General features: G+C 39.9%; 49 protein-coding genes (2 of these 49 only partly in view). 27 read left to right on the top strand and 22 right to left on the bottom strand.

Annotation, left to right across the window (positions count from 1 at the left end):
- The 5 genes from namA to GN157_RS16845 form a co-directional block, all read left to right on the top strand.
- Positions 1-196, top strand: the end of a protein-coding gene (gene namA / locus GN157_RS16865) for an NADPH dehydrogenase NamA (protein WP_157484645.1). The gene continues 881 nt to the left of window position 1, outside the view; 196 of the gene's 1077 nt are visible here — the last part of the coding sequence; its start codon lies off the left edge, out of view; it ends in the stop codon at positions 194-196.
- 246 nt (positions 197-442) lie between these two features.
- Positions 443-1486 (top strand): Gfo/Idh/MocA family oxidoreductase, encoded by a 1044-nt coding sequence (locus tag GN157_RS16860; RefSeq protein WP_157484644.1) that lies wholly within the window; start codon positions 443-445, stop codon positions 1484-1486.
- Between the two features lie 6 nt (positions 1487-1492).
- Complete coding sequence (locus GN157_RS16855) at positions 1493-2446, top strand: aldo/keto reductase (protein WP_157484643.1); 954 nt, start codon at positions 1493-1495, stop codon at positions 2444-2446.
- A 143-nt stretch (positions 2447-2589) separates the two neighbouring features.
- Positions 2590-3795 carry an MFS transporter gene (locus GN157_RS16850; protein ID WP_157484642.1) on the top strand — a complete coding sequence of 402 codons (1206 nt, stop codon included), beginning with the start codon at positions 2590-2592 and terminating at the stop codon, positions 3793-3795.
- 50 nt (positions 3796-3845) lie between these two features.
- Positions 3846-4841, top strand: coding sequence for an aldo/keto reductase (locus tag GN157_RS16845; RefSeq protein ID WP_157484641.1), 996 nt, complete (start codon positions 3846-3848; stop codon positions 4839-4841).
- Positions 4842-4974: 133 nt separating this feature from the next.
- On the opposite strand, the gene GN157_RS16840 is transcribed toward GN157_RS16845, so the two are convergent.
- On the bottom strand, positions 4975-6888 hold the full coding sequence (locus tag GN157_RS16840) for a M1 family aminopeptidase (protein ID WP_157484640.1): 1914 nt from the start codon (positions 6886-6888) through the stop codon (positions 4975-4977).
- A gap of 144 nt (positions 6889-7032) precedes the next feature.
- Between GN157_RS16840 and serS the strand changes: the two genes are divergently transcribed.
- The 5 genes from serS (at position 7033) to mgtE (ending at position 12723) form a co-directional block, all read left to right on the top strand.
- The gene (gene serS, locus GN157_RS16835; RefSeq protein ID WP_157484639.1) at positions 7033-8304 is read left to right on the top strand and encodes a serine--tRNA ligase; all 1272 of its coding nucleotides are present in this window, start codon (positions 7033-7035) and stop codon (positions 8302-8304) included.
- A 77-nt stretch (positions 8305-8381) separates the two neighbouring features.
- A complete protein-coding gene (locus GN157_RS16830; protein ID WP_157484638.1) occupies positions 8382-10160 on the top strand; it encodes a tetratricopeptide repeat protein in 1779 nt (592 codons plus the stop codon).
- Positions 10161-10228: 68 nt separating this feature from the next.
- Positions 10229-10546, top strand: a complete 318-nt coding sequence (locus GN157_RS16825; protein ID WP_035131450.1) for a DUF4286 family protein — start codon at positions 10229-10231, stop codon at positions 10544-10546.
- Between the two features lie 55 nt (positions 10547-10601).
- Positions 10602-11381 (top strand): 16S rRNA (adenine(1518)-N(6)/adenine(1519)-N(6))-dimethyltransferase RsmA, encoded by a 780-nt coding sequence (rsmA, locus tag GN157_RS16820; RefSeq protein ID WP_157484637.1) that lies wholly within the window; start codon positions 10602-10604, stop codon positions 11379-11381.
- Positions 11371-12723, top strand: a complete 1353-nt coding sequence (mgtE, locus tag GN157_RS16815; RefSeq protein WP_157484636.1) for a magnesium transporter — start codon at positions 11371-11373, stop codon at positions 12721-12723. Before rsmA ends, mgtE begins: the two co-directional genes overlap by 11 nt.
- Here the strand turns inward: mgtE and GN157_RS16810 are convergent.
- Positions 12720-13628 (bottom strand): hypothetical protein, encoded by a 909-nt coding sequence (locus tag GN157_RS16810; protein WP_157484635.1) that lies wholly within the window; start codon positions 13626-13628, stop codon positions 12720-12722. The two genes, mgtE and GN157_RS16810, sit on opposite strands and share 4 nt — an antisense overlap.
- 29 nt (positions 13629-13657) lie before the next feature.
- Here GN157_RS16810 and GN157_RS16805 point away from each other — a divergent pair, with 29 nt between their 5' ends.
- Positions 13658-14179 (top strand): nuclear transport factor 2 family protein, encoded by a 522-nt coding sequence (locus GN157_RS16805; RefSeq protein WP_157484634.1) that lies wholly within the window; start codon positions 13658-13660, stop codon positions 14177-14179.
- Positions 14180-14199: 20 nt separating this feature from the next.
- Here GN157_RS16805 and GN157_RS16800 read toward each other — a convergent pair whose 3' ends face one another.
- Together GN157_RS16800 and GN157_RS16795 are read right to left on the bottom strand one after the other, a co-directional pair.
- Positions 14200-15270 (bottom strand): hypothetical protein, encoded by a 1071-nt coding sequence (locus GN157_RS16800; protein WP_157484633.1) that lies wholly within the window; start codon positions 15268-15270, stop codon positions 14200-14202.
- Between the two features lie 87 nt (positions 15271-15357).
- On the bottom strand, positions 15358-16305 hold the full coding sequence (locus GN157_RS16795) for an L-threonine 3-dehydrogenase (RefSeq protein ID WP_157484632.1): 948 nt from the start codon (positions 16303-16305) through the stop codon (positions 15358-15360).
- A 219-nt stretch (positions 16306-16524) separates the two neighbouring features.
- Between GN157_RS16795 and GN157_RS16790 the strand changes: the two genes are divergently transcribed.
- Together GN157_RS16790 and mfd are read left to right on the top strand one after the other, a co-directional pair.
- Complete coding sequence (locus GN157_RS16790) at positions 16525-17205, top strand: hypothetical protein (protein WP_157484631.1); 681 nt, start codon at positions 16525-16527, stop codon at positions 17203-17205.
- Between the two features lie 8 nt (positions 17206-17213).
- Positions 17214-20561 (top strand): transcription-repair coupling factor, encoded by a 3348-nt coding sequence (gene mfd, locus GN157_RS16785; protein ID WP_394350091.1) that lies wholly within the window; start codon positions 17214-17216, stop codon positions 20559-20561.
- A gap of 35 nt (positions 20562-20596) precedes the next feature.
- On the opposite strand, the gene GN157_RS16780 is transcribed toward mfd, so the two are convergent.
- The 5 genes from GN157_RS16780 to GN157_RS16760 form a co-directional block, all read right to left on the bottom strand.
- Positions 20597-21688 carry an MBL fold metallo-hydrolase gene (locus GN157_RS16780; RefSeq protein WP_197429481.1) on the bottom strand — a complete coding sequence of 364 codons (1092 nt, stop codon included), beginning with the start codon at positions 21686-21688 and terminating at the stop codon, positions 20597-20599.
- 80 nt (positions 21689-21768) lie between these two features.
- Positions 21769-22329 carry a TetR/AcrR family transcriptional regulator gene (locus tag GN157_RS16775; RefSeq protein WP_157484628.1) on the bottom strand — a complete coding sequence of 187 codons (561 nt, stop codon included), beginning with the start codon at positions 22327-22329 and terminating at the stop codon, positions 21769-21771.
- Between the two features lie 126 nt (positions 22330-22455).
- The gene (locus GN157_RS16770; RefSeq protein ID WP_157484627.1) at positions 22456-23118 is read right to left on the bottom strand and encodes an aspartate kinase; all 663 of its coding nucleotides are present in this window, start codon (positions 23116-23118) and stop codon (positions 22456-22458) included.
- Between the two features lie 77 nt (positions 23119-23195).
- Positions 23196-23555, bottom strand: coding sequence for a YraN family protein (locus GN157_RS16765; RefSeq protein WP_157484626.1), 360 nt, complete (start codon positions 23553-23555; stop codon positions 23196-23198).
- Entirely contained in the window at positions 23555-24535 is a 981-nt protein-coding gene (locus GN157_RS16760) for a S66 peptidase family protein (protein ID WP_231749156.1), read from the bottom strand. Before GN157_RS16760 ends, GN157_RS16765 begins: the two co-directional genes overlap by 1 nt.
- 163 nt (positions 24536-24698) lie before the next feature.
- Between GN157_RS16760 and metG the strand changes: the two genes are divergently transcribed.
- Entirely contained in the window at positions 24699-26834 is a 2136-nt protein-coding gene (metG, locus tag GN157_RS16755; protein WP_157484625.1) for a methionine--tRNA ligase, read from the top strand.
- A 139-nt stretch (positions 26835-26973) separates the two neighbouring features.
- Here metG and GN157_RS16750 read toward each other — a convergent pair whose 3' ends face one another.
- Positions 26974-27603, bottom strand: coding sequence for a nitroreductase family protein (locus tag GN157_RS16750; protein WP_157484624.1), 630 nt, complete (start codon positions 27601-27603; stop codon positions 26974-26976).
- Between the two features lie 227 nt (positions 27604-27830).
- Here GN157_RS16750 and GN157_RS16745 point away from each other — a divergent pair, with 227 nt between their 5' ends.
- Positions 27831-28148, top strand: a complete 318-nt coding sequence (locus tag GN157_RS16745) for a hypothetical protein (protein WP_157484623.1) — start codon at positions 27831-27833, stop codon at positions 28146-28148.
- A complete protein-coding gene (locus tag GN157_RS16740) occupies positions 28148-29050 on the top strand; it encodes a histone deacetylase family protein (RefSeq protein ID WP_157484622.1) in 903 nt (300 codons plus the stop codon). Before GN157_RS16745 ends, GN157_RS16740 begins: the two co-directional genes overlap by 1 nt.
- A 37-nt stretch (positions 29051-29087) precedes the next feature.
- Here GN157_RS16740 and GN157_RS16735 read toward each other — a convergent pair whose 3' ends face one another.
- The 5 genes from GN157_RS16735 to GN157_RS16715 all read right to left on the bottom strand — a co-directional run bounded on the left by GN157_RS16735 (position 29088) and on the right by GN157_RS16715 (position 38024).
- Complete coding sequence (locus GN157_RS16735; RefSeq protein ID WP_157484621.1) at positions 29088-33941, bottom strand: DNA repair ATPase; 4854 nt, start codon at positions 33939-33941, stop codon at positions 29088-29090.
- 121 nt (positions 33942-34062) lie between these two features.
- Positions 34063-36096, bottom strand: a complete 2034-nt coding sequence (locus tag GN157_RS16730; protein WP_231749159.1) for a flotillin family protein — start codon at positions 36094-36096, stop codon at positions 34063-34065.
- A 143-nt stretch (positions 36097-36239) separates the two neighbouring features.
- Positions 36240-36893: an OB-fold-containig protein gene (locus GN157_RS16725; protein ID WP_157484619.1), complete on the bottom strand. Its 654-nt coding sequence runs from the start codon at positions 36891-36893 to the stop codon at positions 36240-36242.
- Positions 36894-36906: 13 nt separating this feature from the next.
- A complete protein-coding gene (locus GN157_RS16720) occupies positions 36907-37623 on the bottom strand; it encodes a PspA/IM30 family protein (RefSeq protein WP_157484618.1) in 717 nt (238 codons plus the stop codon).
- 5 nt (positions 37624-37628) lie between these two features.
- Positions 37629-38024: a YbjN domain-containing protein gene (locus GN157_RS16715; RefSeq protein ID WP_157484617.1), complete on the bottom strand. Its 396-nt coding sequence runs from the start codon at positions 38022-38024 to the stop codon at positions 37629-37631.
- Positions 38025-38231: 207 nt separating this feature from the next.
- On the opposite strand from GN157_RS16715, the gene GN157_RS16710 reads away from it, so the two are divergent.
- Positions 38232-38978, top strand: a complete 747-nt coding sequence (locus tag GN157_RS16710; protein ID WP_157484616.1) for a helix-turn-helix domain-containing protein — start codon at positions 38232-38234, stop codon at positions 38976-38978.
- 30 nt (positions 38979-39008) lie between these two features.
- On the opposite strand, the gene GN157_RS16705 is transcribed toward GN157_RS16710, so the two are convergent.
- A complete protein-coding gene (locus GN157_RS16705; RefSeq protein WP_157484615.1) occupies positions 39009-39341 on the bottom strand; it encodes a single-stranded DNA-binding protein in 333 nt (110 codons plus the stop codon).
- Between the two features lie 163 nt (positions 39342-39504).
- On the opposite strand from GN157_RS16705, the gene GN157_RS16700 reads away from it, so the two are divergent.
- The 3 genes from GN157_RS16700 to GN157_RS16690 are packed head-to-tail and all read left to right on the top strand — an operon-like array spanning position 39505 to position 42223.
- Complete coding sequence (locus GN157_RS16700) at positions 39505-41073, top strand: bifunctional GNAT family N-acetyltransferase/carbon-nitrogen hydrolase family protein (protein WP_157484614.1); 1569 nt, start codon at positions 39505-39507, stop codon at positions 41071-41073.
- Positions 41074-41078: 5 nt separating this feature from the next.
- Complete coding sequence (locus GN157_RS16695; protein WP_157484613.1) at positions 41079-41435, top strand: hypothetical protein; 357 nt, start codon at positions 41079-41081, stop codon at positions 41433-41435.
- Positions 41435-42223, top strand: a complete 789-nt coding sequence (locus GN157_RS16690; protein ID WP_157484612.1) for an SDR family oxidoreductase — start codon at positions 41435-41437, stop codon at positions 42221-42223. The genes GN157_RS16695 and GN157_RS16690 overlap by 1 nt, the downstream gene beginning before the upstream one ends.
- A 185-nt stretch (positions 42224-42408) precedes the next feature.
- Here GN157_RS16690 and GN157_RS16685 read toward each other — a convergent pair whose 3' ends face one another.
- A complete protein-coding gene (locus GN157_RS16685; RefSeq protein WP_197429480.1) occupies positions 42409-43071 on the bottom strand; it encodes a response regulator in 663 nt (220 codons plus the stop codon).
- 163 nt (positions 43072-43234) lie between these two features.
- A complete protein-coding gene (locus tag GN157_RS16680; protein ID WP_157484655.1) occupies positions 43235-45286 on the bottom strand; it encodes a M13 family metallopeptidase in 2052 nt (683 codons plus the stop codon).
- A 165-nt stretch (positions 45287-45451) separates the two neighbouring features.
- Between GN157_RS16680 and GN157_RS16675 the strand changes: the two genes are divergently transcribed.
- From GN157_RS16675 to GN157_RS16655, 5 genes are read left to right on the top strand one after another with little or no spacing between them, the layout of a single operon-like run.
- The gene (locus tag GN157_RS16675) at positions 45452-46144 is read left to right on the top strand and encodes an SCO family protein (protein ID WP_157484610.1); all 693 of its coding nucleotides are present in this window, start codon (positions 45452-45454) and stop codon (positions 46142-46144) included.
- A 55-nt stretch (positions 46145-46199) separates the two neighbouring features.
- Complete coding sequence (locus tag GN157_RS16670; protein ID WP_035131503.1) at positions 46200-46439, top strand: FeoA family protein; 240 nt, start codon at positions 46200-46202, stop codon at positions 46437-46439.
- Complete coding sequence (gene feoB / locus GN157_RS16665; protein WP_157484609.1) at positions 46439-48544, top strand: ferrous iron transport protein B; 2106 nt, start codon at positions 46439-46441, stop codon at positions 48542-48544. Before GN157_RS16670 ends, feoB begins: the two co-directional genes overlap by 1 nt.
- Before the next feature lie 2 nt (positions 48545-48546).
- The gene (locus GN157_RS16660; protein ID WP_157484608.1) at positions 48547-49389 is read left to right on the top strand and encodes a hypothetical protein; all 843 of its coding nucleotides are present in this window, start codon (positions 48547-48549) and stop codon (positions 49387-49389) included.
- A gap of 2 nt (positions 49390-49391) precedes the next feature.
- Positions 49392-49520, top strand: coding sequence for a FeoB-associated Cys-rich membrane protein (locus GN157_RS16655; RefSeq protein WP_157484607.1), 129 nt, complete (start codon positions 49392-49394; stop codon positions 49518-49520).
- Here the strand turns inward: GN157_RS16655 and GN157_RS16650 are convergent.
- From GN157_RS16650 to GN157_RS16635, 4 genes are all read right to left on the bottom strand, one after another.
- A complete protein-coding gene (locus GN157_RS16650; protein WP_157484606.1) occupies positions 49517-50311 on the bottom strand; it encodes a helix-turn-helix domain-containing protein in 795 nt (264 codons plus the stop codon). The genes GN157_RS16655 and GN157_RS16650 overlap by 4 nt on opposite strands.
- 60 nt (positions 50312-50371) lie before the next feature.
- Positions 50372-51787 carry an aldehyde dehydrogenase family protein gene (locus GN157_RS16645; RefSeq protein WP_157484605.1) on the bottom strand — a complete coding sequence of 472 codons (1416 nt, stop codon included), beginning with the start codon at positions 51785-51787 and terminating at the stop codon, positions 50372-50374.
- A gap of 106 nt (positions 51788-51893) precedes the next feature.
- Complete coding sequence (locus GN157_RS16640) at positions 51894-53780, bottom strand: Nramp family divalent metal transporter (RefSeq protein ID WP_157484604.1); 1887 nt, start codon at positions 53778-53780, stop codon at positions 51894-51896.
- 1 nt (position 53781) lies between these two features.
- Entirely contained in the window at positions 53782-54435 is a 654-nt protein-coding gene (locus tag GN157_RS16635; protein WP_157484603.1) for a metal-dependent transcriptional regulator, read from the bottom strand.
- Positions 54436-54522: 87 nt separating this feature from the next.
- Here GN157_RS16635 and GN157_RS16630 point away from each other — a divergent pair, with 87 nt between their 5' ends.
- Both GN157_RS16630 and GN157_RS16625 read left to right on the top strand, forming a co-directional pair.
- Positions 54523-56877 carry a TonB-dependent receptor gene (locus tag GN157_RS16630; RefSeq protein ID WP_157484602.1) on the top strand — a complete coding sequence of 785 codons (2355 nt, stop codon included), beginning with the start codon at positions 54523-54525 and terminating at the stop codon, positions 56875-56877.
- A 65-nt stretch (positions 56878-56942) separates the two neighbouring features.
- Positions 56943-57671 carry the 5' portion of a lycopene cyclase family protein gene (locus GN157_RS16625; RefSeq protein ID WP_157484601.1) on the top strand. It continues 408 nt past the right edge of the window, so the window shows 729 of its 1137 coding nt (coding positions 1-729); it begins with the start codon at positions 56943-56945; the stop codon falls past the right edge of the window.

Here is a 57671-nt window from a genome sequence, read left to right as displayed (position 1 = left end):
TATTCATACCGGAGCCGTAGGACTGATTACCAAAGCACATCAGGCAGAAGAAGTACTGTATAAAGAACAGGCCGACCTGGTGTTTTTTGCGCGCGAATCGCTTAGGGATCCCAACATTGGGCTTAACTTTGCACATGAACTAAAGGCCGATATTATATGGCCTAAACAATATGAAAGGGCACAACTGGAAGATTAACTTATAATTTAATATTCCTTATTTTGCGTTAGTGTTTTTCACGCACTCTACAAGGCATTCAGCTTTGTGACGTAAGCAAATTGAATACTGAATCGTTAAAAAAGATTTGCTGTTTGAGCAAAGCGAGTTCAAATCTTTTAGATGAAGCAGACAATTTGTAGTCTAAGAAGCTGTAGCCTTGAATTTTTGGTTCTTTTGTTTCAAGACAAAAGAACAATATAAAAGCAACATCTATTAATAATTATTATGCAAAAAATAAAAGCTGCTCTACTGTCTTATGGATTGTCGGGCAAAGTGTTCCATGCTCCTTTTTTGGAACTGCATCCGCGTTTTGAACTCACCGGATCATGGGAACGTAGCAAAAAACTCATACAACAGGATTACCCAAATGTAAAAAGCTATACCTCTCTGGAAGAGCTTTTGCAGGATGATGTCGATTTAGTGGTGGTTAACACTCCGGTGGAAACACATTATGAGTACGCCAAAAAAGTACTGGAAGCAGGTAAACATGCCCTTGTAGAAAAAGCATTTACTACAACCGCTGCCGAAGCCGAAGCACTTCGCGACCTGGCAAAAGCAAAAGGACTTAAACTTTGCGTATACCAAAACCGTCGCTGGGACAGTGATTTTAAAACCGTAAAGGAAGTGGTAGACGAAAACCTGCTGGGAGATATTGTAGAAGCCGAATTTCGTTTTGACCGATACAATCCCAACCTTAGCCCAAAGGCCCACAAGGAAACCCAAAATGCCGGCGCCGGTGTACTTAAAGACCTTGGCCCTCATATTATAGATCAGGCAGTACATCTTTTTGGTTATCCTGATTCGGTTTTTGCCGATATACGAATAACCCGAAACAATTCGCTTGTAGACGACCTTATAGATATCCTGTTATACTATCCTGACAAAAGGGTAAAAATCAGGGCCGGATTCTTTTTTAGGGAAGCCGTTCCGTCTTATGCAGTTCACGGCACTAAAGGTTCTTTCTTAAAAAGCCGTGGCGACATACAGGAAGATGTATTACGAACAGGACAAAAGCCAACACTGGAAGGCTGGGGCATAGAGCCCGAAGAAAAGGCAGGAATACTGCATACCGAAAAGAACGGCGAAGTATTCCGCGGGCACATCCCTACACGTCCCGGTAATTACTACGGACTGTTTGATGCCCTTTACCACGCTATTACCGAAGACAAACCCGAACCGGTTACTGCCGATGAAGCCCTGCAGGTAATGAAAATTATTGATGCTGCCCTACTAAGCAGCAAAGAGAAAAAAGTAATCCAACTAAAATAAATAACAATGCAAAAAAGACAATTAGGAAAGTCTGACCTGCAGGTTTACCCCATAACATTTGGAGGAAACGTGTTTGGATGGACTATAAATGAAAAAACGTCGTTTGAGATACTTGATGCCTTTGTAGGATCAGGCTTCAACTTTATAGATACTGCCGATGTATATTCCCGCTGGGCAGAAGGAAACCAGGGAGGAGAGTCGGAAATCATAATAGGCAACTGGCTTAAAAAAAACAATAACCGTGATAAGGTTATTATTGCTACAAAAGTAGGCAGCGATATGGGAAGCGGTAAAAAGGATCTTTCCAAAAAATACATTATAAAAGCTGCCGAAGATTCCCTTAAAAGACTGCAAACCGATTATATAGACCTCTATCAAACCCATTGGGATGACCCTACTACACCAATTGAGGAAACTCTTGAGGCTTATGACCAACTTATAAAAGAAGGTAAGGTTCGCTTTATTGGAGCATCAAACCTGTCTACCGAAAGACTACAGGCTTCCATGCGTATTTCTTTTGAACAGAAATTACCTGCTTACGTAACCTTTCAGCCACATTATAACCTTTATGAACGTGAAGTTTTTGAAGAAAGCCTTGAAGAGGTATGCCTTGAGCACCAACTAGGTGTAATAAACTATTATTCGCTTGCCAGTGGTTTCCTTACCGGAAAATACCGCAGCGAGGCCGATTTGAGTAAAAGTCAGCGTGGTGGCGGAGTAGCAAAATACCTAGATGCAAGAGGCCAAAAAATACTAGCCGCTCTGGACAAGGTTGCTAATGAGCTTAATACCTCACAGGCAACCGTAGCCCTGGCATGGCTTATACACCGCCCGTCGGTAACCGCACCTATTGTTAGTGCTACTAGCCTAAAGCAGTTAGAAAGCATTACCAAAGCTCCTGATTTGGCTATAACACAACAACAATTAGACTTCCTTACTAAAGAAAGTGCATGGCATTAATATGCCACAACATTATGATAAAATTGTATAATTAAAAACCAAAGTAAGTTTTTACTTTTAACCTGTAAAAAAAGCCCGTTACAAAAACAGACTATTCCCTTTATATACAATTCATTCACAACCTAAAGTAAAATCGCAATACTATGGCAACAGGTGTACTGCAATACAAAAAGCACTACAGTGATGTAAAGTCCTATTACCTCAACAGGGTTAGATGGGCCGTATCATTATACTATTTTGCCATGGGATTGTGTTTTGCCACATGGGCAAGCCGTATTCCCGATATTAAAAGTATGCTGAACCTTTCCGAAGGTGATTTGGGTACGGTACTCTTTGCCATCCCTTTCGGGCAGTTGTTCATCATGCCCTTTTCGGGGACACTGGCTACAAAATACGGCAGTCATAAAACCGCTGTTGCAGGGCTTAGCCTTTATGTTATAAGCCTTGTTACGTTAGGGCTCGCAACACAGCGTGATCATTTACTACTGGCACTTTTCTTTTTTGGGGTATTTAGTAACCTTACTAATATCTCTATAAACACTCAGGGTATTTATGCCGAAAGCCTGTACAAACGCGCTATTATGTCGTCCTTTCACGGGGCATGGAGCATTGCCGGGTTTACAGGGGCAGTTATAAGCCTTGGCATGACAGCTTTGAATTTGAGTCCGCTACTGCACTTTGCCATAGTTTCGGCTATACTGCTGGTTGTAATAGCGACCAACTATAAATACCTGGTAAGGGTTAAAAACAAACCAACCGAAGAGAAAAAGAAAAAAGGACTGCCTAAACTAAACCCTGCCCTGCTATGGCTGGGTATCATAGGGTTTTGCTGTATGCTGAGTGAAGGTATAATGTTTGACTGGAGTGGCGTATATTTTAAAGATGTGGTTAAAGCCCCCGAAAAACTCGTGGTACTGGGCTACACCTCATTTATGCTTATGATGGCAAGCGGACGCTTTTTGGGCGACTGGGTAGTACAAAAGTTTGGGCGTAAAAAAGTATTACAGGTTAGCGGTTGCCTTATATCCCTTGGGCTATTCAGTGCCGTACTACTACCCTATGTGGTAACAGCAGCATTAGCCTTTATGCTTGTGGGTATTGGGGTATCTACAGTAGTACCAAGCGTGTATAGCCTGGCAGGACGAACTGAGGGCATTGCCCCAAGTATAGCCCTTACAATGGTTTCAAGTATCAGCTTTTTAGGCTTTATGCTTGGGCCTCCGGTTATTGGTTACATCGCCGAAGCCTGGGGACTTAAACTATCTTTTGCCACAATTGGTATCTTTGGGTTTATCATTACCATAATGGTAAGCCGCATCAAATCGGTAAGTGATTTATTTATTCGATAAAGCACTATCGGTTTACTCATTTACATAACAACTAAAAACATTCAGCTAAAATGGAATACAGAAAAATAGGAAATTCTGATTTAAAACTATCTGCAATAACCTTTGGAGCATGGGCTGCCGGAGGATGGATGTGGGGTGGTACCGAACGTAAGGATGCCATACACGCTATTCAGGCTTCATACAACGAAGGTGTAACCTCTATAGACACTGCACCAATTTATGGGCAGGGCGACAGTGAAGAGATTGTTGCCGAAGCTATTCAGGCCATTTCACGTGATAAGGTAGAAATCATTACAAAATACGGTATGCGCTGGGATTTGGCAAAAGGCGATTTTGCTATGAAAAGCAAAAACAATATGGGTCAGGATATAGACATCTATAAATATGCCGGCAAAGAAAGTATCATTAAGGAATGTGAAGACAGCCTTAAACGATTAAAAACCGACTATATTGACCTGTACCAAATACACTGGCCTGACAGCACTACTCCTATTCAGGAAAGTATGGAAGCCGTAGCACAGCTTATTAAAGAAGGTAAAGTACGTTATGCCGGGGTATGCAATTACAATGCTGCACAGGTACAGGAAGCCGATAAATATGTAAACATAATATCAGACCAGGTGCCTTACAGTATGGTAAAACGCGACATTGAAAGAGAGCTTATCCCTTACACCATAGAGTCGGGTAAATCCATAATTGCTTACAGCCCGCTGGAACGTGGATTATTAACCGGAAAAATGCAACCGGGACACAAGTTTGAAGAAGGTGACCACCGTGCCAACCTTTACTTTTACAAGGATGAAAACCTAAAACGTACTGCCGAATTTTTAGACAAACTTCGACCGTTAGCCAGTGATAAAAACGCAACATTATCCCAACTGGTACTTCGCTGGACTATAGAGCAGCCGGGCATAACCATTGCTCTTGCCGGAGCAAGGAATGCAGAACAGTCGGTTCAAAATGCAAAAGCGATTAACGTAAAGCTTTCCAAAGAAGAAATAGACTTTATTACGACCGAGCTTAACAAGCTTGAACTGATAAAATAAAAAAAGAGGCCTTGAGCCTCTTTTTTTATCTCTCCTTGTCATTTTGAAGACTGAGAGAATCTCCGGTTATAACTGTGTGAGATTTCTCCCTCCATTACATTGCGGTTCGAAATGACAGTTATGTATCATCTTTTTATTCCTTTATGAATTTAAGAGTTGTTTTACCCCCGTTTGTAATCAGGCTTACAAAATGAATACCCGATGGTAACTGAGACACATTCCATTGTGTTTGCGGTCCTGTTTCAAACTCCTTTTGTCCTAAAGCATTATAAAACACTGCTTTTTGTACTATGGCATTTTGAGGCAGTGTAACCTGCAACTCATCCTTAACCGGATTAGGGAACAGCTTTACCTGAGACAGTTTAAACTGAGAAGTAGCAAGGCTGGCACTATTAGAACAAATGATATCCCTCTCCGGATCAAACTCAAACCCTGCCACTGTAAAAGGAACATCTACCACAAACTGTTGCCCGCTAAAGGTATGATTCAGTTTTACATCAAATGTTTCCCCATCGGCACTAAGCAATCTTATTTTTACAGGCATTTCAAAGAAATCAACCATAGACCCGGTTTGATCCTGATTAATGGTAATTTGTACCTGTCCGCCTCCTATATCCTGAGTAGTTACATCATAAATAGGGTATCCCTGACTGTATATCCAATCGTTAAAAAATCCGTTAAGATCCATTCCCGATACCGCTTCAAGATGCGCTTGCAAATCGGGAGTAGTAGCATATCCAAAAGCCAGGTTTTCATCGTTAAGGTAATTGCGCAGTCCCTGATAAAAATCTTCATCACCCATAATATAACGAAGCATATGCACCACCATAGCCCCTTTATTATAACTAAGCCTGCTACTAAAAATACGCCCTACACTATTCAGCTCTGCTTCGGGAACATAAACAATTCCTTCCGGACTTGAGGTGATACTGATAATCCTCTGAGCCTTCCAGTTTATAAAGTTATGATTACCGTCAAGGTTTTCTATTACCAACCCCGAAAGGTATGTTGCAAATCCTTCGTTAAGCCATATATCGCTCCATGTACCACAGGTTACCTTATCACCAAACCACTGATGTCCCAGTTCGTGTGCTATAAGATTCCTGTTAAAATTCACCATAAAAGAAACGGTAGTATGCTCCATCCCTCCGTTAATGTTACACTGGGCATGCCCGTATTTTTCGTTAGCAAATGGATAGGTGCCAAAAAGGCTTTCATACAAATCCATTATAGGCAGGGTTGCTGCCAGCTGATCCAGTGAAGCCTCATAATTTTCAGGATAAATATAATTTACTATCGGGAACGTATTAGGAGCTGTACCTGCCTGTTGCGTATACACACTATATTCGGTAACCGCTATAGCTATAAGGTAAGCTGGAATAGGATATTCATGTTTAAAATGGGTTGTTTTATTGCCTTCGCCGTCCAGTTCCTGTGACTGCTCTACCCCGTTAGATACACTGGTGTATTCCTGCGGTGAAGTTATATAAACATCAATACTGTCTATCTTATCATTTAAATCCTGCTTGCACGGCCACCAGTCTTTCGCTCCATAAGGTTCGGAAAGCGTACTCATAACCGGTATACCATTGTGCGTACCCAGATTAAAGGCTTCTTCCTGTGTGGATGGCGTTCCCGAATAGGTCACAGTCACCGTACCCTCTTCACCCTCGTTTAACTGTTGCGCCAGTGTTATCACCAGTTCGTTTCCGCTTTGGGTATACGTAAGGTTATTTTCCCCACTTGTTACTGAGGTTACGTTTAACTGACTGGTAAGATCAAACGTTATGGTGGTCATATTTTCCAGTGCAGTATAATTTGTAGTAACAACCCCCGAAATATAAAACTCAGCAGGATTTACCTCAAACTGCAACATGTGGTAAGTAATATCATAATTAGCAGTGTTGGGATTAGTGGTAAGATCCTTAAGCTGAAAGGCCGATTTCATTTCGGCTTCGGCTATCTGCTGTGTTTGTATATCGGTCTCCTGCGCATGGGCTGTATAAAGCGCAAAAGCACACAAAAGGGCAAGTATATTTTGTTTCATTACGGCAATTTTTTCAAAAGTAAACAGAAATTGCTGTTTTCTAAAGCGTTAATAATAAAAAAGCAAACTTTTAAACTTTGGTAAAGCACAAGCAATAATTAAAACAATTCATTAAATTTGCTCACTTTATTAAAAACCATATCCATGTTACAGACAGTATTTATTAGAGAAAACAGAGAGAAAGTAATTGAGGCTTTGGGCAAAAGAGGTTTAGATGCTACCGGGATGGTAGACGAAGTAATTGCCCTTGACGAAAAAAGAAGGTCCACACAAGTGGAGCTTGACACTGTTTTATCCGAATCCAATAAGCTGTCAAAAGATATTGGTGGACTGATGAAAGCAGGCGAAAAGGAAAAAGCCATGCTTTTAAAAGAAAAAACGGGTCAGTTAAAAGAGCAGAGTAAAGATTTAGGTGACGAACTTAACAGAGTGTCTGAAGAGTTACAGCAACTGCTTTACAAAATACCTAATATTCCGGCAGATATTGTTCCGTCAGGAAAAACCGCCGATGATAACGAAGAGGTTTATAGTGAAGGTGATATCCCTACTCTTTTTGAAGGTGCATTACCACACTGGGAACTGGCAAAAAAATATGACATTATTGATTTTGAACTGGGTACTAAAATTGCCGGAGCAGGTTTCCCTGTATACAAAGGCAAGGGTGCAAGGCTACAGCGTGCGCTTATTACCTATTTCTTAGACAAAAATACAGAAGCAGGCTATAAAGAATACCAAGTGCCTCACCTTGTTAACGAGGCTTCGGGTTATGGTACAGGGCAGCTACCGGATAAAGAAGGACAAATGTACCATGTAGGTATGGATGATATGTACCTTATCCCTACTGCCGAGGTTCCTGTAACCAACTTTTTTAGAGATGTTATTGTTCAGGAAAACGAACTGCCTGTACTTTGCACGGCCTACACTCCTTGTTTTAGGAGAGAAGCAGGATCGTATGGTGCACACGTGCGCGGACTTAACCGTTTACACCAGTTTGACAAGGTAGAAATTGTAAGGGTAGAACACCCTGATAACAGTTATGCTGCTCTTGACGGAATGGTTGAACATGTAAAAATGCTTTTACAGGAATTAAAACTTCCTTACAGAATATTACGCCTATGCGGTGGCGATATGGGCTTCACAGCGGCACTTACTTATGACTTTGAGGTGTTTTCAACCGCACAGGACCGTTGGCTGGAAATCAGTTCGGTTTCTAACTTCGAGACGTTCCAGGCAAACAGGCTTAAGCTTCGTTTCCGTGACAAGGATGGTAAAAACCAACTGGCACACACCCTAAACGGAAGCTCACTGGCATTGCCTAGGGTACTGGCGGGTATACTTGAAAACTACCAAACTCCGGAAGGTATTGTAGTACCGGAAGTTTTACGTCCGTACACCGGTTTTGATATAATTAATTAGTAAATTTGTTACTATACCAAAAACGCGGGTAATGCTAAAACAGGTATTACCCGCGTTTTTTTTAATAAAATTGGTTTATGAAAAAAGTATTTGCCTTTATAGCCCTTATATGGTCGGTTGCGGTGTTTGCCCAAAACGAACAGCTGGCTCAAAACTATTTTGAGAGAGGCGAGTTTGAAAAAGCCCTGCTTATATATCAGGATTTAGAGGCTTCACATCCGGGTAATACCTTTTTTCTTCAAAAAACCGTAGCCTGCTATCAGCAAATGCAACAATACAATAAGGCTGAAGAACTGATTAACGAAAGGCTGGAAAAAACAAAAAGACCATTTTTATATGTAGAACTGGGTTACAACTATCAGTTACAGGGCAATACTGAAAAAGCCGAAAGCAATTACGAAAAAGCGATTAATTCAATCAATGAAAACGCCACAAATGTATATGCAGTAGCCCAAAATTTTGAGCAGAAAATTTTGCCCGAAAGAGCCATTAAGGCCTATGAAACAGCTACAGCCATAAACAAAAGCATGAACTTTGATTATCAAACAGCCATATTACAGGGACAACTGGGTAATATGGATTTGATGATTGAAAAACTGCTTAGTTTCGCTTATAACAATCCGCATAACCTGCCTGTTGTAAAAAACCAGCTTTCAAGGTTCATGATGCAGGATGCTCAGGAGTCCTTTAACGAAGCGCTTCGCAAAGCCCTGCTGGTAAATACTCAAAAAAATCAGGATATTTTCTGGAACGAATTTCTAAGCTGGTACTATGTTCAGCAAAAGGATTACGGTAAGGCATTCATTCAGCAAAAAGCAATTTTCAGACGTGATGCAAATACTTTTACTAACATCATTACACTGGCAAGGCTTGCTGCCGAAGAAAATGAAACAGAAACAGCAAAGGAAATTTTTACTTACATTCTTGAAAACAGTGATGTGGCTTCGGTGCAGTTATATGCACACCAATACCTGATATCTGAAGATATTAAAGATGCTAATGAAGGTGATTTTGCTGCTATAAAACAACGTATAAACGACCTTTTGGAACAATATGGCAGCGGCCCAAACACGCTGGACCTGCAAATACTCAAAGCCGACTTTGAAGCTTTCCACCTTAAAGAGAGCAATACCGGTATTGCAACGCTTAATCAGGCGCTGGAAATTGGACTTAACCGCTACCAGAAGGCCGAGGTAAAAATGAAACTGGCCGATATATTATTACTGGATGAGAAATTTAACCAGGCAATTATTTATTATGCCCAAATTGAAGACGAACTTAAAAACGATGAGGTAGCACACGAGGCAAGCCTTAAGGTTGCAAAAGCCAGTTATTTTAAAGGCGATTTTGAATGGGCTCAAAAACAGCTTAAAGTCTTAAAATCATCGTCATCACAGCTTATAGCTAACGATGCCCTTGAACTTTACTTATTGATTATAGATAACACGGTTGAAGACAGCACCCAAACTGCCTTAAAGAAATTTGCCCGCGCCGACTATAAACTGTACCAAAACAAAAAACAGGAAGCTCTTGACGGCTTTAAGGATATACTGGCTAACGACAAAACCGAAAGCATACAGGATGTTACCCTGCTGCGTGTAGGCCGTATGTATGAAGATTTGAAACAGTTTGACCTTGCCCTTCAATACTACAAACAGATAATAGACAATTATGCCGAAGGGATTTATATTGACGAAGCCCTGTTCTATTCGGCAGAGATATACAACAAAATACTGGAAGACCCCGAAAAGGCAATGCCCCTGTATGAAAAGGTCATTTTTAATCATGAAGACAGTATTCACTTTGTTGAGGCCCGAAAACAATATAGGCGCCTTCGAGGTGATGCAAATAGTTAGTTAATAATTGTACCTTTGCATTGATTGTTCCTAACAAAAGGAATAGTAAATCACCAAACTTACATTTCATGATAATATATAACGTAACAATAAATATAGACGATTCTGTTCACGACCAGTGGGTTAACTGGATGAAAGACAAGCATATTCCGGAAATACTGGCTACCGGAAAGTTTACCGAAGCTAAAATGGTACGAGTGCTAATCGTTGAGGAAATGGGTGGTACTACCTACTCTATACAATACTTTACAGAAAGTAAAGAAATGCTGGAAAGGTACTATCAGGAAGATGCTCCTAAGTTTAGGGAAGAAGGCATGAGGCTTTTTGGCGACAAGATGCTTGCCTTTAGAACCGAACTTGAATTAGTACACGAGTTTAAACGTTAATAAACAACCCGCTGCCTGTAGCCTGTACAGCTTGCAGGCTCATATATAAATGAAGATGGATAAAGTTAGAGCCAAAAAACACCTTGGGCAGCATTTCCTTACAGACGAAAATATTGCTAAGAACATCGCCGATGCCCTAACACTGGAAGGGTATAAAAAAGTACTGGAAATAGGTCCCGGTATGGGCGTACTTACCAAATATCTTTTGGAAAAACCCATAGAGACCTATGTTATTGAGATTGATAACGAATCGGTTGAATACCTTAACGCACATTACTTTAAGCTACACGGCAAAATTATATCTGAAGATTTTTTAAGGTATGATATTACCAAGGTTTTTGGCGATGAACCTTTTGCTATAATAGGAAACTTCCCATATAACATTTCGTCTCAAATTGTGTTCCGTGCGCTTGAAATGCGCGACCGTATCCCTGAGTTTGCAGGAATGTTCCAAAAGGAAGTTGCCGAGCGTGTTTGTGAAAAAAAGGGCACCAAAACCTACGGAATCCTATCAGTATTAACTCAGGCATTTTATGAGGCAGAATACCTGTTTACCGTACCTGAAAACGTATTTAACCCACCTCCAAAGGTAAAATCGGGCGTGTTGCGTTTAAAGAGAAAGGAAAACTATAAACTGCCTGTAAACGAGAAACTGTTTTTTAATGTGGTAAAAACTGCCTTTAACCAGCGCAGAAAAACACTTCGTAACAGTTTAAAAACATTTAATCTTTCTGATAATTTAAAGGAAGATAGTATCTTTGACCTTCGTCCGGAGCAACTGTCTACGGAAGACTTTATTGAACTAACAAAAAAAATAGCGGCTAATGGAGTTTAAAATCAGCAGGGATTTTATTGCTCAGATAGAGCAATTAATAAGTGAAAACCGTGAAAAGGAATTACAGGATCTCCTTGAGGATATTCACTATGCTGATATCGCCGAAATTATGGGCGAGCTGGACGACTCCGGCGCTATTTATATTTTCCACATACTTGACAGCGAAAAGACGGCCGAGATACTTCTGGAAATTGATGAAGAAGTAAGGGAGAAAATCCTTCGCGAACTTTCATCAAAAGAAATTGCCGAAGAGCTTGACGAACTTAGTACCGATGACGCTGCCGATATTATTGCCGAACTGCCTCAGGACCGTAAGGAAGAGGTAATCTCTGAACTTGTAGACGTAGAGCACGCAAAAGACATTGTTGATCTTTTGCGCTATGATGAAGACAGTGCCGGTGGTTTAATGGGTAAGGAGCTTGTAAAGGTTAACGAAAACTGGAACGTACTTACCTGTGTAAAAGAAATGAGAGAACAGGCTGTAAACGTACAGCGTGTACACTCCATTTATGTGGTAGACGATGAGAACAGGCTAAAAGGGCGACTATCGCTTAAAGACCTGCTTACCACCTCTACCAAAACCCCAATTAGTGAAGTTTATATCCCTAAAGTGGATTTTGTAAAAGTGGATACCCCCGATGTGGAGGTAGCACGTATAATGCAAAAATATGACCTGGAAGCAATTCCGGTTGTAGATGAGCTGGGCAGGCTCGTGGGCCGTATTACCATTGATGACATCGTAGACGTTATTAAGGAAGAGGCCGACAAGGATTATCAGCTGGCAGCAGGTATCTCGCAAGACGTAGAGGCTGATGACAGCATAATCGAACTTACCCGCGCGAGACTGCCATGGCTCGTTCTAGCCCTTTTGGGCGGATTTATTACCGTAAAAGTAATGGGACTTTTTGATGCCGCCATGAAAGCACACAGCGAACTGTTTTTCTACACTCCGCTTATTGCTGCAATGGCAGGTAATGTAGGCGTACAATCGTCTGCGATTATTGTACAGGGTATTGCTAACAATACCATTAGTGGGTCGCTTTTCAGCAGGCTTATTAAAGAAGTTTCGTTAAGCCTTCTCAACGGTACTATACTTGCCATAATCTTAATTTTAGGAAGCCATTTCCTTTTAGATGTAGATTATGACCTGGGCTTAACCGTAAGTATATCACTGGTTTCGGTTATTATCATTGCATCGCTTATAGGTACATTTATCCCTATCCTACTAAATAAGGTGGGAGTTGACCCCGCTTTGGCTACAGGTCCGTTTATCACCACCAGTAACGATATTTGCGGTATCCTTATTTATTTTACTATCGCAAGAGCAATATTAGGGTTTTAATAATGTATTACAAATCTGTTTAAAACACCGTCTTTAATCCAGTAACCTATAGAACCTGCGCTTTCATTAAAACGAAGCCAGTGTAACTGTTCCTTTTTATAGTCTTCAAATTTCTTTGAACTAATAACATTAAAAGACATTGATATGGGATAATTTTCTGAAAATAGTTCCTGCTTACTACCTATGTATAAACCATCTATTTCCCATCCGGAATCTGGATTATTTACTTCAACACTATCCAGTACATCATTAGTAAAACTATATATATCTCCTTCAAAACTATAATTTACAACAAGTCCGTCATCGCTCTCATTTTCATCCAGTTTATTGAGCTTCCCAAACTCTTTTTCAAATTTATTTTTAGTAAAACCTTTGATGTTTTTACCTTTAAAGAATACCTTATTTAAAGGCATCTTTTCTATATCACTCATAAACATAGACCGTAAATCTTTCTGAAAGTCAAAGTCAAAAAATTCTTTAATAGTCCCTGTAAGCGATTTTCTTAAAACAAGTTTATTATCTGGGTATGCCTTATGTTCATCAGGAAAAACTATATAAGTATTTTGTTGGGTTAAATAAATAGTATCTCTAACGGCATCCTTTTCAATAACTATCATATTGTGAATCATATCTCCGCCTAAAGTACCCGGCTCGCACCAAAATTCAACTCCCTTTTTCTTTTTTGCCTCCCTGTTTATTGCAAGCAGTCTGTTTGCCATTATGGTGTCGGTTGACTGAGCTGTGACATAATTATAAAAATAATCTGTATCAGCTTCTTTTAGATAGGTAGCGATTGAACATGGACCGTCGTTATTTTCATTTATAAGCCTGTAAGCCGTAATTTTTACCTGTTGTGAAAAACAGGCTGCATAACTAAAAAGCAGTATAAGGTAAAGGTGTCTCATTAATTACTATTTTTACGTAAAACGTATTTATGAAAAAATTATTTCTGTTGCTTTCTGTTTTATCTATAGTAACAACACTACTTATACCTAAACATACCTCTTTAAACCCCGAGAAAGAAAAAGCTGTTATTAACCAATTACTAAACGACTGGCATGCCGCAGCCGCTAAAGCCGACTATAACGGATACTTTGACAAAATAGCCGACGATGGCATTTACATAGGTACCGATGCTACCGAGAACTGGGACAAAAAAGCCTTTGCTGCTTTCTCCAAACCTTACTTTGACAAAGGTCGTGCATGGGACTTTAAAGCTGTTGAGCGTAATGTTTACTTTAGTAAAAATGGTAAAACTGTGTGGTTTGATGAATTGCTTGACACCTGGATGAAAGGCTGCCGCGGATCGGGCGTGTTGGAAAAACAGGGCGGCGAATGGAAAATAAAACACTATGTACTTTCCATGACCATACCTAATGAAGTTACCCCAGAGGTAATTCCTTTAAAGGCAAAATATGAAGATGCTTATATCCAGAAACTGAAAGAAAAAAAATAGCTTTTAATTATCCATAGTTACTATATTTCATTTAACTTACTTTGAATTTTTTCAGTAATCCCTTTAAAATTCTTTAAGTTATCACAGTTTTCATCAAAATATTCTTCGTAATAATATTTGATATTATCTGCATATTGAACAGAGTACATTTCAACTTCATAAATCTTTTTTCTAATCATTGAAGCTAAGCCAACCTGTTCTTCACTACCATAATCATCAAAACCAATTTCATTTCTTAACTCCATTGCTCCTTTTAAAAAAACCAAGAAAAAATCATCTGAAAGAACTCTAAAATCAGTCGGCTCTCCTTTTGATTTACATTCTTCCATATAGTCATAATAAGCTGGTATAAAATCATTAAAAATAATAACCCAACTTTGTTTTAAATAATCCGAAACGCCAAACTTAACACGATACCTCTCTATAATCTTACTACTATTATTGAAAAAACTCAAACATAATTCACCTATTTCTCTATGCCTTCTTACTTTATCCTCTATATGATTTTGATATTTTGCTCTATGTTCCAATAGAGATTCTGAGTAAAAATCCACATTACTATTTAAATTAAGAAACATTTTTTCCCAATTGTCATCACTTTTAAAAAAATACTGAATAGATTGATAATTCATTAAATAATCCATCTCAAGTATCCGATTAAAGCTTTTGTTTGCGCTAAAATGTGTTACATTAGGCTGTGTTGGATGCTCTAACTCTAATTCATAATAGACTTTCATACTTTTACCTTGCTCAACTATTATATCAGTTATATTAACAAGAAGACTTTTTAATAATTGTAAACGATCTTTATAATCGTCAATAGTCTGTTGGTTTTTTTCCTCTCTTTCTTTTTCAACTTGTTCTCTTTGCTCTGCAATACCAAAAATCACAAATAGTATTGCTAAAAACGAAAGTAATCCACTTATAAGTGTAGCATAATTAGCAACTTTAGAATCATTAAAATCAATATCAAACCAAATCCAATCAGGCACTTCATTTATTACATCAACTGTAAACACAATTAAAAGTAAAGAAAATATGATCGAGATAAACAATACTGCCCGTTTTACAATTTTATAATTTTTACTCATACTTATATAAATTTTTAGTACTCCAATTTACTATAAAATTTTATGTTAATTATAATAAAAAAGCCCCGATACATTCGGGGCTTTTTATTATTCTGCTTTAGCACTTAAATGCTCTAACATATCTGTTGTCATGGCATCAAGGTCAAACTCGTGTTTCCAGTTCCAGTCCTCTCTTGCACTGCTGTCGTCAATACTTTGCGGCCAGCTGTCGGCTATCTTCTGGCGGAAGTCAGGCTCATAAGAGATGGTGAAATCCGGCATATGTTTCTTAATTGATTCTGTAATCTCTTTCGGGGTGAAATCCATTGCCGAAAGGTTGTATGAAGAACGTATTTTGATATTCTCGGCAGGTGCCTGCATAATCTCCACAGTAGCACGAATAGCATCATCCATATACATCATCGGCAGTCTTGTTTCCTCACTAAGAAAACAGTTGTACGTACCATTTTCCAGTGCTTTGTGGTAAATATCAACCGCATAATCGGTAGTACCACCACCCGGTAATGTAGACCAGCTTATAAGGCCCGGGTAACGTATGCTTCTTACATCCACACCATACAGGTTATGGTAGTATTCGCACCATCTTTCCCCTGATTGTTTAGAAATACCATATACGGTAGAAGGCTCCATTACAGTATACTGCGGTGTGTTTTGTTTTGGCGTTGTAGGCCCGAACACAGCGATACTTGAAGGCCAAAATATTTTTTCGATTTTCCCGGCTTTGGCTAAGTTAAGCACATGGAAAAGAGAGTTCATGTTCAAATCCCATGCAAAAGCAGGGTTTTTCTCGGCAGTAGCCGATAGTAATGCAGCCATCAGGTAAACATCGGTTACATTGTATTGCTCAATAACCTGTTCAATCTGATTAAAATCCAGAGCATTTACAACCTCAAACGGTCCCGACTCAACAAATTCAGGATCTGTTTTTCTTACGTCTGAAGCGATTACATTATCTGTACCGTAAATGCTTCTCAGCTTTTTGGTTAATTCTGTCCCAATTTGCCCACAGGCTCCAATAATTAGAATAGCACCCATAATTTTAAGTTTAGTGGCTGCAAAGATAGCGTTTTAGCATTATCAAATCCATTTATTTAACTGCTATATAAAACATTTTTTTTAAAGATTGTGATTTACTTATCAACCTTATTGCCATATTCTTAAAATGAAGTCGGTTTTTATTTCATGCTAATTATTTTATGGGCACGCAGGCATATTGGCCTAACATTTGTAAATTTGCTTTGCAATAAAAACACTATGAAGTATTTAAAACTCATTATATTATTTTGCTTTACTACCCTTGCCCTGTCCTGTAATGACGATGAAAAAATAAGGGAAGCCGAGGCATTAAGGGCAAAAGAACAGAGTGAAGCCATATTAAAGGTTATTAGTGAAAACTGGAAGTTTAATGTCCCGGCAGTAACACCGCGTGTAAAAACCAAACTTGACGGCTGGAACGAATGGCACAGTTTTAAAAGTGAACTTACCGATAAACCTACAGGCTCACTAACTGCATACCGAAATAAAGTAAAAGCCATAGCCGAAAAAGCCGATGAGCTAAACAAAAACATACCTCCGTTTTTTGATAAACCGCAGGTTAAAAGCCGTATTATGGTAGTGGTTACTAAAATAAGAACCCTTTACACTTACATTAATCTTGATGTGGTACAAAAAGATAAAATTGTTAGTGCTATTGGGGAGATTTCTAAAGAAACTATTTCTCTGCAAAATCAGCTGGATGAACTGGTGAAACTAAGCGAGATTCCGAAAGAAAAAGGTGAAGAAGATTTACTTAAAGCTCTGGACACCATCCGTATGGCTAACCCGGATATGATACCCGACGAAAACGATGCCAAACAAAAACCACTGTTAAAGCCTAAAGTTCTAACTCCTGTATCTCCTATTAAAAGAGGTCTAAAAGCAAAATCTGAGAATTGAAACCGGAAATTTTAGAAAAATACAGCCAGTCGGCCAAAGTCAAACAAATTAGCGAAAGCCTGCTGCAACGTGAAAACAAACTGCATGTAAAAGGACTTGTGGGTTCGTCCCTGTCATTTGTTACGGCTCCATTATTCAGGCTTACCCAGCTTCCGTTCCTTCTTATACTTAAAGACAAGGAAGAGGCAGCCTATTACCTTAACGATTTAGAACAGCTTATAGGGACAGATGATGTGTTGTTTTACCCGGGCTCTTACCGCAGGCCCTACCAGATAGAGGAAACCGATAACGCCAATGTACTGCTGAGAGCTGAGGTGCTTAACCGAATCAATTCGCGTAAAAAACCGGCAGTTATCATTTCGTATCCCGAAGCGCTTTTTGAAAAGGTAGTTACCCGCAAGGATTTGGACAAAAACACCCTTAAAGTAGCGGTGAACGATCAGGTATCTATCGATTTTATAAATGAGGTATTGTTTGAGTATGAGTTCCGCCGTGTGGATTTTGTAACCGAACCCGGAGAGTTCTCCGTTCGTGGTGGTATTGTAGACGTGTTCTCGTTCTCTAACGATAACCCTTACCGTATAGAATTCTTCGGTAATGAGGTAGACAGCATCCGTACCTTTGATGTGGAAACACAGTTGTCGCTCGAAAAGCAGAAAAAAATCACGGTTATCCCTAACATGGAAAACAAGTTTATGCAGGAGAGCCGCGAAAGCTTTTTAGACTACATAAACGAAAAAACCGTACTCTTTATACAAAATACTGAAGGACTTTTAAGCCAGCTGGACAACCTGTTCAACAAGGCGGGCGATGCCTTCGAAAAACTAAGTAAGGATATTAAGCACGCTTCACCCGAAGAGCTTTTCCTTAACCAGCAGTCGTTCATAAAAAAGGCTTTAGATTTTACTATTGCCGAAATGGGCTCCAAGCCAATATTTAAAACCCAAAAGACCTTTGAGTTTTACATACAGCCGCAGCCATCGTTTAACAAACAGTTTGACCTGCTGCTTAACAATCTTAACGACAATCATACTAACGGATATAAAAACTACCTGTTTTGCGCGAGCGAATCGCAGGCCAAGCGTTTTCACGATATTTTTGAAAGCCTTGACGAAGCAAATCATGAAGACATCCGTAAACAATATAAAACCGTTGTATTCCCTATTTACGAAGGGTTTATAGACGAAGAAAATCAACTGGTTTGTTATACCGATCACCAGATATTTGAGCGTTACCATAAGTTTAATATCAAAAACGGGTATTCCAAAAAACAAACCATTACGCTTAAAGAGCTTAACTCATTATCGGTAGGTGATTATGTTACCCATATTGACCACGGTATTGGTAAATTTGGCGGACTACAAAAAATACAGGTAGAGGGCAAAACACAGGAAGCCATAAAACTGGTATATGCCGATAACGATATTGTATATGTAAGCATACACTCGTTACACAAAATATCTAAGTACAACGGAAAAGACGGTACACCTCCCAAAATTTACAAACTGGGATCGAGTGCATGGAAAACCCTTAAACAGAAAACCAAAGCCAGGGTTAAGCATATTGCCTTTAACCTTATACAACTGTATGCCAAGCGAAGGCTGGAAAAAGGTTTCCAGTATGCACCCGACAGTTACTTGCAGGCCGAACTGGAATCGTCTTTCATTTATGAAGACACCCCGGATCAGATTACGGCTACCCGTGATGTAAAAGCCGATATGGAAAGCGAGCGCCCAATGGACCGCCTGGTATGTGGTGATGTAGGCTTTGGTAAAACTGAGGTTGCCATACGTGCTGCTTTTAAAGCTGTAGATAATGGTAAGCAGGTTGCCATACTGGTACCTACTACCATACTGGCTTTCCAGCATTATAAAACATTCCGCGAACGTTTAAAGGACATGCCTGTTTCCATAGGTTATGTGAACCGTTTCCGTACGGCAAAACAAAAAAGCGAAACGCTTAAAGACCTTGCCGATGGTAAACTGGACATTATTATAGGTACGCATCAGCTTACTAATAAAAGTGTGGTGTTTAAAAACCTTGGACTTTTAATAGTAGACGAGGAACAGAAGTTTGGTGTAAACGTAAAAGACAAACTTAAAACCATTGCCCAAAACGTAGATACCCTTACCCTAACAGCTACCCCTATCCCAAGAACGCTTCAGTTCTCACTGATGGCCGCAAGGGATTTATCAGTAATTACTACGCCTCCGCCTAACCGTTACCCTATAGAAACGCAGGTGGTAGGCTTTAATGAAGAAATTATACGCGATGCCATTTCGTATGAAATACAACGTGGCGGACAGGTATACTTTATAAACAACCGCATTGAGAATATTAAAGAGGTTGCCGGAATGATACAGCGCCTTGTACCGGGAGCCAAAGTAGGCGTGGGTCACGGCCAGATGGAAGGTAAAAAGCTGGAAGAGCTTATGCTTGCCTTTATGGATGGCGATTTTGATGTACTGGTAGCCACTACCATTATTGAGAGCGGACTTGACGTACCTAATGCCAATACCATTTTTATAAACAATGCGAATAACTTCGGGCTTAGTGACCTGCACCAAATGCGCGGGCGTGTAGGCCGAAGCAATAAAAAAGCCTTTTGTTACTTTATAACGCCACCATATTCGGCAATGACCGAAGATGCCCGTAAGCGTATACAGGCTTTAGAGCAGTTTAGTGATTTAGGCAGTGGGTTTAACATTGCCATGAAAGACCTTGAGATCAGAGGTGCGGGTGACTTACTGGGTGGTGAACAAAGCGGGTTTATAAACGAGATAGGTTTTGAAACCTACCAGAAAATTATGAATGAAGCCATAGAGGAACTTAAAGAAAATGAGTTTAAGGACCTGTATGAAGAAGTAGAAGGCACTACCGAAAAAGAATATGTAAAAGACATACAGATTGATACCGACTTCGAACTGCTGTTCCCAGACGAGTATGTAAACAACATAACCGAAAGGCTTAACCTGTATAACGAACTGGGTAATATTAAGAACGAAGAAGAACTGGTAGCTTTTGAGCAAAAGTTAACAGATCGTTTCGGGGCATTGCCAAAACAGGCTGAAGCACTGCTTACCAGTATGCGTATTAAATGGGTCGCTACAAAAATGGGTATTGAAAAACTGGTACTTAAACAAGGTAAAATGCTGGGCTATTTCGTGTCAGACCAACAATCAGCCTTTTACCAGTCGGGCAACTTCCATAAGGTACTTCAGTTTGTACAAAAAAACCCAACGCTTATCCGTATGAAGGAAAAACAAACCAAAAACGGACTGCGATTACTTATTACTTTTGATAATGTAAAATCAGTGAAGAAAGCCAAAGAGCTTCTTGATATGGTTTTTGAATAAAATAAAAAAGCACTGATTGTATCAGTGCTTTTTTATTACTCTATAGTATTCCACCATTGTTCTTTAACGGGTTCCCCTATAATATTTACTTTTTCGCCAATCATTGGTGTTAGTAACGGCAGGTTCTTTTCTGCTGCTGCTTCGGTTACCGTTTTTATAGATTCGTCCCAGGCATGCAGTGCCAGTGAAAATTTTGACCAGTGTACCGGCATCAGCCTTTCGGTCTTTAAGTCGGTTGCAGCCTGCGCCACCTGCTCGGGCATCATATGTATATATTTCCAGTACTCGTTGTATTGCCCGCATTCCAGTATAGCTAAATCAAACGGACCGTACTTATCACCTATCTCTTTAAAGAAATAATCGTACCCCGAATCTCCTCCTAAAAACAGTTTCATGCTTGGTGTTTTAAACACAAACGATACCCATAGTGCCTTATTCCTGCTAAAACCTCTACCAGAAAAGTGTCTTGCCGGAGTGACATCTACCGAGAATCCGTCACCTAAATCCACATGCTCACCCCAATCCTTTTCTTCAATAATAGCTGTATCATACCCCCAGTACTCAAGGTGCTGTGCCGTACCTAATCCCGTCACCACTTTTTTCACTTTAGTTTTAAGTTTTAAAACGGTTTCATAGTCCAGGTGATCCCAGTGGTCATGGCTTATAAAAAGTACATCTATTTCCGGTAAGTCCTCTACTGTGTAGGCATCACTCCCCGGATATGCTTTGTTTGTAAAACTAACCGGCGATACACTTCCGCTAAATACAGGGTCTACCAATATGGTTTTACCGTCTGCTTGCATAAAATAGGACGAATGCCCAAACCACACCAGTACATTTTCCTCAGGGTCTAAATGTAGCAAGTCTTCCTTTTTAGTAGGAATACTGTCCTTAGGCTTGTTACGTTTGTTTTTCCCAAAGAAAAACTCCTTAAATACGGTATAATAGCTGGTGCCTTCAGCCAAATCGGGCGTATGGCTAAGGTTTTGAAATTTGCCGTCCCTGTAATTAGGCGACTGTTTAATTCTTTCCAACCTTGCCCCTTCGGGTTGCTTACCAAACTGAGGCTGTTGCATAAAAATAGCTATTGCTACTACCAGCAACGCTATGACAATTAGTATTGACATAAATATTCTTTTAATTATTTTTTTTACTCTTTTCATTATATTGATTGACTACTCACTCTAATTTGTACTCAAATTTTTTTTCACGATAACATACCCCAAAGCATATCCAGGCTGTCCTGTATTACCTGCTGCTGTTTTGTTTTACTGAAATTGTTTTTGATAAGGTAGGTATACAGCCCGAAAATATGACTCCCCATAATGGTGTAAATAAAGTCTACATCACGTGCTTTTATTACTCCGGCATCAATAGCCTCCTGTATCTGGTCGCAACTCTTTTTAAGTGATTTCTTTACATCTTCCGGCGACAGTAATGCTGCAAACGGCGAATTGGTAAACAACTGGGCATAATAAAACTCATCCCTGTTTTCCATAGACCATTCTACTACTGCTTTAAACTGACCTTTAAAATAAGCCTTAGCATCAGTATCAGGCTTAACCTGCTCATCTATGTATGCGCCCATTTTCGACTTTATATACAGATAAAGCGAAACAATAAGGTCTTCCTTGGTTTTATAATAATGGAACAGGGTACCATTTGCCACACCGGCCTCTTTAGCTATTTTGCTGGTAGGGGTTGCATGGAACCCGTTTTGCACAAAAAGCCTTAAAGCTGTAATTAATATGATTTCCTGTTTATCCATTTTTTTATCTTGACCGACTAATCACTCTACAAAAGTATATCTAATTTTTCAATAAAACAATAAACCCCTTCTAAAAAAGAAAGGGTTTATTGAAAGTAATATTTTGCAATAATCGTTTTACTCTGATTAGCTTAGGTTCTTTAGGTCTTTTATAACCTTAAAGGCAACATCTACCTCCTGCTCGCTTACCAGTATGGTAAACTCATAAGAAGTTGAAATAACCTCGTTGATAATAATACCCTCCCACGCCAGTCTCTGGAAAATGTAGTAATAAACCCCCGGAGTGGAAATGTTATCCTTTGGAAGTTTTACCGTAATAGAGGCCAGGTTATCGGTACGTTCAATTTGTTTTTCGTCGACAAATAGTTTCTCAACGATGTGATTAATGGATGAACTTACCACGATATTGGTTTCGTTTACACCTCTTGAAGAGGTATAGAAAACCTCAGGGAACGAATTGATATTTGATATCAAATCAGCCTGTTTGTTTAAAATCGTGTCGGAAATAGCAAAAGTGTAATCAGTTAGTGATGACCTTACCGTGATCTCGCCAATAGATCGCAGTACTTTTACAATTTTGTGATTCACCCTGAAATCAAGGTCTTCAGAAAGTCGTTTAAGGGACATTACAACGGCTCCCTGTTTTACATCTTTCCCTATCTCCTGTTCAAGTTCCGGCATCATGGTCCTTGCAAGGGAGGTAAGGTTAATGATCCCTTGTGACAAAGCACTTAATAAAAAGGGCTTGGTCTTAATGTAGTGTTCCACTACAGAAGAAATAGTTTTCATAGCTTAAATGGTTGTTACGTAAAGTCTTTTCCCGTAACAAATATAAAAAATAAAAATAATTGTTAAATATTTAACAACTAAAAATAAAAAAAAGCGTCAACTATATGTTCTATAACAAAATCGCCTTTTTTGTTATAAATCGATACAATGTCAAAACGTATCTCTACATCAAGGTCGTTCACCGTAACATATTCATCTACAGCCTTTACAAGTAATTTTATCTTTTTTGGAGTTACAAAATCCTGAGGAAGTCCAAAATCGAGGCTCGATCTGGTCTTTACTTCCACTACAGCAAGTGTATCCTCTTTTTTGGCAATAATATCAATTTCGGCTTTTTGATACACCCAGTTGGTTTCCAGTATATCATAGCCGTTTTTGCGTAAAAAATCGACAGCAAGCTCTTCCCCCTGTTTACCAAGGTCGTTATGCTCGGCCATTATTGAAATACCACTTTAGTGCCTTTGGCAGTTACCTCAAGGGTAATTTCCTTGCCCATAACAAGTGCCCTGTTGTCTTTCATATGTCCGGCAGGGAAATTAAAACAGATAGGAATATCGTAGTCTTTGGTAATATCCTTAATAATCTCTAAAGCATCATGACCCCATGGAATGTCGTTATCATTCATTTTGGTCATCCCCCCTATAATAATACCTTTTACGTTTTTAAAATAACCGTTACGTTTCAGGTTCATCATCATTCGGTCAATGTGGTACAGGTATTCATCAAGATCTTCAATAAAAAGAATCTTACCTTTATAATCCACTTCCGATTCAGACCCTACAATACTATACAACACCGAAAGGTTACCCCCTACAAGCTCACCGGTTGCTTTGCCTGCTTTATTGAAAGAATGTGGTTCGATATTATATTCCAGCTTTTCACCAAACAAAGCCCTGCGAAGAGTTTCCTTAGCCTCACTGGTAGCATGTAAAGTGCTTACACACATAATACCGTGTATAGTGGCTATATCCATGTTATTGATATGGCTGTGCAGTACGGTAGCATCACTAAACCCTATAATCCATTTAGGGTGTTTTTTAAAATTATCAAACTTTACCCTGTCTATCATTCTCACGGTACCGTAGCCTCCTTTGGCACACCACACGGCTTTTATGGAAGGATCATCTATCATCTCCTGAAAATCGGTAGCACGCTGCCAGTCGGCCCCTGCTAACTGATTGTTTTCCTTACCTATGGTTTTTCCCAGCACCACGTTAAGCCCCCAGCTTTTAAGCAAATCTATGGCAGGCTGCAGGTGCTGTGCTTCAATTTTACGGGCAGTGGCAACAATAGCCACAGTATCTCCTTTAGTAAGATATGGCGGAATTTTCATAAGGTTTTGTGCTTGTATTTGGGATGTGAACTGTATTACTGTTAAAACTAAAACGGCTTTTAAAATCGTGATTCTCCTTTGCATTCGTTTATTTTTTCAGTTAAACAAACTTAACGAAAAATATGGACTAAGCACGATCTCAATTCTTAACAATTATACAAAATTAAGCAGAGTGGTATTACTATAATAAGGTAGAATAAATAACGCTAATTATTTGTACTTTTGCGTTTCAATTTAAATTTTCGAGATGTTACAAGATCCAAAAAGATATACTGTTACGGCAGCATTGCCTTATACCAATGGTCCTATACACATAGGCCACCTGGCGGGTGTTTATGTTCCTTCTGATATTTATTCGCGTTTCCTGAGGTTACAGGGTAAAGACGTGGCTTTTATATGCGGAAGTGATGAGCATGGTGTAGCCATATCTATGAAAGCGAAAAAAGAAGGCATTACCCCACAACAGGTAATTGATAAATACAACAGTATTATCAAACAGTCTTTTGAAGATTTTGGAATCTCTTTTGACAACTATTCGCGTACCTCGGCAAAAGTACACCATGAAACAGCCAGCGAGTTTTTCAAAAAGCTGTATAATGACGGTAAGTTTATCGAAGAAGTGACCGAACAGCTTTATGATGAAGAAGCACACCAGTTCCTTGCCGATCGTTTTGTAACGGGTACCTGCCCTAAATGTGGTAACGAGGAGGCTTATGGTGACCAGTGTGAAAAATGTGGTTCATCACTTAACGCTACCGATCTTATTAACCCGAAATCGACCATAACAGGCTCTAAACCGGTTTTAAAGGAAACCAAACACTGGTTCCTTCCGCTGGATCAGTATGATGCTTTTTTAAGAGAATGGATACTGGAAGGTCATAAAAATGACTGGAAACCTAATGTATTCGGTCAAGTAAAATCATGGTTGGATGACGGACTGAAACCACGTGCAGTAACCCGTGATCTTGACTGGGGTATCCCTGTACCTGTAGAAGGTGCCGAAGGTAAAGTACTTTACGTTTGGTTTGACGCACCTATTGGTTACATCTCCTCTACAAAAGAGTGGGCTCAGCGTGAAGGCAAAGACTGGGAGCCTTACTGGAAAAGCAACGATACTAAGCTGGTACACTTTATAGGAAAGGATAATATTGTTTTCCACTGTGTGATTTTCCCTGCTATGCTTAAAGCCGAAGGATCGTACATACTGCCTGACAACGTTCCGGCAAACGAGTTCCTTAACCTTGAAGGCAACAAACTGTCTACTTCTAAAAACTGGGCAGTATGGTTACACGAGTACCTTGAAGATTTCCCAGGCAAACAGGATGTATTGCGCTATGCACTTACATCAAACGCTCCTGAGACAAAAGACAACGACTTTACCTGGAAAGATTTCCAGGCAAGAAACAATAACGAACTGGTTGCTATTTTTGGTAACTTTATTAACCGTGTGGTTGTACTTACCAACAAGTATTACAACGGTATTATACCTGCTCCAAACGAGTTTAGCGATGTAGACGAAGCCACACTTACCGAAATGCGTGCCTACCCTGCAGTTATAGCTAGCTCAATAGAGCGTTACCGTTTTAGAGAAGCCCTTGGTGAACTAATGAACCTGGCCCGCCTTGGTAACAAATACCTGGCCGATGAGGAGCCTTGGAAAATGGTTAAGGAAAATCCGGAAAGGGTAAAAACACAAATGTATGTGGCACTGCAAATCGCCGCAGCCCTATCGGTACTTTCTGAGCCATTCCTGCCATTTACAGCAGCTAAGCTTAAAGACATCCTTAAGTTGGATGATGTTCCTCATTCTGTACAAAGTATGGGAATAGTTGATGAAACTTTAAGCTTTAATGATGCCGAAAGATCGTCTCACAAACTTTCATGGAATGATATTGCCGTTAAGCACGAGCTTATCCCTGCCAACCACCAAATAGGACAGGCAGAGCTGCTATTTGCTAAAATTGAAGACGAAGAAATACAAAAACAGGTAGATAAGCTTGAGGCTACAAAAACAGCCAACAATGCTGCTAATAAAAAAGCCGAGCCTCAAAAAGAAACCATCGCGTTTGAAGATTTTGCCAAAATGGACATCCGCACGGGTACTATTCTTGAAGCCGAAAAAATGCCGAAAGCCAATAAGCTTTTAGTATTAAAGGTAGATACTGGTATTGATGTACGTACTATTGTTTCGGGTATTGCAGAAAGCTTTAAACCGGAAGACATTATTGGTAAACGTGTTAGTGTACTTGTTAACCTTGCTCCTCGTGCCCTTAGAGGTGTGGAAAGTCAGGGTATGATACTAATGACTGAAAATGCCGAAGGTAAACTGGTTTTCATTAATCCGGATGCCGATGGCGTAAACAATGGCGAAATGATTAGTTAATCTAAACCAAAAAACTATAACACCCTGTCATTTTGAGCGCAACGAAGTGGAGCAGAAGAATCTCTAAATGGACTCCTCCATCCGTCGGAATGACAACAAAATAAAAAAAGGCTCCCAATTGGGAGCCTTTTTTTTATGATTAGTCTAATTCCTTAATCAGTTCATCTTTACTCTTTCTGGCTTTTTTCATGGTAAGTAACCAGTCTTTTTCCTCATCACGATACCCTAAAGGCAGTAACAGCACACTCTTAAAGCCCTGCTTATCCAGTCCCAAAAGTTCATCTAACGCCGCAGGGTTAAAACCTTCAATAGGAGTAGCATCTACCTTTTCGGTAGCTGCCGCTGCAATGGCAAAACTAAAAGCGATATATGCCTGGTGTGCCGCATGGTTGTAGTTAACCTCAGCCGGACGATTTACATACGACTTGATTAAAAACTGACGGTACTCATCCCATTTTTCGCTAAAACCACGCACGGCATACATACTCTTAAAGGTTTCTGTAATGCGTTCTTCAGTATAATTATCCCATGCTGCAAATATCAAAAGGTGCGAGCAATCCCTTATTACAGTTTGATTGTTAGCCACAGGCATAATCTTGTTTTTAAGCTCCTCGCCCTTTACCACAAGCACTTCAAAAGGCTGTAATCCGCTTGAAGTTGGCGCCAACCTTACCGCTTCTAAAATTCTATTTATTTTGTCGTCTGCTATTTTTTCGCCATTCATGGCTTTGGTAGCATATCTCCAGTTTAAATGTTCTAAAAATTCCATATATATTGTTTTTGCGAGTGCAGGGCTCTTTTTTACAACCGTAAAACACAAACACCTGTCTTCTCATTTTCCCTGCAAAAATACAACGATATATAGGAATGTACCATAAAGTTAGCTTTATTTAACCAACCGACTGATTATTACGGCAAAACCACAACAAACAAAACCTTAAAAGCAAAATAAATTGGTTAACTTTATATAGGCAGATTATTTTAAATCAAACCGTTATGAGCAATAATACCAAAAGATTCCTGACCTTTATCGCACTGCTTTGCATTATCTTCGTTTTGGCAGACATCTTTTTATGGGTTAATGTAGCCAACACCTATGAAACCGAACCCGAAATGTGTTCGGCTTACATGAGGTATTATCCTGACACTATCAGAAACACTCAGGGGCTTGTACTATTCCCAATGATATTGCTTATTTTTGCTTCACTCTATTTTATTCGTTCGGCCAGAACCAATTTTGCTAAAATAGTTGGGGCGACCTTTGCGGTGCTGCTGGCCATTTTTTTACTCTGGAAAATGTTCTCTTTTTATTAATGTTACCTATAGCTTACCACCCTATTTACAAACACCCGTTACCGGAAGGTCACCGCTTTCCTATGATAAAGTATGAATTGCTGCCACAACAGCTTTTGCATGAAGGTACGGCTGTACAAAGTGATTTCTATTCGCCTTCCCTTCCCGATATACAGCATGTACTTGCCGTACATAAAAAGGAATATGTAGATGAACTGGTTAACCTTACACTCGACCCGCGTGCGGTTAGAAAGATAGGTTTCCCGCTTTCGACAGAACTGGTGGAAAGGGAACTGCGCATTGCCGAAGGTACCATTTGGGGTTGCCACAGGGCTATGGAACATGGCATTGCTTTTAATATTGCAGGAGGTACACACCATGCTTACAGCGACAGGGGTGAGGCTTTTTGTTTGCTTAACGATCAGGCGATAGGGGCACAATACCTCATCAATAACAAACTGGCAAAAAAAGTACTGATAGTAGACCTGGATGTGCATCAGGGTAACGGTACTGCCGAAATATTTGAAGGCAACAACGATATTTTTACCTTCTCCATGCATGGTAAAAGCAACTATCCGTTTAAGAAGGAAACGTCTGATCTTGATATTGCCCTTCCGGATAATACCAATGACAGTGAATACCTCACCATACTGGAAGAAACACTCCCTAATCTAATTGAAACCGAAAAACCCGATTTTATTTTTTACCTAAGCGGTGTAGATATACTGGCATCGGATAAGTTAGGAAAATTAGGATGCACCATTGACGGATGCAGGCAACGAGATGAATATGTACTCTCACTGTGCCACAAACTGAATATACCCGTGCAATGCAGTATGGGTGGCGGTTACAGTCCTGATATTAAAATTATTATTGAAGCACATGCCAATACCTACAGAACGGCAAGGCATATATATGTATAAAAAAAGCGGGGCAATTGCCCCGCTTTCTCTTTCATAGCTATTTCTCCCTCAGCCCCTGGCGCAATATTTCTTTTATGCCTTCAATATGATCGGTAAATTCCATTACCTGCGAAAGCATCTGCGCCATCTCGTTCTTGTCTCCAAAGCCTTTCAGCTTGTTATTTTTCACGAAGGTCTCCTTAATGGAAGTCCATCGCTCTTTATCTTCTTCGTTCAGCATACCTGTCATTTCCTTAAACTTTAACAGGTTTGCCTCTGCTGCACTGGTAAGCGTTTGTGTTTCGTTTTGATAATGCGATAAGAGTAAGGTATCTATCTCGGCATCATTCATAACAGGTACAATTTTACCCACCAGTTTATTCATATCACGGTACGATCCCTGCAGCCTGAAAGGCGGTTCGGTACGGTAGGCGTCTTCCATCGCTGCCGATGCTATATAGGCTGCATTAGCCTTAAGCACCACCCTTCGTACTTTAACCACTTTATCCAGTAGTGAGATATAAGTCTCAATATCCTGCTTGGTATGGTTCCCTTTTAGCTCCAACCCGTCGCGCTGACCGCTTTGGGCCATGGTGATAAGCGGATACAGATCGTCCATATTTTTTGATGCCAGTTGTGCCAGTACCGGGTTTGAGGTAAGCGCATTTTCAATAAGACTCAGCTCAAACAGTTGGGCAGTGTTGCCAATTACATCACCCAGGTTATAAATATCGGCACGGTTAGCAAGCATATCCGGTATACGGAACTTCTCTCCTGTTTCGGTATACGGGTTACCCGCCATTACCACACAGAATTTTTTAGACTTCATGTCATACGTTTTAGGCTGTCCGTTATACACACCTTCAATCTTACGGGTACCATCGGCAAGCGAAATGAACTTTTGCAGGAACTCCGGACTGCAATGCTGAATATCATCCAGATACAGCATCACGTTATTACCCATCTCCAAAGCTAAGTTCAGTTTTTTAAGCTCTTCCCTTGCTGCGGCATTATTTGCCGACGAAGGGTCTACCGAGGTTACCTCATGACCTATAGCAGGTCCGTTTATTTTCATAAACACCAGTCCAAGTCTGTTTGCCAGGTATTCCATAAGGGTTGTTTTACCATACCCCGGTGGCGATACCAACAATAACATCCCCGAACGATCAGTACGGCGGTTCTCGCCTGCACTACCCAACTGCTTGGCGAGGTTATCACCAAATAGCGGCAGGTACACCTGATCGATAAGTTTGTTACGCACAAACGAGGTCAATACCTTTGGCATAAACTCATTAAGCCTCAAATCGGTTTTAAGCTGCTGGGTAAGCCTGTGTCGCTCTGCCCTAAAAGCCTCAAACGCCGGAACATCTACAGTAAAATGCCTTTCCATAAGTTCGGTAAAACGATGGTAATGGAATTTGTAAACCCCATCGGTTATCGAATTATGAGAACCTGCAAGCCCTGTAATATCCTCATCGGGCTCAATGCTTACCTTTTTCTCAGCAAGTTCATGCCTGTATAACAGCAGTGCTGCTACCTCACTAATGTATTCGTTACTGTCCTGCTGTCCTGTTTGACTCAGGAATGACGACACCCATTGGGTTGCCAGCTGTATGGCGGCTTCGGTATCGGGGGCATTTTCAAGATTATGTCGAAAAGCCACAGCGGCACCCTTGTTTTCCAGCATTTTTATAAAACTATCGGCCAGTTGCGAAGCTTTATGGCTTATACTGAAGGCATCATCATTTTTAAGTTCCTCAAACAGGTAACCGGCAATGGTATATGCATCTGTACTGCCGGCTTTGTTTAAGGTTCCCTTAGCCAGGAATTTTTCTGTTTCCTGCGTAAGTTCTTCAACTATATAATCAAACTCAGTACTGTTTGGGAAGATACTTAAAACCCCTCCCGCAGCTTTTATTTTACTGTTTAGCTTATTGCGTTGCTCTTCCGGCAAACTGTACCAAAAGAATTGCGCATAGGCCCTAACCACCGGACTGTAACGTAATAGTCCCAGTGTATGGTGCTTGGTTACCAGTACCTTTAAAAGCTTAGTAGCATCAGCATCATGAACTCCTTTTACATAGCCTTCGGTATAGTTTTTAGAGGTTTCATCACTAACCAGTTTTGCCAGTTGCTCATCGGTAAAGTCGTTTAACTCTTCAGGATTATAATTTCTGAATATCTTATACGCCAGGTAAGCACCCCTGTAAATATTATCGTTCTCTGAAACCAGTTCCTGATCCCAGTATTTTTGTGACGAAAGCAAACTCTCACTTTTCAGTTCCTGATAGAAATCAGTTCCTGTTAGGTGGTAATTCAGCCTTCCGTCCCTGTACACTATGGTAAGGTCCAGCGGTTGTTTGTTTACCGCAAACCTGTGGTTACCGAAACGGATAATATTATCTCCGTCCTCATACAGTTCCTGCCTGTCTTTAAGCTTACGAAGGGCATCTTCACGAGCCGACTTCAGTTCAGTTTCAATCGCTTCGGCTTTACCGGTATCTTCCAGTTCCACCAGTTGTTTTACCAAATCACGAAGCTTGGCAATCATCAGGTCGGAAGCAAAGTAGCCGTTTATATCCTCAACCGAATTAAATGTAAGCGCCTTTGCTGCCACATTTTTAAGAATACGCTGCGAAGCGTTCTCAATTGCAACAGCCTTTTTGTTTCGGGCTTCGGTAAGTCCGTTCTTTTTTGCTTCAAAAGCAGCATAAACTTCTTCCCTTTTTTCGATTATCGATTCGGTAAACTCCTCATAATCGGCAAAACGTGCTTCCAAATCCTCCAGCTGAACCGATATCTTATTAAGCAGTTCCTCTGTTTTCTCCGGAGTATCTGCCCTGTCCAGTGCATTAACAATACTCTGGTCAATCAGTTTAATCTGGGCAGCAAAATCGGCCTTCGCCTCTTTACCTCCCAAAGAGGATATTTTGTTCTTTATCTCTGCCTTTAACCTGTTAAGGGTGGCAAAAATCAGGGATATGGTATTAATGATTTGGGTAGACTGAGAAGTGTCTTCAATTTTAAGATTTGACACTATATCTATCAGCATTTCCAAATCGGCAGTAATGCTGTTTACCTCATCTTCCAGCTTACGCGCTTCGATAACCGTAGCGATGCCTTCCAGTTCTCCCTGTCTTTCCTCTACACGCTTATGGTAAGGTACAAGCGCTTTCTCGTCCATTAGGAACTGTACACAGTTTTGCGAAATCACCTCGGTTTGCTCCACTATTTCCTCTTCCAGCTTATTGATAAAGTCGGCATCGGTATAGCGCACTTCCCTCAGGCTGATTACCTCCCCGCGAAGGGTGCGCAACCCGGCAAGATCTTCCACAAAAACATCTATGTCGTCAAGCGGCGAACTCTTTATTTTTTCAAATAACGTTTGGGCTTTCTGCTTCAGCTCATCTGTAAGCTTTTGAGCATTTTGCCTTAACTGGACTACCTTTTCAAACTCGTCTATCGCTGCGTTTGCCGTATTGCGTATCTCGGTAAGCGGCAGGTTGAGTTCAAAAGTCTCTTTTGACGTAATCCAGTAATAGGTATCCAGAATGTTTCGTGAAAGCCTAGTAAGGTCGGCATACAACCCGTCATAATCATCATCCTTATTAAGCAGGGTAATAATAGACTGGCTGTCGGCCATGGCCTTAACGATATCCTTATTGCCTATTTTGTAAATGTAACTGTCCTTGTGCTGAGAAGGCATAATATCTCCCTTAACAAAAGGCGTTTGCCAAATTTGTATAAGGTGGTTTTTGGTTTGCTCTTCCGAAGCCTTAAAGTAGCACAGCTCCCCGTTTTCCAACAGTGTAAAACCGTTACAGATTATAGGGGTATTTACCTGTTGTGTAATAAGGTTATAGGACATTAATACATACTGCCCATATTTTTCCTCATAAAACACATACAGGAAATCTTCTCCGTTTGGCGAGGCTATCCTTTCCTGAAACAGCAGGTTTTCCAAACTGTTTTCAAAAATTTTATACTCACCTGTTTGCAGGTAATATCCGTTAGAGAAAATGACACCATGCTCATCGGGCAAAAGTATTGCCGATGTAGCTAGGCTGTCTACCTTTCTAACCTCCTGCAGTTTATGATTATAGATAAAAAACCTGGCCTCCTCCTGAAACGGCTTAATCTGTAAGGTGACAAGGTTACCCAAATCGGCAAACTTGTAGATTCCGTCGTCTAATGTTTGGTCAGGATGAATAACTTCTTCGTCATAAATCCCTTTACCCGTAGCAGTATTATCTTCAATTTTTATGGTTAGCGTTCCGCCCACAGTTTCTACAAACATCCTGTCCAGTATGGACACGTGCGGATGCTTGCCGTACCTATGCATATCGCGGGTGGTTTCCTGCCAGTTAAAATCATGCTGCCTTGGAAAACGATATTCATGATCGCTCCTGTTATCCTGGTAGACCAGGCTATTGTCTTTAATTAGCCATTTAAAAGTTTTTACATCACTTATCCTGTCACTTATCTGGAAAACCATGTGCAGGTAGTTTCCTGTTATAAAGAACTTACGGAACTCAGTATCCCTGTAGTATTTGTACAGGTTAAAAAAATCTGTAAGGAACGTTTCGTCTGCAATAAGGTCAAGCCCCTGCTTAACGAATTCCCCTTCCTGATAAGAATAGATACTGAATACGTCTTCGGTCTTAATATCAGTGCGCAGCCCAAAGTGCACATTGTAGCCAAAAATACATTTATCTCCTATGGTTACTATATCACTGGGGATACAGCTGTTATCGGTAATAATTCTGTTATTGGCTATAAGTTTAGTTTCTATGCTGCCAAAAACCTCTTTTCGTGCCTCATTAAGTTTGTGCAGCCTGCCCAAAAGGTCGTTTTTTTGGGTTTCAAGACGGCTGCGTATAATTTCATATGTACCGCCTTCCAGTGTACTCATGGTTGGTTTAGTTTTAATAAGTTAAGTACTGCGCCGGGGCGCAATGTCTTTGAAAAAGAAGGGTTAATCCCCGCACAGTGGCAAGCTGTGCGGGAAAAAAATATAAAAAATCAAATAAAACTTATCCTAGTTTTTTGTTAGACAGGCCAAGGTTTTTAGCCATATCCATAAGGTTTGAGAACAAGCCCTGCTCACCATCGTCGTTACTGCGTTTTTGCAGTTCCATTAATAATCCGGCTACTGTAAGGTTCTTAATATCTTCAGATGTGATTCCGTATTTATCTGCAAAACCTTTTATTCTCTCTAAAAGATTCTCACCGCCTTCGGCTCCTTCACCCAATACCGCATCTTTAATATCGGTAATGTTTTCAGAGTGGTTTACCAGCCTGTCAAATCCTTTAGCCTTAGTGATTTGTCCAACAATTTGCTCGAAGAACATAGTCTCACCACCCACAATATCGATTTTAGCAGCTTTAAGCGCTTCACCAATCACATTAGCCTGTGCATCGGCAATATCTTTCTGGATGTTTATATGAGCCAGGTCTACCTGAAGTTCTTTGTTTAGGCGTAGTTTGAACTCTTCGTGCTCTTTACCTACACCGTCAAGTTTCTTCATCGCTTCTGCTTTCTCTTCAATACCGCTAGCTTCTGCAAGAGCTTTCTCTTTAATTACATCGGCCTCAGCAACACCAAGTTGTTTTTCAGCTTCTGCTTTCGCTTTAATACCGGCAGCTTCTGCAAGGGCTTTTTTCTCGATAATAACCGCTTCAACAATACCCTGTCTTTCACTAGCCTCAGCTTTTGCATGCATTACCTGAGCTTCAGATAATCCTAAAGTAGCATCTTCCTTAGCTTTAGCATCTGCAAGTATTTTTCTTGCTTCAGCCTCTTTCTCGCTGGCAGCCATTTTAGCAGCAGCTTCGATATTGATCTCTTCAGCTTTTTGTTTAGCAGCCTCTTTCTCTGCCTCAGCAGCTTTAAGACGTTTAATGTACATCTCTTCACTTTCTTTCTCTGCAAGAGTAACAGCCACTTTTTTCTTTCTGTCTGCCTCTTTGAAAGCTTCGATATCCTTCATATTTTCCTGCTCTTGAATCACACCTTTTTCAAGTACAACCCTGTCACGGATAACATTTTGTATGTTTTTACGCTCTACCTCAACAGCTTTATCTTTCTCAATTTGAGCCAGTGTAACGATACGCTCTCTTTCGGTTTGCTCCAACGCGCGGTCTTTTTCTACCCTTTCGGTTTCTACAGCCGCAGTACGCTCTTTGTTTTTAGCTGCTACAATTACAAGTCTGTCTTTGTTTTCTTCGGCTACCTGAACTTTCTCGGCAGTAGCGATTCTTGCTGTTTCAGACTTAAGTTTTTCTTCTTCGGCTACTTTTGCAATCTCTGCCTCTTCACGGGCTTTGATGTTTGCAATTTCACGTTTTTGCTGTTCTTCCTTCTCTGCCAACTGACGATCAAGCGCAAGGATAGCTTCACGTGCCTCTACGTCCTGCTTACGGATGGTTTTCTCCTCATCCCTTCTGATAAGGTTAGATTTTATGTTTTGAATAGCCGTAAGCTCGGTTATTTTCTTGATACCTTCAGAATCCAGGATGTTATCTGCTTTAAGATGGCTTACCGGGGTTTGCTCAAGGTCATCAATAGCACAGTCGTCAAGTATATACCCGTTAAGATCGGTACCGATGATGGAGATAATCTCTTCACGGAATTCACTTCGTGCCTCATACAGTTCAACAAAATCAAATTTCTTACCTACTGTTTTTAATGCTTCCGAAAACTTAGCATCAAACAGGTTTCTAAGTACATCAATCTCTGATGCTCTTTCACAACCAATGGTTTGTGCCACGTTGATAATATCGGCAGTAGATTTGTTGATTTTGATGAAGAATGTAACTTTAATGTCTGCACGCACGTTATCCTTACAAATAAGTCCGTTTGCCCCTGTACGTTCCACATCCAGTTTTTTAACAGAGATGTCCATGATCTCCATTTTGTGAAGTACCGGAACTACTAACCCGGCATTATAGAACACTTTAGTTCCTCCGGCACCGGTTCTTACCAGCACCTTGCCCTGAATGATCTTTTTGTACATGGATATTATCCATACAAGAACACCGATAACTACTATAGTAATAGCTATCATAATAGCGATTGTAGATAGTTCTAACATTTTAATTTTAATTGGTTATAATAATTGGTTAAAAAATATATTCAATAATGGTTCGTATCACAGTCGTAACGGCTGCAATAAAGTGAAAAATAACTGATAACATGGTTGGTTAGTTTTTAATATTCGAATTTTTCAACGAGGTAAAATTTCCTGTCTTCACTTTCTCCCACTATAACCGCCTGCTGTCCTGCTACTAGTTTTTCTTCAGTATTACTTTTAGCATAAATCTTTATGGGATCTCCGTTAACCGTCAGTTCCACCTGCCCTATCTTATCGTGTGCTATGGTAGATACAACAGTGCATCTCCTCCCTAAAAAATCTATTTCGGGCTCACCCTTATGGTTTATCTGTTTGTATAGGTATCCCAAAGGTTTGCTTAAAAGTTTCACAATAAAAAGGCTCAGTATAAAATTTGGAATAAGCAGCAGTATTCCCAGCCATATACTTTCTATCCCAATGTAATAGGTAACGTTAACCCCTATAAACCACATGGAGAAAAAGATGATGGTTATTATGAACATGAGCGGGAGTTCGTCAAAATTAAAATACTCCAGCATTCTCATAAATCCGCTGCCTTCTGCCGCATTTTCGCTCCCGGTAACATCACTGTTAAAATCAGCATCAATATCTGCCGCGTCAAAATCAACGCTAAGCAAATCAGGATCCAGTCCTGCTATGATAACCAACAGCCAGTACAGTACCATTATGATTGACATAATAGAGAAAAATGCATTGACAGGTGAAAAAGAAATTTCTATTAATTCCTTCATTGTTTTTTATTTACTACTCTTGCAGGCTGTTACCTAAGCCCAGTTGCTCTTTTAACTTTTCAAGCTCACTGGTTGCTTTTGTTTTTTTAACATCAACAGCCCTGTTAATTTCATCGTCTACAGATTTAGATGCATTGGCAATATCACCATAAGCCTCGGCAAGTGCCTCTTCCTGATTCACTTTTTCCTTCATACGCTCCAGCAGTGATATGGTACCGTTGCTATCTATTTTTGCCATTTGCTTGTTCAGGCTCTTAGTAGCATCGGCCACCTTAACCCTTGAACGCAATATTTTAAGTTCGTTTTCCCACTTGCTTATATTATGCTTAATGGTTTGCACATTAGCTTCCATTTGTACCACATTTTGGTCAAACTTCTCCTTGTCGCCTTCGGCTCTTTTCTGGTGACCCAGCGCTTCTTCTTTTTTAACCAGCGCTTCGGTAGCCAGTCTGTCGGCCTCAGTTGCATCCATTTCACCTTTTTGTGCCTTCTTTAAAATAAGCATGGCTTTCTCGGTATAGTCTTCGGCAGTGTTGCCGTATTGTTCCACTTCGTTTTTAGCACGAATGCTCATAGCCTTAACCTGAGCCAGTGCTTCCAGGCTTTTGTCAAGATCATCTTTCATATCCCTAATTCCCTGTTCGGTCATTTTTATAGGATCTTCCATATTGTCAATCGTGTGATGCACTTCGGCCTGCCCGATTTTAAATAGTCTTCTTAGAAATTTCATAGCTTTTAATTTTTTGAAAAGTTTATAATTTGTTCCGAATACTCACTCAACAGCAGGCTGAGCGAATTTAATGTTGCCTCAAACTCATTTTGATCTAAATTTTCGAGTTGAAGTGAGTCTCTGAAAATTACTTTTCGACCTGCATCATCAAGAACAAAAGCCCCATGAATAATATCGCGGTTTTTTTGAAGTAGTGCCTTAAATACGTTAACATCATCAGACTTTACCTCAAACAAAAACTGCTCAAAAATAACGATAGGATGTGCTACACATATAATAAGGTTAACAATACCATCCTGCTCGCTGTCCACTACAAAAACACCATCTTTAGCATTCTCGTATTTTATTTCCAGCTGAAGCTCATTCAGGTAATTTTTTACCACTCCAAAATAATCTTTCATCTTACAGGTATTAAATAATTTATAAAACTCGTTGTTTTTCCGTTTTTTAGCAAGTTATGTTTAAAGGTTTTTTAAACATTTTTTACAACTTTTTAACTTAACATGCTCATCATATTAGCATTATTTACTACATTTGCTAATATTGTTAGTACAAATTTACAATAATTAACACAATTTGCAAATAAAATTAGCAAAAATATTTTTAGCATGTTTGGAAAGAACCTAAAAAAGATACGAAGTGTAAGGAATATGAGTCAGCAGGAATTCGCCGATCTCTTTGATTTAAAGCGTGCTACGCTTGGAGCATATGAAGAAGGACGAAGTAATCCTAAAATCGACACGGTTGTAAAAATTGCTAATTATTTTAGCATCGGACTTGATGAACTACTCACAAAAGAGCTAACCGTAAACCGCTTATTACGCTTTAACGAGGCTATAACAACAGAATCTTCTTACAGTAATGATGATTTTGATGGTATTACCTGTGTTACCGAAGAAGTAAAGCAACATTTTTTAGCCAACATTGCTAATAATATTAGCAACGAAGAATTACCAACTGTAAAATTGCCTCATGTTTCAGGCAAGGATAAGATGGCTTTTGTGATAGATGATCTTACTATGAGTGGCGGATCTAACGGTTTTTTTCCAAAAGACACTATAATAGGTGTAACGGTTCCGCTAACCGAATTAGCAACCCTGGCAGGTGAGTTAAGCGTAATTGTTGCTAACAACCAAATTTACTTTAGGAAACTTACCTACAATAATAATACGGTAATGTTAACAGCAAACCACCCCGGCGTAGAACCTGTACTGATAAGTACAGGAGATATTAAAGCTGCCTGGAGGGTAATACATGTTTTTCGCTACACCATGCATAGCGGAGACAGTGCACTGGAACAACGACTACAGCAAATGGAAAACACTATAGCCTCATTAAGGCAAAAACCATGGTAATAAAAAAGGCGCTTTATTCAAGCGCCTTTTTTATTTACCGAAAAGCAATACATCACTAACTATAACCTCGGTTATATAGCGTTTCTCTCCGTTACGGTCATCATAAGTTCTGTGTGTTAGCTTACCTTCTATAGCTACCTCTTTCCCTTTCTTTACATACTTCTCTATAATCTCGGCAGCCTTCCCCCAGGCGGTTACTGTATGCCACTGGGTATCGGTTTTCTTTTCCCCCTTGTCATTATAATAGGTCTCGTTTGTAGCAATAATTAATCGGGCTAATTTTTTACCTGCTTCAAAAATTTTAATCTCAGGATCATTCCCTGCGTTACCTATTAACTGTACTTTGTTTTTTAATGCATTCATGGCGTATACTGTTTTTAATGTTAATGTTATTTGAACTGTACAGTGCAAAGATGTAGCAACCTTAAAACTTTAACCGGTTTTTAACTATTTACTGTCGGTTATAACTATTTGTAAACGTTTGTAAATGGCTTTTTGTCGTATATTTACTTAAAACCAAAAATTTATGCAGATTGAGATAAATAAGGTTGAATTACGCAACCTTCAGATTGAGGATTACAAACAGTTAAAAATTTCCATGCAGCATGCCTACAACGACATGGAAGAGCCTTACTGGACGGAAAAGGATATAGAAAAACTATTGAAGATTTTCCCCGAAGGTCAACTTGTTATTTTGGTAGACGGTAAAGTGGTAGGCTCGGCCCTTTCCCTTATTGTCGATTATAAAAAGGCAACCTCCACACATACTTATGATAAGATTACCGGAAACTCATCATTCAAAACACACGATTATGACGGAGAGGTACTTTATGGTATAGATGTATTTATACACCCTGAATATCGCGGACTTCGATTAGGCAGGCGTTTGTATGATGCCCGTAAGGAACTGTGTGAACAATTAAACCTTAAATCGATAATATTTGCCGGAAGGATTCCCAACTATAATGAACATTCCAAAGACTTAAGCCCTAAAGAATATATAGACAAGGTGCGACTTAAGGAACTGCATGACCCTGTACTTTCTTTCCAGCTGAGCAATGACTTCCACGTTATACGTGTAATGCGCAACTACCTGGAGGGTGATAAGAGTTCGCAGGAATATGCCGTATTAATGGAGTGGAACAACATTTATTACGATAAGAGCCCTAAACTTATTAACACCGTAAAGAGTGTTATCCGTCTAGGGTTGGTACAATGGCAAATGCGTCCGCTACCTAACCTTGAAGCCCTGTTTGAACAGGCCGAGTTTTTTATCGATGCGGTATCGGGCTACGGCAGTGATTTCGCCCTGTTCCCTGAGTTATTTGTGGCGCCGCTAATGGCCGACTTTAACCACCTTAGTGAAGCCGATGCCATTAGGGAGATTGCCCGCTATTGCGAACCTATCAAAAAACGCTTTCAGGAAATGGCAATCTCATACAATATAAATATCATTACCGGTAGCATGCCTATGTTTGAAGACGGCAACCTGTATAATGTAGGTTTCCTTTGTAAAAGGGATGGTAGTAGTGAAATGTATGCCAAAATACACATCACGCCAAATGAGGTACATTACTGGGGTATGAAGGGTGGTAATGAAATCAAAACCTTTGATACCGACTGTGGTAAAATAGGGATAATGATATGTTATGATGTGGAATTCCCTGAATTGTCACGATTACTTGCCGATGAGGGTATGGATATATTGTTTGTTCCTTTCCTTACCGACACTCAAAACGGATACACAAGGGTAAAACACTGTGCACAGGCAAGAGCTATTGAAAACGAATGTTATGTGGCTATTGCCGGATGTGTGGGTAACCTGCCGGGAGTAAACAACATGGATATTCAGTATGCACAAACGGCTGTGTTTACGCCGTCTGACTTTGCATTTCCTTCAAACGGGGTAAAGGCCGAAACAACGCCAAATACCGAAATGACTCTTATTGTAGACGTTGACCTCAACCTTTTAAAAGAGCTTCACGAATATGGTAGTGTTCGTATTTTAAAAGACCGAAGGGATGATTTATATAAGATTAAGAAGTTAAACGTAGCTAAACCGGCTCCTGTAGATACTACATCAACCAAAAAATAAATGCAATGTCCAGAACCTGTCCCGAGTGCGGAGATATTATTGTAGGTCGTGAAGATAAAAAGTTTTGCAGCGATGCCTGCCGCAATGCCTACAATAACAAGATAAACAAAGACAGTAATAATTATATGCGCAATATTAATAACCGTTTGCGCAAAAACTACCGTATACTTGCAGGAATTAATGTAGAGGGTAAAACCAAAACAACAAAGTCAAAGCTTTTATCAAAAGGTTTTGACTTTGATTATTTTACTAACCTGCTGCAAACCAAAAACGGCAATACCTATTATTTTGTTTACGAACAGGGATACATGCCGCTTGAAAACGATTATTATATACTGGTTAAAAAAGACATTTCACAATAATGCAAATCTCATTATTAGGCTGCGGGTGGCTGGGGCTTCCGCTTGCCGAATCATTTATAGAAAAAGGGTTTACCGTTAAAGGATCGGTTACCTCGCCCCAAAAACTGGAACTATTAAACAGCAAAGGCATACAGCCTTATTTGGTTTCCCTAACCTCAACATCTGTAGACGGAAATGTGGCAGAATTTCTTAACAAAAGTGATATTTTAATTATCGATATTCCGCCAAAATTAAGAACGGAAGGAAGCGAAAGTTTTACCCAAAAAATAGAACAGCTTATTCCTTATATAGAACAGGCAGGGATAAGTAACATTTTGTTTATAAGTTCTATATCGGTTTACGGACAAAAAAATGATGGTATTGTTACCGAAGATACACCTCCGTTTCCTGATACCGAATCGGGCAAACAATTACTGGAAACCGAAAAACTTCTTGCATCAAACCCAAATTTTAAAACAACTGCACTACGTTTTGCAGGACTATATGGAGGAGAAAGACATCCGGTATATCATTTAGCCGGCAAACAAAACCTGCAACAGCCTAATGCTCCGGTAAATTTAATAGATCGTGATAGCTGCATAGGGGTTATAGAAGCTATTATAAACAAAAACAGTTGGGGAGAAGTTTTCAATGCAGCTTTATCCCAGCACCCTACTCGAAAAGAGTACTACACTCAAAAAGCACAGGAAATGCAACTCCCTTTGCCCGAATTTACGGAAGACAATAATAGTGCAGGAAAAATAATATCGTCACAAAAAATAAAAACGGCTTTAGGTTATAGCCTATAAAAAAGAACCGCACAAACATGTACATGTTTGTGCGGTGAACTAATAAATTAAAGTAAGGTGATGGTTAATTTAGATATAGAAACGGCTTAAGGAAAACCTAATTGTAAGGTTTTCCTCATTTTTACATATTTTTTTTAACAGGAATAATCTTTTTATAACAAATCAGAAATAGCAATTACCCCTACCTATATGTAGCCTAGTTTTCTCGCAGTATTTATAAGATCTTCATCGTCGCCCTTAATATCAAGAACACGCTTTAATTTGTACTTTCTCTTCTCTATTGCGCTGGAAGATAATGGTATATATTTTTCAAGGTTTTTATTCTTAATACCTTTAGAAAGTAGCTGAATAATTTTCAGATCTATAGCATCAAACACTATGCCTTTTTCTATACGTTTAATATGATCACTAACGGTTTTAGAGTGATAAACTTCGTTTTTCATCACCTTATTAAAACCATCAATAAGTTCATCTGTACTACAATCGCTTTTATTAATAAAACCTTCGGGCTTCACTTTGTCCAATATCCTTTCCATGATGTCCATTTCTTTATGCATGGTCATCATAATAATTTTGCACTTAGGCATACGGTTACGTACAAGCATAGCAATGTCCTCTCCCGAAAAAAGTTTCTTATCGGGAAAATTAGGAATGCTGTAATCAATAACAGCGACATCAAAGGGTTCGGTTTGGTTTACTATAACTTCATATCCTGTTTTACAGTCAGTCGCTTTAGTAAACTTCAACCTGTGGGGCTGTGCTATCTCAAGATTCTTAAATATGGAGAGGTACCCTTCCAGGACTACCACATGATCATCAATAGCAAGAACGTGTAAGGAATTTTTCAATACGGCTATATCATTTATTTTCAGGTGAAACAAAATTAAATGTTAAATAACTAACGGCGTTACGGGAAACCCGCATTTAACACATGATTATGTTTTTATCTGAAAAACAAAACCCTACGGGAATCCGTAGGGTTTTGTTTATATGTAATTTGTAGATTTTATACTACCAAATTTTAACACGTTTATCCGGCTCAACATACATACCATCGCCTTGTTTAATATCAAATGCTTTATAGAAAGCGTCAATATTTTGCAGTGGCACGTAAGCTCTGTACATACCCGGAGAGTGAGGGTCGGTTTTCACCTGATTCTTAATCGCTTCATCTCTCATTTTTGTTCTCCATATAGTTGCCCATGAGATAAAAAAGCGCTGTTCTGGCGTGTACCCATCTATAAGACCCGGGTTACCATGCTCTTTAAGGTATAACTGTAAACCATCGTAAGCAGCATTAACACCACCAAGGTCACCAATGTTTTCACCAAGGGTAAATTTACCGTCTACATAAATACCCGGTAGCGGCTGTAGTTGGCTGTACTGATCGGCAAGTGCGCCACCAAGACCTGTAAATTTCTCAAGGTCTTCGTCACTCCACCAGTTAACAAGGTTACCATCTGCATTATAACGTGAACCGCTATCATCAAAACCATGAGAAATTTCGTGACCTATTACAGCCCCAATACCACCATAGTTAACAGCCTCATCTGCTTTATAATCATAAAACGGAGGTTGTAGTATACCTGCCGGGAAAACAATCTCGTTGTATGAAGGGTTAAAGTAAGCATTTACAATTTGAGGAGCCATGTGCCACTCGTTTTTATCTACCGGTCTTTTAAGGTCTTTTTTATCCTGCTCAAATCTCCAACGGGCTACAGCCTTCATGTTAGAGAAGAAAGTACCACCATCTTCCGGACCTTTAAGAGTAAGTTCAGAATAGTCTTTCCATTCGTCAGGGTAACCAATTTTTACTTTTAACCTTCTAAGTTTATCGATAGCATTTTGTCTTGTACTTTTTGCCATCCACGGAAGGTTATTAATACGGTTCTCATAAGCAAGCATAACGTTTTTAATCATGCTCTCTGCTTTTTCCTTAGCCTCAGCAGGGAACTTTTTAGCAACATATAGCTTACCTAAAGCCTCACCTACAGTACCATTAATGGTTTGAAGTGCATTTTTATCGCGGGTTTCCTCTTTAAGAGCACCTCTTAATGTTTTACTGTAAAACTCCCAGTTAGCAGTTTCAATCTCAGTAGTAAGATATCCGGTAGACTTATTTAAAAGGGTCCACTTAAGGTAATCTTTCCAGGTATCCACGTCACCTTTAGCTAAAATACTCTGTAAGGCTTTCATGTATCCAGGTTGAGAAACTACAATCGTATCTACACTACCTATACCTGTATCTACTAAAAATTTATCCCATTTAATGATAGGAGCCAGCTTTTGCAAATCGGTAATTGCCATTGGGTTATACGTCTTTCTGCTATCGCGACGCTCTACTCTATCCAGTCTTGGCTCAGCCATTTCAGTTTCAAAAGCAAGAATATTAGCTGCTGCTTTTTTAGCCTGCTTATCACTGTAACCAATATATTTAAGCATCCTGGCAACGTGCTCCTCATATTTAGTTCTTTTCTCTTTTGAATCTTCGTCGTCAGAAACATAATAATCCCTGTCCGGTAAACCAAGTGAACCCGTACCAAGATAAAGAGTGTTCTTGTTACTGTCTTTAGCATCGGCACCTACACCTATACCAAAAAAGCCCAATCCACCTTCCGGTTCCATATCGCTAAGCAATAGTTGAAGGTCATGTACATTTTTAACCTGATCTATTCTTCTTAAGTATGCCTTTAAAGGCTCGGTTCCCATTCTGTTACGGGTAACCGTGTCCATAATGGTTCTGTACAGGCGGGCTGCTTTACCTTCATCGGTATCGGCCTTCAGACTTTTGTTTGCTGCTGCCGATTTTAAAATTTCAAGAGCATCATTATTAGTATTTTCCCTTAGCTCATCAAAACTACCCCAGCGGGTTTTGTTTCCGGGAATCTCGGTCTGGTCAATCCAGGTTCCGTTAACATATCTGAAAAAATCATCAGCCGGACTTACTTTCTTATCCATATAAGAAAGGTTAATACCATGACTGTCTGATTTTTGAGCGTTACAAACTGCTGTTCCTAAAAACAAGGCTGCTGTAGCGATTTTTACATTTCTGTTTAATTTCATCATTTAAAGTTTAAACCTTCGGTTACAAAAATATAAAGTTAACATAAATAGCATAGCATAAACGTGTTAAATATATCGTTTTCGATGCTTTAACAATGTATAACTTTTAATAAAAGGGCAACAATCACGCCCTGTTTTGTAAATTTGCAAAAAAATTACCCTAACATGCTTACATTCTTTAAAAAATACAGGATTTTTTTCATTGTATTCTTCATAATTTCCGCCATTATACTTTCCCTTTTTTACAATGCATTAAAACCGGCAAAAACATTAAAGGTTTACAGTCCGTCTGACGTAAATCCCGAACTGGTAGATACCACCATACAGTATGTGGCACGCAACCATAAAATTGCCGATTTTGCCTTTGTTAACCAAAACGGTGATACTATAACCCAAAACGATTATAAAGGAAAAATATATGTAGCCGATTTCTTTTTCACAACCTGCCCTACCATTTGCCCTATTATGACCGATAATATGGAATGGCTTCAGGATAAAATAAAAGATAATCCAAAAGTAATGTTACTATCGCACTCGGTAACACCGGATATTGACAGTGTACCCGTGCTTAAAGCTTATGCCGAAAAGAAAGGGGTAATTGATGCCAAATGGAACCTGGTTACAGGCAACAAAAAAGACATTTATTACATAGCCCGAAAATCGTACTTAGCAGTAAAAACAACTACTTCCAGCGAACTGTATGATATGGTACATACCGAAAATTTTATACTGGTGGATCAGGAAGGAAGGATTCGCGGATTTTATAACGGCACCAATCTGGATGAAGATGTTCCGGGAGAGAAAAACGTAAAACAACTGCTTGAAGATATTAATTGGCTTTGCGAACACGAAAAGTGAGGCTATTTGAATATTAATTCATAATTTTGCAGTCTTAATTTATTCTAAATAAGCTTTGAAAACTTCACTTGCAGGGCTAAAAAAAGGACAAAAGGCCATTATAACCGATTTTAATATCGATGCCATCCCGTTAAAGTTACTTGAAATGGGGTGCCTTCCCGGCAATGTTGTAGAGCTTTTACAAATTGCCCCTTTGGGCGATCCAATCTACATCAATGTAAACGACAGTCATGTGGCAATACGCATGGAAACTGCCGAAGAAATTGATGTCGAAATAATAACTGATACTATTTAATGGCAGCCCCTACTATAAAGATAGCTTTAATTGGTAATCCCAATACCGGAAAAACGTCTGTTTTCAACCAACTCACAGGACTTAACCAGCAGGTAGGTAACTACCCCGGCATTACTGTTGAGCGAAAGCAGGGTTCGGTAAAATTACCCGGAAACATTAAAGGTACCGTTATAGATTTACCGGGAACATACAGCCTTAATGCCAGCTCTATAGACGAGAACGTTGTTATAGAACTGTTGCTTAACCGTAACGATAAAGATTTCCCCGATGTAGCCGTAGTGGTAACCGATGTGGAAAACTTAAAACGTAACCTGCTGCTGTTTACCCAAATTAAAGATCTTGAAATCCCTACCATACTGGTAGTTAATATGGCCGACAGGATGGATCGTAAAGGGATTAGCCTTGATATCCCTTACCTTGAAGAGCACCTTAATACCAAAATAGCACTGGTTAGTTCCCGTAAAGGAATTGGTATTGATGCCCTCAAAAAACTTATACTGGATTACAAAAATCTTTCTACAGAACCGTGCCTTAACGCATCGAGCATAGATCCTGAGTATTTTAACAAACTAAGGAATGCTTTCCCAAACCAATTGCTGTATAAACTATGGCTGGTTATTACACAGGATGTGAATTTTGGTGCACTGGAAAGAAACGAAATACAAAACAGCTCGTTTACCAAAAGTAAATCAGAGCTTAAAAGGCTTCAGCAAAAAGAGACCATTAAACGCTACCAGTTTATAAACGATGTGCTGAAAGGCGGACTTACCGTAGATTCCTCTAAGGCAAAAGATCTTAGGGCAAAACTGGACAGGCTGCTTACGCATAAAGTATTTGGGTACATTATTTTCTTCTGTATCCTTATGCTTATATTCCAGTCTATCTTCGCGTGGTCTGCCATCCCGATGGACTTTATTGACGAAAGTTTTACCCACCTTAGCTCGTGGGCTTCAAAATCGTTACCGCCCGGTAAGCTTACAGAGCTTATTGCAAACGGTATTGTACCGGGTATAGGCGGTGTGGTAATTTTTATTCCGCAAATTGCCTTCCTGTTCCTGTTCATATCATTACTGGAAGAAAGTGGTTATATGAGCCGTGTGGTATTCCTTATGGACAAGATAATGAAGCGCTTCGGACTTAGCGGAAAAAGTATTGTTCCGTTAATCTCAGGTACGGCCTGTGCTATCCCCGCTATTATGGCGGCAAGGAATATAGAGAACTGGCGTGAAAGGCTTATTACCATACTGGTAACACCGTTCACCACCTGTTCGGCAAGGCTGCCTGTGTATACTATTCTTATTTCGCTAATTATACCTAACCGTATGGCACTGGGCTTTTTTAACCTTCAGGGTTTAACTCTTATGTTGTTGTACCTATTAGGTTTTGGCGGGGCTATACTTTCGGCATATATCCTTAATAAGATTCTTAAAACAAGACATAAAAGCTTTTTTGTTGCCGAGATGCCTAACTATAAAATGCCGTTGTTTAAAAACGTTGCCATTAACGTTATTGAGAAAACAAAAGCCTTTGTATTTGGTGCCGGTAAAATTATCCTTGCACTATCTATCGTTATATGGTTTTTAGGTTCACACGGCCCGGGAGACAACTTTAAAAATGCCGAGGCTCACATAACGCAACAGCCGCAATACATGAATCTTTCACAAGATGAAATTGATAATGAAATTGCCGGTTACCAACTGGAAAACTCTTATATAGGTATTATAGGAAAAGCCATAGAACCTGTTATAAGACCTTTAGGTTACGACTGGAAAATTGGCATAGCTATTGTGTCGTCTTTTGCTGCAAGAGAAGTATTTGTAGGTACACTTGCAACCATATACAATATAGGAAGCAGCGGTGATGATGAAGCTACTATTAAGCAGCGAATGGATGCCGAGATTAATCCGGCAACAGGGGATAAGGTATTTAATTTTGCCACAGGAGTGTCATTGCTATTATTCTATGCTTTTGCCATGCAGTGCATTAGTACACTGGCGATAACAAAAAAAGAAACCAACTCCTGGAAATGGCCTCTAATACAACTGTTTGGCATGAGTACCTTTGCCTACATAGTATCGTTAGTAGCCTACCAGCTTTTAAAATAACGATGAAAAAACACATCTTAGCATTTTGCTGCACCTTACTGATCGTCGCCGGAGGATACTCTCAGGACAAGCTGAACAAATCAAAAAGTGAATTAAACAAAGGGAAGGATCTTAATACCGTTGCTGCACAGCAAAAAACAACAAGTACTTCCTCTTCATCCTCTTCATCACGAGATGGGGGAATCGGTTCAATATTTGTAGAACTTATAGCAAAAGCTGTTGCCTACACTGCAGGTATAGCCGTTATAGGGCATTATGGCATTGAAGATCATTTACACTTTGAACAAACAGAATATCCGTATTATCTGCCGGAACACGGTAATTATTTTAATGCCGAAGTGCATGATGACGGAAATATAAATAATTTTAGGTTTGATCTTAAAGACAAGTTTCTTTATAACAACGGTAACCTATTTGGCAATCACCTGGAGGCTAAATTAAGACCTTTTCAGTACCTTTATGTGAAAGCCGATTATTACCAGTTGTTTGAATTTCAGGAAAACACGTCAGACAACCTCTCGCTGTTCTATTTTAATTTAGGATACGACAGGATACGTTTAAGACGTTTTAATTTAGGATGGACAATAGGAGCCTCATACATAGCTAACGATGTAAACAAGCTTGGTTTTTCATTTGGTGCCAATGCCGAGTACTTCTGTAAACAGAATGTAAGCTTCCTGGCAGGAGCCAAATGGTCGTTTATTAACGACAAGCCGGTACACGCCTACGAAATTGAAGGGCGTTATCACCGCAAAAACTACTTTATAAGCGTAGGCTTTGAGCATCTTGATATTGCTTCACCCAATTATAATTTTGCAACCGTAGGCGGTGGCATTTATTTGTAGTTATGAATATACAGGATATAATAGTATATATACTTGTTGCCGGAGCAGCAGCCTTTTTGGTAAAGAAATTCTTTTTTAAAAAGAAAAAGAAATCAGGCAACTGCGGCAGTGACGATTGTGGTTGCCATTAAATTTTAGACGGAGCCATTCCGTACTTCTTTTTAAAGGCATAAGAGAAGTGTGACATATCTTCAAACCCAAGTTCAGGGTATATGTCTGATACCGTCATTTTCTTCTCGGTAAGCAGGTAATAGGCCTCCTTAAGCCTTCTTTGCAATAGCCACTTGCCCGGAGAGACATTAAATGTTTTTTCAAAATCCCTTTTAAAACCCGAAAGACTTCTCCCTGTTAAATAAGCGAAGCGATTAATCCCCACATTGAAGTGGTAGTTTTGCTCCATAAATGCACCTAGGTCTATTTTCCCCGGATCAGAGAAATCAAACAATACATCCTTAAGCTCAGGGTTAAGCTTAAGCAATAACAAAATCGCCTCTTCCTGTTTTACAGACAGTAGCGGCGAACCCGGCTGTGTTAAAACCGACTCATATTCCAACAGGGATACCATATAATTGGCAAGCATGGAGTCACTTTGCAAAAGCTGGTATGGCGATTCGGGCTGTCTGCCCCCGCTAACAAAACCGTATTTAAGGCTGAATTCCCTTAGCATTTCCTGAGTAAACATTACCGATATGGAACGGAATACCCCCCCTGTTTCGGGCGTTTTTACATATTTAAGTAAATGGTTCCTTCGGCAAAAATACAATTGTCCCGGTGCCAGTGTAACAGAGTTATTCCCATCGTTAAACGTGGTATTACCCGATACTATAAACCCAAGGGCGTGATTCCCTATAAAATGTTCACCCTGCCTGCTTTCGGTAAAATAGCAGGAAAATTTTATGGATGGTGATACTGTTTTTTCCATGATATTAAAAATACGCAAAAAGCAGCAACTAAGTAACTGCTGCTTTTTACGGTTAAAATATTATACTAAAATAGTTTTTGGCTCTACGTACTCTTCCAGCCCGTAAACGCCCATTTCCCTTCCTATACCGGATTGTTTGAATCCGCCAAAAGGAGCCATCGGGTCATGATACAATCCGTTTATCAATACCCTTCCTGCCACAATTTGAGAAGCCACTTTTTTAGCCCTTAGTACATTGGCAGAATTCACATATGCCTGCAGTCCATAATCGGTATCATTAGCAATTTCGATAGCCTCCTCTTCAGTCTTATAGGTTATTACCGATAGTACCGGGCCAAAAATCTCTTCTCTCGCAATACGCATATTGTTGTTTACATTTACAAACACAGTAGGTTTTACAAAGTTACCGGCTTCCAGTCCTTCAGGTTTTCCGGGACCACCTATAAGCAATTCGGCACCTTCCTCAAGTCCAAGTTCAATGTATTTTTGTACTCTTTCATACTGCTTTTGGCTAACCATAGGTCCTACAACCGTATCGGTACTCGCAGGATTACCCACCTTAACCTGCTCAACAGTTTCTATAAGCAATTCCTTTACTTCTTCCAGTCTGCTTTCAGGTACTAATAATCGCGTTCCTGCAATACACGCCTGACCACTGTTCATATAAGCTGCCGAAACCGCCATAGGTATGGCATCGTCCATATTGGCATCATCAAGCAGAATATTAGGTGACTTCCCACCCAGTTCCAGCGTTACGCGCTTCATGGTGTCTACCGCATTACGGGCAATAAATTTACCCACCGCCGTAGATCCTGTAAAGGATATTTTTGCCACATCCCTGTGATTTACAATAGTAGCACCCACAACATCTCCTCGACCATTCACCACATTGAACACTCCGTTTGGCAGTCCTGCCTCATGGAAACATTCCAATAAAAGTTGGGTTTGCTGTGCACTCATTTCACTCGGTTTTATAACCGCAGTACTACCGGATGCAATAGTCATGGCAAGTTTGCTGCAAATAAAACCGTTACTGGCATTCCACGGAGTAATAATACCAACCACGCCAAGCGGCTGTAACATTACTTTTGATTTACCTACCATTTTTTGGAACTCAAAGGTTTTGAGCACCTCAATAGCCGAGGTAAATCCTGAAAGGGCATTTTGTACACTCATGGTACAAAAATGAAGTGTGCCCCCATACTCCTTAACCATTACCTCAATAAATTCGGCTTCACGGCTTTTTACTGCATCATGCAGTTGTTGCAGGTAGGCAATGCGTTCCTCTTTTGAGGTTTGTGAAAAAGTTTTAAAAGCAGCCTTAGCTGCGGCAATAGCAGCATCGGCATCTGTTTCGTTACCCAGTGTAACTTTTCCGATAAGCTGATTATCGGCAGGGTTAATTAAATCGAAAACTTCTGTACCGTGCGGTTTTACAAACGCTCCGTTTACATAAATGGTGTTTATTGTTTTCATGTCTTAATTTTTTACAAAGTTGCACTGGTTTTTAACTTTTCACTTTGTTGAAAAGCCCAAGTTAACTTTGCTAAAAAGCTCACATGAAAAATTTAATCTAAGTCCTTTAGTCCTTAATGATAAGTACCGGAATTTGAACCTTATGTCTCACGGCATCTACAGTAGTACCAAATATAATATCCTTAAGCCAGTTATGCCCGTGAGCACCCAGTATCAGGATATCATAATGTGCCCCTTCCTTATTGATAATAGCCGGAATCTGTCGTTTAGGGCTACCAAAGCTCAGTTCGGTTTTAACCTTATAGCCTTTTTCCTCAAGGCTATTTTTGTAGGCTTTAAGATAATCCTTATCGCTTGATGTTTCATAATCATGCGCCTGATCGCCATACATCATGGCCCCCACAGTTTCCACTATATGGATTAGGGTATATTCGGCATCCTTACCACCCATTTGCAGTGCGCTGGATATGGCACGGGTATCGGTTCTGGAAAAATCAAGTGCCAGTGCAATACTCTTATATTCCTTAACACCATTCTCCTCATTAACGATAATTTCATCAATATGCGGAACCAGTTTTTCGTGTTTGTCTTTTTTATGGATTAACGGCCTGAAAATAATATACAGTAACAATATTGCAGCTCCTATAGCCAGTGGCACAACAAATATCCATATATACACAGGATGCTGGGACGACTCTACCCAAGATTCTATCTCATCATAAACCAGTTTGGCATTAAGTCCCACAATTACCAGCGCAATTACCCACGATGCAATTTTGGTAAGTGTACCTATGGCAAACTCGTTCATTTTCTTTTTATCACTCACAAAATGGATAAGCGGTATAATGGCAAAACCAAGCTGAAGGCTCAATATTACCTGGCTAAGTAAAAGCAGTTCACCTGTAGCCTGTTCCCCAAGGTATACAATGGCTATAAAAGCAGGTACTATAGCCAGCAGGCGAGTAACAATACGCCTAACCCAAGGCTGTATCCTTAAACTCAGGTAACCCTCCATAACAATTTGCCCTGCAAGTGTACCGGTAATGGTAGAGCTCTGACCCGCTGCAATAAGTGCCAGCGCAAACAGTACCGAAGCCCATTCGGTTCCCAGTAAAGGAGCCAGTAACTGGTGGGCATCCTGAATATCGGCTACCCCATACATACCACTATTAAAAAAGGTAGCGGCTGCGAGTATCAATATAGCGGCATTTACAAAAAACGCCAGATTAAGTGCTATAATAGAATCGACAAAATTATAACGTAATGCCTGTTTTATTCCTTTAAACGATCGGTCAAACTTTCGGGTTTGTACCAGTGACGAGTGCAGGTACAGGTTATGCGGCATAACCGTTGCCCCTATAATACCTATGGCAATATACAGTGCGGCACTATTTGGAATAGAAGGTACAAGCCCCTTCACTACCTCACCCATATCGGGCTTGGCAAAAAACATCTCTGCCAAAAAAGAAAACCCTATAATACCGATAAGCGCTATAATGAACGCCTCCATTTTTTTGATTCCTTTATTTAAAAGGAAGAGTAACAGGAAAGTATCCAGCATAGTGATACTAACACCCCACAGTAACGGAATATCAAACAACAACTGTAAACCTATAGCCATACCCAGTACTTCGGCAAGATCACAGGCGGCTATGGCAATTTCGGCAAGACCATATAATATATAATTGACTCCTTTAGGATAGGTTTCCCTCGATGCCTGTGCCAAATCCCTACGACTAACAATTCCCAGCCTGGCACTAAGACTTTGTAAAAGCAGCGCCATAATGTTTGACATAAGCAGTACCCAAAGCAGCTTGTAACCAAACTGGCTACCACCGGCAATATCGGTCGCCCAGTTACCCGGATCCATATACCCTACGCTTATCATATAAGCCGGACCAAAAAAAGCAAGTATCTTTTTCCATACAGAAGTATTCTGTACAATATTTACCGACTCGTGTACTTCCTCCAGGGAGTGGCTGTTTTTTGTCATACTACAACGGTTTTACAAATAGGTTGGCCGCAATTTTATTAGAAACACTAAGCGGTTTGTCGTTTACTTTTAAGCTAAGTGACTGGTCAAAATGTTCGCGGGATATAATCTCTATAGCCGATCCCAATGCTATTTGCTGCTTATCCAGATATTGAAGAAAAGAAGAAGAACTGTCTTTAACGCCTACACAAATCACTTTAGTATTAAGGCTGGTTTCACTTAACAGCTGTTTTTCCATTTTGGCTATCTTACCATTACGGTCGGGTATAGGGTCACCATGCGGATCTTCCGTTGGGAAGTCCAGGAACTCGTCAAGCTTATCAATAAGTTTCTCTGATTTTATATGCTCCAGCTGTTCCGCCACATCATGCACCTCGTCCCACGAAAAGTCAAGCTTCTCCACCAGAAACACTTCCCATAACCTGTGTTTCCTTACAATCATTACAGCATGCTGCCTTCCCTTTTCAGTTAGCGAAACCCCTTGGTATTTCTTATAGGCCACCAGCTCTTTCTCGGCAAGCTTCTTCACCATATCGGTTACCGAAGACGGCTTACTTTCCATTTCATTAGCGATGGCATTGGTAGTAATACCCTTGCTATTTCCAGTAGATAAATGGTAAATAACCTTAAGGTAGTTTTCTTCAGAATATGTCATTACACGTTAATTATTAAACAAATATAAATAATTAATTTGTTATGTTGAAAAACATTTTTAGTTTTGTCTAAAAATATAGTTTGTTAAATGAAAAAATTAATTTACTCTTCCTTAATACTATCCTGCTTTTTTTCCTGGGCACAGGAAGAAGCAAGTGCTTTACCTGAAGGTAAGGTTAGTACTCCTGTTGTAAAAACACAGGGAACAGGTACAGTTAAGGGACAAATTACCGAAAAAGGAAATCCCCTGCCTTTTGCCAGTGTACATGTAAAGGAAACCGGATATGGCATCTCTGCCGATGAGAACGGTAAATACAGTATTAAACTACCGGAAGGGAATTACACTATAATAGTATCATCTGTAGGATATAAAACCAAAGAGAGAAGCATTAGTATAACCGCTAATACTGACACTGTGTTGAATGTGGATGTAGAAAGCTCATCTCTTAACTTAGACCAGGTAGTGATTACCGCCAGCCGAACACAACAAAGACGACAGGAAGCACCCGTTATTGTTACGGTTACCAACTCAGCAATATTACAGAAAACCGAATCGATAAGCCTTTCGGAAGGATTGAATTTCCAACCCGGACTACGTATGGAAACCAATTGCCAAAACTGTGGTTTCAGTCAGGTACGAATGAATGGGCTGGACGGAGCCTATTCTCAGATACTACTGGACAGCCGCCCTGTATTTTCGGCACTTAACGGTATTTACGGACTGGATCAGATTCCTGCCAACATGATTGAGCGCATTGAGGTAGTGCGTGGTGGTGGTTCGGCACTATACGGATCTAACGCTATTGCAGGTACTATAAATATTATAACCAAAGACCCCGTAGAGAATAACTTCGAAGTAAACAGCCACTTCGGGCTTATAGATGGTAAACAACCCGATAAGGCTTTATCCCTTAACGGAACCGTACTCAATGAAGACCTTACACTTGGCCTGCAGTTTTTCGGGATGTTACGCGACAGGAATCCATATGATGCCAATGACGACGGCTTTACCGAAATTACCCGTATGGAAAACCGAACGTTTGGTTTTAAAGCCTTTCACCGTTACCTGAACCGTCGTAAACTTACTGTAGACTTCCATACTATTAATGAGTTTAGACGCGGAGGTAATGAGTTAGACCTACAGCCTTTCCAGTCGGATATTACTGAACAGATCCGTTCTAAAATGACAGGTGGCGGGCTAACCTACGAGTTTACTAACGAAAACCTGGACAACAGCTTCTCCCTGTATGCCAATGCACAACAGTCAAAAAATGAAAATTTTTATGGCGGAAGGGTAGATGACGCATTCGGGAATATAGATTATGAGGAAAGTATTCGTGGTTTTGGAAACACTCAGGTAACCACTTATATCACCGGAGGGCAATGGATACATACCCAACCGGGCTTTTTAGGCGGAAGAGGTACTTTTACCACAGGTGCAGAATATAAAAGCGAACACATGACCGACCGTAAACCGGGGTATAATGCTTTTGTAGACCAGCAGTTAAACATACTGGGTATTTATGCTCAGGAAGAATGGCAGGTAAACAAAAGGCTAAAGTTACTGGGAGGCTTACGTGCCGATTTCCATAATGCAGCTCAGGAAGATGTGATAATAAACCCACGCGTAAATATATTATATGATATTAAAAAGAACCTGCAATGGCGCACCAGTTATGCCAAAGGCTTTAGGGCTCCACAGGTATTTTCAGAGGACATTCACGCCCGTATCGCTGCCGGTGAAGTTAGTCTTATCCGATTGTCAGACGGCTTAAAATCAGAAACATCACACAGCTTCCTTACCTCTCTTGACTGGAGTAAAGTTACCGAGCATCTTGAAGCAGGCGCTACGTTTGAGGTATTTTATACCCGACTGAACAATCCCTTTATACTGGAACAGATTGAAGAAACGATTTGGGAAAAACGAAATGGTGCCGGCGCAAACGTATATGGTATAAACCTTGAAGGTAAACTGGCTCCGCACGAGCAGTGGCAGTTTCAGGCAGGAGCTACTATTCAAAAAGCCATGTATGAAAAAGCGGTAGACTGGAGCGACACGGCAAACAATACCAATAAAAACTTCTTCCGTTCACCAAACTTTTACGGTAACATGATTGCCACTTATGCCCCGGTAAAACAGTTTCAAAATAATCTAACAACAGTATATACCGGAAGCATGTACGTTCCCCACTATGCAGGATATATTGCCAGTGATGAACTGTACAAATCTAAAGGTTTCTTTGAGGTAAGCTGGAAAAGCTCCTATACTTTTGATTTGCAGGACGGCTTTCAGCTACAGGCAAGTGCCGGTATACAAAACATATTCAACGCCTATCAAAAAGATTTTGATCTTGGTGCTAACCGCGATGCAAGTTACATTTATGGTCCGGGCCGACCAAGAACCATATTCATTGGCCTAAAAATAGGGACAAACCTGTTATAATTCCTCCAAATAACATCTCGGGCTTATCAGGATAAATTCATACTTTTATCGTGATAAGCCTTTTTATGAAACATTACCATTACATTTTTGCTGGAAGCGGACTTTCTGCCCTCATGACCGTTTATAAAATGGCACAGGCAGGAAAGCTGACCGATAAACCCATTTTGCTTTTAGACAGTAGCAGCAAACAGCAAAACGACCGCACCTGGTGCTTTTGGGAAAACGGAAACGGCAAATGGGACACCATTGTAAGCAAGCAATGGGACAGTGCCTGGTTTCATGGCAGTGATTTTAAAAAGAAATTGGATTTCGGGAGTTATAAATACAAAATGGTAAAAGGGATTGACTTTTACAGCCATATACTTTCAAAACTAGCTAATCACAGCAACATAACTATTGTACAGCAAAAGGTTATTAACTTTACCGATCACGATACCCATGTACAGGTAAATACCGAAGCAGAAAACTACACCTGCGATAAACTGTTTAATAGTATTTACAGTCCTGAAACCGCTGCAAAAGGAAAATATCCGGTTTTACAGCAGCATTTTAAAGGCTGGTTTATAAAAACCAAAACTCCTTTTTTTGACGACAGTAAAGCAACGTTTATGGATTTTAGTATTCCGCAAAAGGGTAACACAAGGTTTATGTATGTGTTGCCCAAGTCTCCTACCACAGCCTTACTGGAATACACTCTGTTCTCTGAACATCTTTTACCGGAGGAAGAATATGACAGTGCTATAAAAGAATACCTTACCAACCTTGGCATTACCGATTATGAAATTACCGAAACC

It is taken from the genome of Flavobacterium rakeshii (assembly GCF_009741375.1).
GTDB classification, from domain to species: domain Bacteria; phylum Bacteroidota; class Bacteroidia; order Flavobacteriales; family Flavobacteriaceae; genus Flavobacterium; species Flavobacterium rakeshii.
The sequence above is the reverse complement of the archived record's forward strand: the minus strand, read 5'-3'. Positions and strand labels throughout refer to the sequence as shown.

What these genes read in the sequence shown, in the direction of transcription:
- GN157_RS16860 (WP_157484644.1), top strand. Translation starts at nt 443, where the DNA reads ATGCAAAAAATAAAAGCTGCTCTACTGTCTTATGGATTGTCGGGCAAA.
- GN157_RS16855 (WP_157484643.1), top strand. Translation starts at nt 1,493, where the DNA reads ATGCAAAAAAGACAATTAGGAAAGTCTGACCTGCAGGTTTACCCCATA.
- GN157_RS16850 (WP_157484642.1), top strand. Translation starts at nt 2,590, where the DNA reads ATGGCAACAGGTGTACTGCAATACAAAAAGCACTACAGTGATGTAAAG.
- GN157_RS16845 (WP_157484641.1), top strand. Translation starts at nt 3,846, where the DNA reads ATGGAATACAGAAAAATAGGAAATTCTGATTTAAAACTATCTGCAATA.
- GN157_RS16840 (WP_157484640.1), bottom strand. Translation starts at nt 6,888, where the DNA reads ATGAAACAAAATATACTTGCCCTTTTGTGTGCTTTTGCGCTTTATACA.
- serS (WP_157484639.1), top strand. Translation starts at nt 7,033, where the DNA reads ATGTTACAGACAGTATTTATTAGAGAAAACAGAGAGAAAGTAATTGAG.
- GN157_RS16830 (WP_157484638.1), top strand. Translation starts at nt 8,382, where the DNA reads ATGAAAAAAGTATTTGCCTTTATAGCCCTTATATGGTCGGTTGCGGTG.
- GN157_RS16825 (WP_035131450.1), top strand. Translation starts at nt 10,229, where the DNA reads ATGATAATATATAACGTAACAATAAATATAGACGATTCTGTTCACGAC.
- rsmA (WP_157484637.1), top strand. Translation starts at nt 10,602, where the DNA reads ATGGATAAAGTTAGAGCCAAAAAACACCTTGGGCAGCATTTCCTTACA.
- mgtE (WP_157484636.1), top strand. Translation starts at nt 11,371, where the DNA reads ATGGAGTTTAAAATCAGCAGGGATTTTATTGCTCAGATAGAGCAATTA.
- GN157_RS16810 (WP_157484635.1), bottom strand. Translation starts at nt 13,628, where the DNA reads ATGAGACACCTTTACCTTATACTGCTTTTTAGTTATGCAGCCTGTTTT.
- GN157_RS16805 (WP_157484634.1), top strand. Translation starts at nt 13,658, where the DNA reads ATGAAAAAATTATTTCTGTTGCTTTCTGTTTTATCTATAGTAACAACA.
- GN157_RS16800 (WP_157484633.1), bottom strand. Translation starts at nt 15,270, where the DNA reads ATGAGTAAAAATTATAAAATTGTAAAACGGGCAGTATTGTTTATCTCG.
- GN157_RS16795 (WP_157484632.1), bottom strand. Translation starts at nt 16,305, where the DNA reads ATGGGTGCTATTCTAATTATTGGAGCCTGTGGGCAAATTGGGACAGAA.
- GN157_RS16790 (WP_157484631.1), top strand. Translation starts at nt 16,525, where the DNA reads ATGAAGTATTTAAAACTCATTATATTATTTTGCTTTACTACCCTTGCC.
- GN157_RS16780 (WP_197429481.1), bottom strand. Translation starts at nt 21,688, where the DNA reads ATGTCAATACTAATTGTCATAGCGTTGCTGGTAGTAGCAATAGCTATT.
- GN157_RS16775 (WP_157484628.1), bottom strand. Translation starts at nt 22,329, where the DNA reads ATGGATAAACAGGAAATCATATTAATTACAGCTTTAAGGCTTTTTGTG.
- GN157_RS16770 (WP_157484627.1), bottom strand. Translation starts at nt 23,118, where the DNA reads ATGAAAACTATTTCTTCTGTAGTGGAACACTACATTAAGACCAAGCCC.
- GN157_RS16765 (WP_157484626.1), bottom strand. Translation starts at nt 23,555, where the DNA reads ATGGCCGAGCATAACGACCTTGGTAAACAGGGGGAAGAGCTTGCTGTC.
- GN157_RS16760 (WP_231749156.1), bottom strand. Translation starts at nt 24,535, where the DNA reads ATGCAAAGGAGAATCACGATTTTAAAAGCCGTTTTAGTTTTAACAGTA.
- metG (WP_157484625.1), top strand. Translation starts at nt 24,699, where the DNA reads ATGTTACAAGATCCAAAAAGATATACTGTTACGGCAGCATTGCCTTAT.
- GN157_RS16750 (WP_157484624.1), bottom strand. Translation starts at nt 27,603, where the DNA reads ATGGAATTTTTAGAACATTTAAACTGGAGATATGCTACCAAAGCCATG.
- GN157_RS16745 (WP_157484623.1), top strand. Translation starts at nt 27,831, where the DNA reads ATGAGCAATAATACCAAAAGATTCCTGACCTTTATCGCACTGCTTTGC.
- GN157_RS16740 (WP_157484622.1), top strand. Translation starts at nt 28,148, where the DNA reads ATGTTACCTATAGCTTACCACCCTATTTACAAACACCCGTTACCGGAA.
- GN157_RS16735 (WP_157484621.1), bottom strand. Translation starts at nt 33,941, where the DNA reads ATGAGTACACTGGAAGGCGGTACATATGAAATTATACGCAGCCGTCTT.
- GN157_RS16730 (WP_231749159.1), bottom strand. Translation starts at nt 36,096, where the DNA reads ATGATAGCTATTACTATAGTAGTTATCGGTGTTCTTGTATGGATAATA.
- GN157_RS16725 (WP_157484619.1), bottom strand. Translation starts at nt 36,893, where the DNA reads ATGAAGGAATTAATAGAAATTTCTTTTTCACCTGTCAATGCATTTTTC.
- GN157_RS16720 (WP_157484618.1), bottom strand. Translation starts at nt 37,623, where the DNA reads ATGAAATTTCTAAGAAGACTATTTAAAATCGGGCAGGCCGAAGTGCAT.
- GN157_RS16715 (WP_157484617.1), bottom strand. Translation starts at nt 38,024, where the DNA reads ATGAAAGATTATTTTGGAGTGGTAAAAAATTACCTGAATGAGCTTCAG.
- GN157_RS16710 (WP_157484616.1), top strand. Translation starts at nt 38,232, where the DNA reads ATGTTTGGAAAGAACCTAAAAAAGATACGAAGTGTAAGGAATATGAGT.
- GN157_RS16705 (WP_157484615.1), bottom strand. Translation starts at nt 39,341, where the DNA reads ATGAATGCATTAAAAAACAAAGTACAGTTAATAGGTAACGCAGGGAAT.
- GN157_RS16700 (WP_157484614.1), top strand. Translation starts at nt 39,505, where the DNA reads ATGCAGATTGAGATAAATAAGGTTGAATTACGCAACCTTCAGATTGAG.
- GN157_RS16695 (WP_157484613.1), top strand. Translation starts at nt 41,079, where the DNA reads ATGTCCAGAACCTGTCCCGAGTGCGGAGATATTATTGTAGGTCGTGAA.
- GN157_RS16690 (WP_157484612.1), top strand. Translation starts at nt 41,435, where the DNA reads ATGCAAATCTCATTATTAGGCTGCGGGTGGCTGGGGCTTCCGCTTGCC.
- GN157_RS16680 (WP_157484655.1), bottom strand. Translation starts at nt 45,286, where the DNA reads ATGAAATTAAACAGAAATGTAAAAATCGCTACAGCAGCCTTGTTTTTA.
- GN157_RS16675 (WP_157484610.1), top strand. Translation starts at nt 45,452, where the DNA reads ATGCTTACATTCTTTAAAAAATACAGGATTTTTTTCATTGTATTCTTC.
- feoB (WP_157484609.1), top strand. Translation starts at nt 46,439, where the DNA reads ATGGCAGCCCCTACTATAAAGATAGCTTTAATTGGTAATCCCAATACC.
- GN157_RS16660 (WP_157484608.1), top strand. Translation starts at nt 48,547, where the DNA reads ATGAAAAAACACATCTTAGCATTTTGCTGCACCTTACTGATCGTCGCC.
- GN157_RS16655 (WP_157484607.1), top strand. Translation starts at nt 49,392, where the DNA reads ATGAATATACAGGATATAATAGTATATATACTTGTTGCCGGAGCAGCA.
- GN157_RS16650 (WP_157484606.1), bottom strand. Translation starts at nt 50,311, where the DNA reads ATGGAAAAAACAGTATCACCATCCATAAAATTTTCCTGCTATTTTACC.
- GN157_RS16645 (WP_157484605.1), bottom strand. Translation starts at nt 51,787, where the DNA reads ATGAAAACAATAAACACCATTTATGTAAACGGAGCGTTTGTAAAACCG.
- GN157_RS16640 (WP_157484604.1), bottom strand. Translation starts at nt 53,780, where the DNA reads ATGACAAAAAACAGCCACTCCCTGGAGGAAGTACACGAGTCGGTAAAT.
- GN157_RS16635 (WP_157484603.1), bottom strand. Translation starts at nt 54,435, where the DNA reads ATGACATATTCTGAAGAAAACTACCTTAAGGTTATTTACCATTTATCT.
- GN157_RS16630 (WP_157484602.1), top strand. Translation starts at nt 54,523, where the DNA reads ATGAAAAAATTAATTTACTCTTCCTTAATACTATCCTGCTTTTTTTCC.